Raw genomic sequence first — 57,671 nt, forward strand, 5'->3', positions numbered from 1 at the left:
CCGGGCTTTGAGGAGCCCCGTACGGCCTCCGAGGTGACTCTCAGAGGCTCATCGGCTGAAAATCGCGCCTTCCTCGCGCGCGCGAGGCGCGGCGGCCGTCGTTAGAGACTCAGAATGGAGTTTTGAAACGGCCTCTCCCTCAGAATGACACCGGGCCGCCCTGCCTGGACAGAACGCAGAGCCCCTCCCGCCGGACCGGCGGGAGGGGCTCTGCGTTCACCACGGGACGGCGCGGCGGCTCAGGGCGCGCGGCGCGGGGTGGTGGGACGGGGCTCGGCGCCCTCCTGGAACATGGGCTTGCGGCGCTCCACCATCACGTACGGCACCAGAAGCAGCAGCAGCGCGCCGGCAAACAGCGGCAGCAGCAGCGCCGGGCGCAGCCAGCCGAACACCGACACCACGCCCAGCCCCAGGTTGAGCACCACCACCCATCCGCTCACCCGCGCGTGGCTCATCCCGCTGCGCACGGCGCGCTGATAGGCGTGGTCGCGGTGCGCGGCGTACGGCACCTCGCCCGCCGCGGTGCGGCGCAGCAGGGTGACCGTGGCGTCCACCACGAACACGCCCAGCAGCAGCACCCACACCAGCAGCGGCACCCCGCCATCGTTTTCCGACGCCACGGCCAGCGTGCCGAACGAGAAGCCCAGAAAGCCGCTTCCCACGTCGCCCATGAAGATCTTGGCGGGCGCCCAGTTCCAGGCCAGGAACCCCGCGCTGGCCGCGGCCACCAGGAACGCCACCGACGCCAGCCCCCCGCTTCCCGACAGCAGCAGCAGCGCCCCGCCGATGACGCCGGCGCAGATCGCCTGCCCGCCGGCGATGCCGTCGATGCCGTCCATGAAGTTGTAGAGATTGGTCGCCCAGACGATCCCCAGCACCGCCATCAGCCCGCCGATGGGTCCCAGGTGTACCTGCCCTGTCCCGGTGGAGAACGAGGGAAGCCCGCCCACCAGGTAGACGGCCCACCCCGCGGCCACGCAGTGCACCACCGCGCGCACCGCCGCGTGCACGCCGCGCCGGTCGTCCAGCCAGCCGATCAGGGCCACCAGCCCGCCCCCGCCGATGAACGCGGCCGCCACGTCGTCGTCCAGCACGCCCACGGTGGAGGCCAGCAGCGCTCCGCCCAGCACCAGCAGCACGATGGCCACCCCCCCGCCGCGCGGCGTGGGGATGGCGTGCGAGCTGCGCGCGTTGGGCATGTCCAGGATGGCGTTCGCCAGCGCGAAGCGGCGGATCTGCCCGGTGATAAGCCAGCTCCCGGCCAGACTGACGACCAGTACGGTGAACAGAAAGAGACTCACGCGGCCGCTCCCGGGACACGGGATGCGCCGCCCCGCGCGGGGCTGGACGCGCGGCAGGCGGGACGCACCCGCCCCGGCCTGGTCAGTTCGTGAGGATCGCTCACCAGAAAAGTCTCTCCCGCGGGAGTTGATCGTTGAAGCACCGGATCGCGATGACCCGAGGGTTGCGACTGCGCTGATCCAGTGGCAGCTACCCGCGCGTCCGGCAGACTGCGACACCCGTACCGCGACCGAAACATGGAAATTTACACCATACTACATGATTCGCACCACCCCGCACCCCCCGTGCCGTGCGAACGGGTACCGCGCGGTACCCGGTGCGATACCGCCGCAGCAGAACGTATCACGCGTCACGATCCGCACAACTCGTGCATTTCCGAGGGTCCGTGCGGAGGGGAGTCTCATCCATCCACTGCCGATTGGCCCGTAATGTACGCTGATTGGCTTCCCGGCGCCATGGTCGCGTCCATCCGGGGGGTGGGCGTGGATCAGAATAACCCCAGGTGTGTGGTACTGCAACCCTCGGTCCACCGGGCCGGGTTGCCGCCCAACGCGGCTGCGGGTAGATTTGTAAGTTTATGCCGGACAACGACACCGCCGGTTTTCGCCACCGGCCGCACCCATACCGACGTCTCGTGATTCCAGGCAGATCTTCCTTCCGCGCCGCTGCGCTGCTGCTGGCGCTGGCGTTTTCGGCCGCCGCCGCGCCCGCCGCCGCGCAGGACCCGGCCGCCGCCGCGGACACCACCACCTCGCGCCTTCCGACCCGGCCGGCGGCCACCGGCACCGGCACCGGCGAGCGGGGGCCCCTGCTGGACGCGCCCGTAAGCCGCACCCAGTACCCGCTGGGTCCGGGCGACGTGGTGGACGTGGCCATTTTTGGCGACTACAACGAAGTGTTCAGCATTCCCGTGACTCCCGAGGGCTCGCTGGTGGTGCCCACCATCGGCATCGCGCGGGTGCTGGGGCTGAACCTGGACGCCGCCGAGGGCCGCGTGCAGGCGCTGGTGAACCGCTACTACCGCAACGCCGACGTGCGGCTGGCGCTGTCGCGGGTGCGCACCTTCAAGGTGTTCGTGGTGGGCGACGTTCCCGTCCCCGGAACGCGCGAGGCATCGGCCGCCACCCGGGTGAGCGAGGTGCTGCCGTCCGAGGAGCGCGGCGCCCCGGTGGTGCGCCGCAACGTGACGCTGCGGCGTGCCGGGGGCGAGGAGATGCGGCTGGACCTGCGCCGCTTTCTGCAGACGGGCGACGTGGCCAGCAACCCCACGCTGCGCGAGGGCGACGCCGTGATCGTTCCCACGGTGGACGAGCGGGTGGACGTGCTGGGCCGCCTGCGCTTTCCGGGGCAGTACGAGTACCGGCCCGGTGAAACGCTGGCGCAGCTGCTGGAGGTGGCCAACGGCGCCGCCGGGTTCCTGGCCAACGCGGCCGACACCGTGCGCCTGGTGCGCTTTCTGGATACGCAGAACCGCACCGAGCACGTGTTCACCCGCGCGCAGGCCGCCGGACCCGAGGGACAGCGCTTCGTGCTGCGCCCGTTCGACGCGGTGTACGTGCCCGAGGTGGGCAACTTCAAGCGCCAGCAGTCGGCCACCGTGCAGGGCGCGGTAATGCGCCCCGGCATCTACCCCATCCGCCAGGACACCACCACGGTGCGCGACCTGGTGGAAATGGCGGGCGGGTTTGCTCCCAACGCGTCGCTTACGGAAGCGACCCTGCGGCGCTCGCAGCCCGCCGCCAGCAACCGCAGCTCACTGCAGAACGTGCCCGCCGAGCTGCTGTCGGAAGACGAGCGGCGCCTGCTGCAGGTGCAGGCGCAGGGCGACGCGTCAACGGTGGTGGTCGACTTTGAGAACCTCTTCGCCGCGGGCGCGCAGGCGCTGGACGTGCCCGTGCGCAACGGCGACCTGCTGAGCGTCCCCGAGTCGCGCAACCAGGTGACGGTGCTGGGAGGGGTGCGCACCCCGGGGATCCTTCCCTACCAGCCCGGCCAGACGGTCTCGTACTACATCCGGCTGGCGGGCGGATACAGCCGCAACGCCGACGCCAGCGGGGTGCGGGTTGTCAAGGCGCGGCAGGGCACGCCCATGCACTGGCGCGACGTGCCGGAGCTGGAGGCGGGCGACACGGTGATCGTGCCGTTCAGCGAGCGGCGCAACTGGCTGGCCATGCTGCAGGGCCTTCAGGCCGTGATCGGCACGGTAAGCGGAATCCTGCTGGGGATCCTGGCGCTGCGCCAGATCTGATCGCACCTCCGCGAGGAACCAGGGGGCGCCGGAACCATCCGGCGCCCCTTTTCTCGTCCGTTCCGGCGTCTGGCTTCGGAAGAACGATCGGCTTCGGAGACCCGTAGACGGAGGAGAACCGCTGTCACGCGGAGGCGCGGAGATCGCGGAGGCGCGGAGAAAACATCCGCCTCCTCCGCGCCCCCCCAGGCTTCCGGCCGACGGAGAACAGCCAGAGGAACAGAGGTGAATCCGCATTCCTCCTCTGCTCCTCTGGCTGTTCCCTGTTCCTCTGTACCTTGACCTCTGTTTCCCGTAGTCACCACTTGAGGTGAGGTGTTTTGCCGGGTTTGGTATCGTCGTATCAACGGAATCTACGCATCTCCTCGTGAACCCGGCGGAACGAAAAAGGGCCGGCATGCAGGCCGGCCCTTCTCGTCCTTCGGATTCCCGCGCCGTCAGTACATGGCGTAGATGAACGGCGACACGTCCGGCGACTGCTCGTCGGCGGGGCGGGCCAGCGCGGCGGCCATCTCCAGCAGCGGGTCCACCAGCGCCACCAGCTCCGGATGCTCCGCCCACAGCTCGCGCAGGCGCACGGCGGTCGCGGCGGGATCCACCGAGTCAAGGTAGTCGCCGGCGTCGTCGCGGCGATGCCAGTAGGTGGGCGCCCCGGCATCGGGACCCAGCGGAAAGAACTCCACGCCCCGCGCGCGGAGCGACTGCGCGGCGGGCACCAGCTGCCCGGTAAAGAACGCTTCCAGCCGCGCCTGCGGATCGTCAGTCGAGCTCATATTCCTGCCTCCACGATTCGTCGTCGGGCACGGGGGGCTGCTCGCCCTTCAACAGGACGCAGTCCTCCAGCACCAGCATGTCCATCTCGGTGCGCATGAAGCAGCGGTAGGCGTCCTGCGGTGTGCAGACGATGGGCTCGCCGCGCACGTTGAACGAGGTGTTCACCACCACGCCGCACCCCGTCATCCGCTCGAACTCGGCGATCAGCGCGTGGTAGTCGGGCTTGTCGTCGGGGTGCACGGTCTGCACGCGGGCGCTGTAGTCCACGTGGGTGATGGCCGGAACGTCGCTGCGGGACTGCCGCACCACGGGCAGCAGGTCGTCGTCCCCCTCCGGAAGGGCAAAGGGAAGCCGGCGCTCCTCGCGCACCGGCGCCACCAGCAGCATGTACGGGCTTTCCTCGTCCAGATCGAAGTAGCGTGCGGCACGCTCCGCCAGAACCGAAGGGGCAAAGGGGCGAAACGATTCGCGGTACTTGATCTTGAGGTTCATCACCACCTGGGTTTCGGCGCTGCGCGGGTCGCCCAGGATGGAGCGGGCGCCCAGCGAGCGCGGGCCAAACTCCATCCGCCCCACCGCGTAGCCCACCACCTTGCCCTCCGCCAGCGCGCCGGCCACGGTCCGCGCCCGCTCGCCCTCGTCCACGGCGCGGTACGGATAGCCGTGCCGATCGAGAAACGCGCGCACCTCGCCCGGGCCGTAAGCGGGGCCCAGGTAGCTTCCCTGCTGCACGTCGCGCCCCGTGGGGTTCATCGGCCGCGCGTCGCCAAAGCGGGCGAAGGAGGCCTGCAGCGCGGCGCCCAGCGCGCCCCCCGCGTCACCCGCGGCGGGCTGGATCCAGATGCGGTCGAACACGCGCTCGCGCAGCAGGATGCCGTTGGCCACGCAGTTGAGCGCCACGCCGCCCGCCATCACCAGGTTGGGAAGCCCCGTCACCTCGCGGGCGTGGCGGGCGCAGCCCAGCACCGCCTCTTCGCACACCTTCTGGATGCTGGCGGCCAGGTCCATCTCGCGCCGGGTGATGCGCGACTCCGGCTGGCGCGCCGGCCCGCCAAAGAGCGCGTCGAAGCGCTCGTTGGTCATCCGCGCGGAATCCAGAAACCCGAAGTATTCGGTGTTCAGCCGGAAGCCGCCGTCGGGGCGCAGGTCGATCAGGTTGTCGCGGATGAGGTCGGCGTACACGGGCTGCCCGTACGGGGCCAGCCCCATCAGCTTGTACTCGCCGGAGTTGACCTTGAAGCCGCAGAAGTAGGTGATGGCGCTGTACAGCAGCCCCAGCGAGTGGGGGTAGTCGATCTGCTCCACGATGCGCAGCGACGACCCGCGCCCCTCGCCGATCGTCGTGGTGGCCCACTCGCCCACCCCGTCCAGCGTGAGGATGGCCGCTTCTTCGAAAGGGGACGGATAAAAGGCGGAGGCGGCGTGGGCGGCGTGGTGCTCGCTGAAGAGCACGGGCACGGGGTGGCCCAGCGCCTCCTGCAGCACCCGCGTCACCAGCAGCTTGGTGCCCAGCAGCCCGGCGCCGGCCTCAAGCCACTGCTCCCGCCCCCGCGGCGCCACGGCCAGCAGCGACTTGACCACGCGGTCCAGGGTAAGGAGCGGATGGTCGTAGAACACCACCGCGTCCAGCTCGGCGGGCTCGACGAACGCCTCTTCCAGGCAGTAGTTGATGGCCCCCCTGGGGAGCCGCGGGTCGTGCTTTCTGCGGGAAAAGCGCTCCTCCTGCGCGGCCGCCACGATGTGCCCGTCGCGCACCAGGGCGGCGGCGGAGTCGTGGTAGAACGCGGAGACGCCCAGAACGGTCGACATCAGCCGTTTGAAGTTCGCGTACGTGGATCCGGAGATACGCCGTGGCGCGGTACAGCCAGCGGCGGGAAAGCCGGTGAACATAGCCCGGATATGCAGGCGCCGCAAGGGAATGCGCGCGCTGGACAGCCGCTCCGCCCCGCTTTCAGAGGACGCGTCCGGGGGTGGCAGGCGGCGTCGGCGGCGGTTATCATCCCCCCGCCCGGCGCAGGCCGCGCCCCGGTTCACACTACCCGTTCCGTTCCATGAGCCGTCCGCTTTTCGAGTACCATCCGGTCCTGGGCTACCGCTTTGTCCCCGGGCTTAAGGCGCGGGTGCCGCACGAGGCGGGCGGGTACCTGGTGCGCGCCAACGCGGCCGGCTTTCGCTCGGAGCGCGAGTTCACCCCCGCGCGGCCGGAGGGCGCGTACCGGGTGCTGCTGTTCGGCGACTCGTTTACCGCGGGTGACGGGGTGAGCAACCGCGACCGCTACAGCGACCTGCTGGAGGGGCGGATCCCCGGACTGCAGGTGTTCAACTTCGGGCTGCCGGGGTCGGGGACGGACCAGCAGTACCTGGCGTGGCGGGAGATGGCGGGCGGGATCGAGCACGACCTGCTGGTGATCGCGGTGCAGGTGGAGAACATCCGCCGGGTGGCGGCGCGGCTGCGGACGTTCGAGGCGGAGGGCCGCGAGGTGGTGCTGGCCAAGCCGTACTTTACGCTGGAGGAGCACGGCGGCCTTTCGCTGCACCAGGTGCCGGTTCCCCGTGAGCCGCTGCGCCCGGAAGACGTGCCCCCGGACCAGCTGCGGCACCTGGACCGCGGCGGCGACCACGCGCTGGTGCGCAAGGTGGTAAACAAGCTGGGGGTGAAGGAGATGGTGCAGACCCTTACGCGCTACCAGCCGCTCCCCGCGTACGACCGCGCGGACCACCCGGACTGGCGGCTGATGCACGCCATCCTTTCCCGCTGGGCGGCGGAATCGGCCGCGCCGGTGCTGCTGATCCCCGTTCCGCTGTACCAGTACGTGGAAGAAACCAGCTCTTCCGAAGGCTACCAGCAGCGCTTTCGCGAGCTGGCCGGGCACACCGGCGCGATGCTGCACGACCCGCTCCCGGACTTTCACCGCCTGGGCAAGGCGGAGCGCCGGCAGCTGCGGTTCGCCCGCGACATCCATCCCACCCCCGCCTGGCACCGCGTCATGGCCGATTCGCTGGCGCCGCGCCTGGAGAGCCTGATGTCCGCCCCCCGCCCGGCAAGCTGATCGCCGGCGGCCCGTTGGCGCACTCGTGGCGAGTCCGAGCGAACACCCGCTGCACCTCCGGAACCGACATCTCACACGGGGTCAGCGGGGTCAACGGTTTTGATCTTTACCGTTGACCCGTTGACCCCGTGTGAGACGCGTGTGATGTGGCGCACGACGGACGCTATGGCGCGAGGCATCGGGGCGGACACGGGCGATGCGACTTGCCAGTGGAGCCCCGGCCCAGTAGCTTTTGTAAGTTTTTACCCATGACGAGCTTGGTGCGCGGCGGATAACCGGCGCGCGACGGTCCTGATCCCTGCAACTCCCCGCTCGCGGCGGTGCGCCCCACGCGTACGCCGCGGCCCTTGCGCCTGATGATCAAGCACAACGACGAAGCCGGAGGCCCGCCGCACGGCGACGAGATCCGGATCCTGGATTACGCCGCGGTGCTGCTGCACCGCTGGCGCATCATCGTGGCATGCACCACGCTGGCGGTGCTGGTGGGGCTGGCCATCGTAAAGCTCACGCCCCCGGTGTACGCCACGTCCACGGTGCTGGTCCCCTCGCCGGAACCGGGTGAGCGGTCGTCCATGATGTCGCAGCTGCCCTCGTTCGTCACCGCGCGGATGGGCGGCGGAGGTGGCGGCGTGGGGCAAAAGCTGGTGACCGGCATTCTGAACAGCCGCTCCCTGAGCGACTCGGTGATCGCCCGGGTGGCCGGCTCCGTCCCCGGCGCGGACAAGGGCGCGGTGACGAAGGTGCTGGCCAAGGGGACGCGCCGGAAGGTGAGCCCCACCGACGGGTCCATCACCATCGAGGTGGACGCGCCCAACCCGCGGGTGGCGGCGGCGGTGGCGGCGCAGTATCCCGGCCTCATCAACCAGTTCGCCACGCAGATGGTGGTGGACGCCGCCCGCAGCAAGCGTGCGGTGCTTGAGAACCAGCTGATCGAGGCGCGCGAGCGGCTGGCCAGCTCGGAGCAGCGGCTGCTGCAGGTGCAGCGCAGCACCGGCACCGCCGACGTGGAAGAGCAGGCGCGGCAGGGGATCCAGGCGGCCACGCAGCTGCAGCAGCAGATCCTGGCAAAGGAAGTGGAAGTGGCGCAGCTGCGCCGCACGCTGGCGCCGGGGCACCCGCGGCTGCAGGCGGGCGAGAGCGAGCTGGCCACCATGCGCCGGCAGCTGGACCGCGTCACCGGCGGCGGCGCCTCCGGAATCTACCCGGGCGCCCGCCAGCTTCCCAACCTGCGCGCGCAATCGGCCGGGGTGCTGCGCGAGTACGCCACCGACGAGCAGGTGTACATCGCGCTGAGCGCCGAGCTTGCGAGCGCCCAGGCCAGCCTGCGGCAGGACCTTGCCGTGGTGAGCGTGCTGGATCCGCCCGTGGTGCCCACGGCGCCCCGCAGCTCGCTCATGCGGGTGATGACGGCGGCGCTGGTGCTGGGGCTGGTGCTGGGGGTGATCCTGGCGTTCGTGCGGGAGTACATGGCGCGCGCGCGTCACGATCCGAACAACGAGCCGTTCCGCAACGCGCTGGACGGGTTCAAGAGCGACGTGGGCGGCCTGGTAGGCCGCCGCAGGCAGCCGACGCCGGCTCCATAGCGTCCGCAGACGCATCTCGTCGTCCGGACGGCGGCGGCCCCGCACCTTTCCAGGCGCGGGGCCGCTTTTCAATCCCAGACGAAACGGGCTTCAGACCCGATCCGGCAAACACCTCACCTCACGTCGGACTGCTGAAAACAGAGGTCAGGGTACAGAGGAACCGAGAACGGCCAGAGGAACAGAGGTGATCCGCGTTCGTCCTCTGTTCCTCAGGCCGTTCCCGGTTCCTCTGTACCTTCCGATGTTGTTGATCCGAATCGGCAGGAGAGGTGAGCTGCCGGATTACGGCACAGGCGCGGCGGGCGGGACCTGCGCGGCGCCGGGCGGGAGCAGGGGGAGGATCTCACGCTCCAGCGCGGGGGCAAGGCTCGCGCTGAAGGTGGCGGTGAGGTGGTGCGAGTCGTTGTACAGCACCATGCCGTCGCGCTCCGGGCGGCAGGGGGAAGCGCGGCAGATCGGGTCCGTCATCTCCACGTACCGCACCCCCGGCACCCCCGCCGCGGCACGCCGCTCCAGCCGCTCCGCCAGCTCCGACAGCGGATTGGTTTGCGCGAAGGTGCACGACCGCGCGCCGCGCCACCACGAGGTCCACGCCGAGCGTGCCAGGCAGTGGGGCACGTGCGCGTCAGGCCACGGCGTGTCGCGCAGCAGCACCACGGGAACCTGCGCCGCCTGGAACGCCGCCAGCGTACGCCGGGTGCCCGCCTCCCACTCCGCCGCGCGGATGCGCGTGTGCGTGGTGCCGCCGTCCGCCGCGTCGATGTAGTTGGTGGAGCTCGTCATCACCACAGCGTCCGGCCGGAGCGCGGCGAGCCGCGCAACGACCGCCTGCCGCCATTCGATGCACGCCCGCTCCACCCCGCCCAGCTGCCCCGCGGGGCGCACGGAAGCGGCCGCGCACCCCGCCTTGGTGAGCGACACCAGCTTCCACCCGTTCTCACGGGCCATCCGCTCCATCGCGGGGAACCAGCTGAGCGCGTGCGAGTCGCCAAAGAGGGCCACCGTCACCCGCCCCGCGGGGTCGCCGAACACGCACTCTCCCGCCTCCGTGCCAAAGAACGGCAGGTGGCACTCCGGGGGCACCTGCGGCTGATCCGTGCTGGCCCGGGTAAAGCGCGCCTGGGACGGATGCTCCTGCAGCCGCAGGGCCAGCTGCCGCCCCCCCACCGCCAGGGCAGCCGCCACCAGCGTGAGCCCCGCCGCCCCGGCCAGCGTAAGCACCGGGCGCGGGGCCAGGGCCCGGCTGTGGCGGATGGGGTTCTCCACCAGCCGGAGTGTCACGGCGGCCAGGCCCAGCGACAGCGCCACGCAGAGCAGGCGCAGCGGCGCACCGCCCCGCGGGAACGCCACCGCGGCCAGCACCAGCAGGGGCCAGTGCCACAGGTACCAGGAGTACGACACCCGCCCCACCCACTGCAGCCAGCCGACGCCCAGCACGCGTCCCACCCCCGCCGACGGATCGCGCGCGCCGGCCATCAGCACCAGTACCGTCCCCACCACCGGGATCAGGGAGATGAAGCCGGGGTGCCGGGTGGTGGGCCCAAAGGCCACGCCCGCACCCAGAACGGCCGCGAACCCGGCCCACGCCAGCGCGCGCGTCGCCCGCGCGGGGAGCCGGGACCAGGCACCCGCCAGCAGCAGCCCCAGCGCCCCCAGCGCGAACTCCCACGCCCGGGTGGGGGAGCCGAAGAACGCCCACGACTGGGCGAAGCGGCTCAACCAGAACACCGCCGCGAACGACGCCGCGCCCAGCACCACCGTCAGCGCCAGGAGCCGTGCCCGGCGCGGGGTTTCGCGGGCGCCGCGCAGGACCAGCGCCGCCAGCACGGGCCAGAACAGGTAGAACTGCTCCTCCACCGCCAGCGACCAGGTGTGCAGCAGCGGGCTGGGCGCCCCGTGCGAACCCAGGTAATCGGTGGACAGAAAGGCGAACCAGAGGTTGCTGGCGTACAGCGACGTCGCCGCGGCGGTGGTGGCCAGCGAGCGCTGCTCCATCGGCGAGTACACCAGCGCGCCCAGCAGCAGCGTGACCAGCACCACCAGCGCCGACGCGGGGAGCAGGCGCCGCGCGCGGCGGGCGTAGAACTGCACCAGGTTCACCCGGTCCGTCCGCTCCGCCTCCGCCAGCAGCAGGCCGGTGATCAGGTAGCCGGAAAGGACGAAGAACACGTCCACCCCCACGTATCCGCCCGCCGCCGCGGGGATCCCCGCGTGGTACGCGATCACCAGCAGAATCGCGACGCCGCGCAGCCCCTCGATGTCGGGCCGGAACCCGCCGGCGGCGGCGTGGGTGGGTCCCTTCCCCATCGCACGGGGAACGGCTTCCGTTCCCGCCACGGCGGGCGCGGGACCGGCGGGGAGCGGCGTCTGCGGGGCGGCGCCGGGGCGCACGGGGGGAACGCGCGGCATCATCCGCCCGTCCGGGAGAGGAGCGCGTCCAGCCGGGCGGCGGGCGCGTAGCCGGCCGCGCGGATGCGTGAATCGTCCAGCACCAGTCCCTCGAACAGCTTCCAGTAGTTGTCGCGGATGGACGCGCGGCGGGGCGCGGGGAGCGCGGCGGCCGCGTCCCACAGGGCCAGGCGCGCGAGCGGACGGGGAACCGACGCGCCGCGCGAGACGCCGTCCAGCGCGCCGACCACCCGCGCCAGCTCGTCCTGGGCGTAGGGCGCGCCGTCCGTCACGTTCCAGGCGCCCGGGGGCAGACCGCCCAGCGCCAGGCGCACCGCGTCCACCGCGTTGGCCACGGCGCACAGGCTGTGGCGCGGCGGGCGGCCGGGAACACGCAGCAGCACGCGGTCGCCCGTCCCCGGCACGTAGGCGCGCTTGCGCACGTTCAGCAGAAAATCCCCCGCGTACATCGCCGGAAAGCGCAGCATGGCGCAGGCGAAGCCCTCCGCGATCGCGGCGCGGCAGGCCTCCTCCGCGCGCGCCTTGCTGGTGCCGTACTCGCCGACGGGACGCAACTCCGCGTCCTCGGGCACCGCGCCGGTGCGCCCGGCGTCGCCGTACACCGACGCGGAGCTGAAGAAGACGAATCGTTCGGCGCCGGCCGCGCGCGCGGCGGCCAGCACGTGCCGCACCCCCTGGTGGTTCACCGCCTCGTACGCGCCGGCGGGAAGGGTGGACGCGCGCTTGTGCGCGATGGCGGCCAGGTGCACCACCGCGCGCGGCGGCGCGTCGAAGGAGGCGAACAGCGCGCGCACCGAACCCGCGTCCGCGATGTCGACCGGCCGCTCCCCTTCGCCGCGCGGCGAGCGGGTCGCGGCCGCCACCCGCAGCCCCGCGGCACGGAGCGCCGGGACCAGGGCGCGGCCCACGAAGCCGCCGGAGCCCACCACCAGCACGTCGGCGGGCGGGCTCATGCGAGGCCTCCCGGCACGGACCGCCGGACGCGCGTCATCGCGCGCACTCCAGCAGCCGCTCGTAGGCGCCCACGATGGCGCCGGGACGGTACGGGGCCAGGCAGCGCTCCACCGCCTCCGCGTCCGCACGGGCGCCGCGCTCCAGGAACGCCGCCACGGCCGCCACCGTCTCCGGCCCGTCGGGCTCGTGCGGGCCCAGCTGCAGCGCCGCCGGGTAGCCGGCGAAGAACTCCACCGACACGTCGTCGGCGGCGCCGGCCAGGTTCACCACCGGCCGCCCCGTCGCCACGTACTCCACCACCTTGCTGGGAAGCTGATAGCCGCTGCGGTTGCCCAGGTTCACCAGCGCCGCCGCCTCGCGCATGGCCGCGAACGCGCGGGCGCGGGCCACGGGGCCGTGCAGGAACACCCGCTCGCCCACGAGGTCGGCGTAGGGTTCGAACGCCGCTTCGCAGCCGTTGAGCGGTCCCACGAAGTGCAGTTCCAGCCGCGGCCCCACGGACGTGGCCAGCAGGGCGCGAAAGAGGGCCAGCAGCCGCTCCGGGGTGCGCAGCCGCGGGTGCAGCGTCCCCACGAACACCAGCGGCAGCCGCCCCGGCGCGGGGTCCAGCAAGCGCGCGCCCTCCGCCGGGGTCTCGGGAAGCGAGAGGAGCGGGGGGATGACGGTGACCTTGGCGCCGCTTTCGGGGAACACCTCCGCGTAGCGCGCCCGGGTCCCCTCGGTGGTGACGGAAACCGCGGCGGCGGCGCGCAGCAGGCGGCGCTCCGTGCGGTGGTTGAGGCCCGCGTACAGCCGGCCGTTGTTGGTGGGGGTGCCCACGATAAAGGCGAACGGGTCGCCCACGTCCATCACCCAGGGGAGCGAGGGGAAAAGCGCGTTGAGCCGCGCCCCCACCAGGTGGCCGGTGAACGGATGGGAGACGGTCACCAGCCGGTCGTATCCCCCGCCCCGCAGCAGCGCCGCGGCCCGGCGCGCGGCGGGCAGGTACCAGGCGCAGGCAAAGTCGGGCCAGTACACCTGCTTCCAGGTGCGGTCGTGCACCCAGCGCGCCGCGGCGCGCACCGCCGTCCAGGCCCCCGACGGCGTGCCGGCCCCGTTCCCGGCGCCCCCGCCGGCCGGCGACGGCACCGTCGGCGTTTCCACCCCCAGCCGGCGGCGCACCACCTCGCCCGCGCGGCCGCCGGCGCGGTGCACCGCCACCCCGTTGCGCACCTCGTCGCGGGGCGCGCCGGAAAGGGCGCCGCACACCACGTCCACCTGGTGCCCGCGCGCGGCGAGCGCCTCCGCCACCGCCGTCCAGCGAAAGGCGCGGGGGCTCTGGGCCGGCGCATAGTCGTGCGTCACCACCAGCAGCTTCATCCCGCCGCGACCTCCGCCCGGCGCCCCGCCCCCGGCCGCCCCGCGGCCTCCCACGCCATCAGCCCGTACAGCACCCCGAACACCAGCGGCATCTCCTCCGAATGCACCGTGAACATCACCAGCCACCCCAGGTAGGCGGCCATCAGCGGCACCAGCTCGGGGTCCTTGCGGTAGCGCCGCTGGCGCGCCAGCCCCGCCACGGGGAGCGCCAGCAGCGCCAGCAGCATCGCCAGCCCCACCACGCCGGTGGAGGACAGGACGTTGAAGTACAGGCTGAGGAACGAGACGCTGATGTCCGAGCCCAGCGAGTTGGCCAGGCGGATGTTGGCGTTCCCCACCCCCTCGCCCACGAAGGGAAGGGGGCGCTCGGCCATGTACTCGAAGGTGGAGGAGCGGTTGGACTGCCCCATCCCCCCTTCCAGGATGGGGACCACGCGGTCGGTGATCACCTCCACCAGGTCCGCCGCGTTCTCGCCCCGTCCCACGGCAAGAAAGCCGAACAGCACCATCGCCAGCGCCAGCGCGGCGCTCAGCCGCAGCGCCAGCTTGAGCGCTCCGGGGCGGAACGGGTTGGAGAGCACCAGCGCGCCCGCCAGCCCGGCGACGATCCCCAGGATCCCCGTCAGGCTGCCGGTAAGCAGCATGGCCACCGACATCACGCCGGTGTGCACGTAGCGCCCCCGGCCCCGCCAGCCAAAGCTGGCGAACAGCGGCAGCACCAGCCACTCGGCCAGGTGGCTGGGCTCACGGAACGTGCCCATGGCGCGGTGAAAGGCGTACGCGAACGCGGTCGCCTGCTCGCCGCCGCCGGTACCCATGCGCGTGCGCCCGGGCTCCCACCAGCCGTTCACCTGCGCGAAGTAGATGTAGATGGCGGCCGCGGCGCACACCGTCCCCGTCCACACGATGTACCGCATCAGCGCCGCGCGGTGCCCCTCGCGCAACAGCCAGTACACCAGGGTCACCGCCGCGGCAAAGGTGAGCAGCGCCAGAAAGCGCAGGGCCAGGTAGATGGGGTACGGTGCCGAGGCCAGCGGGGGCATCCACGCGCCGTAGGGAAACAGCATCAGCCGGCCAAAGGTGACGATCGCCGCCCATCCCACGAACGCGGCGAACACACCCAGGCCGGGCGCGGCCGGGACCCCGCGGTCCAGCATCAGCAGCCCCACGACGCCCAGCAGAAAGAACTGGGTAAGCCACTGCGCGGGGAACGGCCCCAGCGCGTAGGCGCCCAGCGCCGTCCCGGCGAACACCAGCCGGAACGCCATCACCCCGGCGCGGTCGTACGTCGCCACGCCGATGCGCTCCAGCGGCACGCCGGCGGTGGCGCGGGGAAGCACGGCCTCAGGCATGCCGCACCCCATAGGCGGGGGAGAACGGCGGCGGCTCCGGCGCGGACACAAGCGTCCGCCCGGCGTCGGTCACCCGGACCTCCCCGTCCACGACCTCGACCATGCGATAAACGGGCTCACCCCAGCCGCGGTACGTTCCCGCGAAGCCGCGTGGCCCAAAGTACAGGCACTCTCCCCGTACCATCTGCCCCAGTTGAAAAAGCCCGCGGTCCAGCGGGGCCGGTTCGCCCTCGCCTCCCAGGGGCACGTGGTGCGCCCGCGCCGAGCGGTACTCGTTGCGCCGCGCCGGCAGCGCCGTGTACAGGTAGGTCCCGGGATCCCGCACCGGCTGCACCCCCTGCACGTGCAGCTCGACCGCGAGCTGGTCGTTGTGCGCGTGCGCGCCGTTCTCGTCCTGTCCCCGGCCGCCGCAGCGGACGGCCAGCCAGGGACCGGCAAACCGTAGAATATACACCCCGAACCACGGGTATGCACAGCGCTCCGGCGCGCCCGCGTCGGGCGGCAGCGGAAGGGTCCACGTCCGCGTCCGCATCCCCGGCGCCTCCATCGCCGCGCGCGCGCGCGCCCACTCCCCCTCCGTTCCCACGGCCGCCTCCGCCGCCGCGGCGGAGCCCTCGCGCGCCGCGGCGGCGAAGCGCGCCCCTCCGGCCAGGGCGCGGACGACCTCCCGCTCCGGGTGGCCGGGCGCGAACGCGGCGAAGTCCGCACGTCCGAACAGCCCGTCGATGGCGGCCACCAGGTGCCGGTGGTCCAGCACGTCCTCTTCCCGGTACACGGAGCCGTCCGGCAGCCCGTCCCACCCCGCCAGGCTCGCAAGCCGGCGCCGCACCCCCTCGACGGGGACCGTCCGGACCGCCGGCCACAGCTTGAACAAGCGGCCGCTGTCGTTGTCCCCCACCGGGTGCACGCGGCCGTCGCGCTTCGTCAGGTCGCGGGTGAACTCCGCCATCCGCTGCAGCCGCTCCACGTGCGCCGGGCCGAACGGCGACGTCCCGCCGCCGCCGGGAAGCGGGTGCGGCGGAACCGGCGCGGGGCGCAGCCGGGGGCGGGCGCGGTGCCGCGCGGCGTCGTACTCCGCCAGCGCGGCGCGCTTCTCCGCCCCCAGCCCCAGCACCAGCGCGGTGGCGTACACCACCATCTCCGCGGACAGGCGGTGGTAGACGGTGGACGATTCAAAGCAGGCGCCGTCGGGCGTAAACTGGTGCTCCGTCTCCCCCACCAGCTCCTGCACGGCAAACGCGAGCCACGCGTCCGTTTCCGGTGTCCGCGGCAGGTACGCCGCGGCGAACAGAAGGCCGGCCACGTCCGCCAGGTAGTGGTTGCCGCGCGCGCCGCCGTTCCACTCCAGGTGGCGCACCAGGTACGCGCCGTGGGCGTGTACGGAGCGCGCCAGCTCCGCGCGAAAGCCGTCGTCGAACTCCGCGCCCGCCGCCCGGAACAGGTCGTACGCCACCACCCAGTTGGCCACGCGGATCCCCACGTCCATCGCGGTGGTCCAGTTGACTCCGAAGCGCGGCGGGTTGGTGGCGACAAAGTCCAGCACCTGGTTGCGGAACTCGCGCGCGTAGCTCTCCGGGGACGTGAACCACGGCTCCCCCGCCGCCGCCAGGGCGTGCGCCCAGGCCAGCTGCGGCAGGTGCTGCATCCGCGCCAGCTCCCACGGCACCTTGACGTCCACCCCCGGCCGGTCGCCGTAGCGGATGCGGCCGTGCCAGCTGGATTCCGCCCACCGGTGCCCGGACTTGAAGTCCAGCTGCCAGTCGATCGGCCGGTACCCCGCGTCCACCATCCGCCAGATCCGCCGCGACTCCTTCAGGTTGCCCGGGTCGATCCGCCCGCGCAGCCACTCCCCCTCCCCGTCCGCGTCCACCGGAGGTCCGGAGGGGTACACGTGCCCCTCCACCCCGGCGCAGCGCATCCCGTGCTCCACCCGCACCCAGCCCGAACCCAGCAGGTCAAAGCGGTGCTCCCGGTACAGCTCCGCCAGCGCCCCGACGTGCGCGCCGTCGCGAAGGACGTCCAGCGGAGGAAGCTGGAAATACCGGTACGGCAGCTCCGGCGGCATCGACGCGGGGAGTGGCGCAAAGGTGCCGCCGCGGTCCCGCCGCTCGTCCCACGCCGCGCGCGCCCGGCGGGCGGCGAACGCCCCCACCCGCCGCGCCGCGTGGACGGGTCCCGCCGCCAGCAGCCCGCGCGCGCGTCGGATCACGCCCACGAGGGGAGGCGGCGTTCGATGGACGGGTGGCTCATACGGATTTAACGAATGACCAGAGTCGGAGAAGCGTGCCGCTCACCTCGATCGCGGAGTTGGCGGATGGTTTCAGGGACGCGCATCAGGTGGTGCGAACGGCTGGCTTTCCAGCATTGGGGAAACCGTCGAGCGATCCGCATCCCTCCCCCAAAAAACGCGGATGGCCCCCTGCCGCATTCCATCTACCTCCCGTTCCCGACGCCTCTACAAAAGAGTGTGCCGCGTCGACATCCCCACGTGCACCCGACACCTGGGAATCCACCTTCACTCCGGAATCGGAGGAATCGGCACGAGAAAACTCTGTGGACTCTGCTAACTCTGTGTGAGGCCATTCTTTTGGCGGACTCGGCGCCCCATGGGTAACGGTACGAGAAAACTCCGTTGACTCCGTTGACTCCGTGTGAGACCCGTTCTTTGGTGGATTCCGCCTCACGACCCGGCCAGGTCGCGGTAAAGCGCCTCCAGGACCGGCTCGTACGCCTCGGAGTTCATGCTGCGCGCCACCTGCAGCGCCGCCTGGCTCATCCGATCCCAGGCCCCCGGCGACTCCCAGATGGCGCGCGCCGCGGCGGCGCATCCCTCCACCCCCGTAAACGCGGCGCCTGCTCCCGCCGACGTGGCGATGCCGGCCATGTTCTCGTACTGCGCCTCCAGCAGCATCGGCACGCCCAGCGCCATGTACGAAAAGAACTTGTTGGCGGAGGCGATGCGGTTGATCCCGGTGGGAAGCTTTTCCTCCATCGCCAGGGTGAGCCCCACCGCGCCCGGACCCACGAAGCGCAGCAGCTCGCGGTCGCCCTGGTAGCGGCCGTGGAAGGTGATGCGATCCTCCACCCCCCGCGCCCGCGCGTACGCCCGCAGCTCGTCCGCGTAGCCGGGGTCGGTCACGTCGCCCAGCACCGAGAACTCCGCGTCCGTCCCCTGCGCGCGCAGCCGGGCCAGCACGTCCACCACCAGCTCCAGGCGGCGGATGCGCATCACGTGCCCCGCCCACACCAGCTGCGGGCGGAACTCCCGGCGCCCGAACGGGGCCGCGGAGGGTGCGTCGCGCACGTTCTGCACGACCAGCGTGCGCTGGATCCCCAGCTCGCGGCGCGTCCACTCCGCCTGCCCGGGTGAGATGCAGACCGCCACGTCCACCGCCCGCGCCATCCGCCGCAGCCGCGGCATCCACGCCGCCATCGCCGGGCCGTAGAGCGCCCCCACGTTGCGCACCGACGCCGCCACCTCGTCCGGGATCCAGTCGTGGTAGTCGAATACGATGCGGGCCTCGGGAAGCGCGCGGCGCACCCGCGCGGCCAGCATCAGCCCCAGAATGCCGGACTCGTGCACGTGCACCACCGCCGGCGCCAGCGCGCGCGCCTGCTCCGCGATCCGGTTGGCGTACACGTAGCGGGTAAGCCGCGCCAGGCCGCGCACGCGGGGCCACGCGGGCAGCTCCACCACCTCCACCTCGCGCCCTAGCCGCGCCGCGATGCGCTCGCGCGCCGAGGGGAGCGAGTCGCGCACCACGTCGCGGTCCAGCGCCAGCTCGCAGCGGTAAAAGGCGTTCGCCGCCTGCACCGTGCGCAGCACCCGCTCGTCCCACACCGAATGGCCGGGGGCCAGCGTCAGCAGCAGCGGCCGCCGGTCCGGGTGCGGCGCGTCCCTGCGCACCGCCGCCGCCCCCCCGCTCACGCCGCCGCCTCCACCGGCGCCGCCGGCTGCACCTCCAGCTGTCCCACCCACCCCGGGTGCGGGCAAAAGCCCAGCAGCGGCTCGCGCCCGGCGAACATCTCCCGCACGGCGGGGTCGTGCGCGCGAACCCGGATCTCGTCCAGGCCGCGGACGCCAAAGTCCCACCCGCCCGGCTCGCGCAGGATGGAAAACTGCCGCAGCCGCAGCGGATCGAAGCCCATCAGCCGCGTCGCCACCAGGTCCACCGCCAGCGGGTTCACGCCGGCGACGATGCACCCGGCGGGGCGGGCGTCCGGCGACAGCGGCCCGTCCCCCTCACCCCCCACCACGCCGTCGATCAGGCAGAACGCCCGGCGCTGGGGGGTGCCATGCAGGGCGCCGTCCGCGCCGGCGAAGCGGAACACCTTCAGCAGGTCAACCGCCATCCGCCACGCCGTGTCGTTGCCGTGCCAGTTGCCGCCGTCGAACGCCACCGCCTGCTGGGAGACGCGCACGAACGGCTTGAGCACCCGCCGGTAGGTGTGGCGGATGCCGCCGTACACCGCGTCGGCCACGCGCGAGCGGCGGGCCAGCAGCGTGTCGTACAGAAAGCGCTGGCCGCGCACCAGCCAGCGGTCCCTGCCGCCCAGCGTGTCGGGAAGCTGGTCGCCGCCCTGCGAGGGGGTACCCAGCCGGTAGTGCACCAGGTAGTTCTTGTTGGTGTTGATCCCCACCAGCCCCTTCACGTTCAGCGTCACCCCCACCTTCTTGTGCACCTTGAGCTTGGGGATCGAGATCACCACGTCGGCGGAAAGGACCGTCCGCGACACGGAGTACTCGTGCACCTGGCCGTGGTGGTGGCGGATGGTCTCGTTGCGGTCGTAGTCCGCGCCGTAAAAGCGGTCGTGCCGCTCGATCCCCGCGAAGTGGCTCCCGGCGCCCAGGTCCACGATCACCGAACCCAGCGGGTCGCCCGGAAGGGTGCGGCGGTTGGTGGAAAGGGGCGCCTGGTCCGGGTCCGCCACGCAGAAGTCGCGCAGGTCCATCACCTCCAGCGGCACGGACGCCTGTTGCGCGTAGAACGCCTGCACCTCCGGCAGCCGCGTGGCCTCCATCAGCTGCGCCCAGTCGCAGTCCATCTGCGGCGCGTCGGCGATCAGGATGCGCCCGCGCCCCCGCAGGGCAATGCACACGTAGTCCGCCACCGCGCGCAGCACGGAGGGGTGGGTGATGGCGCTGAACAGCTCGCCCCCGCGCCCGTGCCGGCTGACGACGAAGTTCGGCTTGAGCAGCACCGTGTCGCCGGGGCGAACCAGGCCGCCCAGCGGATTCCACTCCGCGGTCCCCGCGCGCTCCGCGTCCAGCCCCAGCAGCACGAACGTCTCGCGCACGCCGCGGTAGGCGGGGTTGTCCTCCGCGCCCACGGCGCCGGGAAAGGGCGACTCGGGGTACGCCTCCGACGGGTGATAGGGCGCCCGGGCGCAGTACGCCCCGCGCCCCAGGCTGACGGCGACCTCGTTCTCTCTCATCTCCACGCTCACTGCGTCACCGGGCGGGCGGCCTCGGAGACGATCCACCGGAACTTGCAGGCGGCGGTCAGCGGGATCTCGTCCACCATCTCGAAGCTCACGGGGACCGACTCGCCCAGCATCCGCCCGAAGTCCCGGCGCAGACCGGCACACTCCGCCTGCACCCCCTCCGCCGGCCCGCCGGCCCGCACGCAGCGCAGGACGATGGACCGGTCCGCCCGCTGCACCACCTGCACCTGGCGGATGTGGCGCAGGTGCTTGAAGGGAAAGGTCACCACCGCGGGGGGGATGATCTCCCCCTTCGCGTCCACCAGGTAGTCCTCCATCCGCCCCCCGATCCGCTCCACCCCCGGCGTCAGCCCGCGCCCGCAGTGGGGGCAGGGGGCGTCGGAGCGGTCCAGCAGCACGTCCGGGATCCGGTAGCGGATCACGGGGGTGGCCCGGTTGATCAGCCCGGTGCCGATCACCTCGCCCGCGGGGCCCTGCTCCAGGTGCCCGTACAGGGGAAGAAAGTGGTACGCGCGCCGGGTCTCGCACCAGGCGCCCAGCACCACCTTTTCCGCCTGCCCGTAGTGCGCCATGAGCGTCTGGGGGGCGATCACCTCGTCGATGACCTCCGTCTGCCAGTCAAAGACGTTCTCCGACGCCAGCAGCACGCCGCGCGGCGGACGCGCCAGCCGCAGCCCCCGCTCGCGCATCAGCGACGCCAGCTTGGCCAGGGCGCTGGGGTAGCCGTGCAGAAAGCGTACGCGCATGCGGTCGATCAGCGCCACCATCTCGGGCAGGTGCGCCTCCATGTTCACCACGGAAAGCCGCACCACCCGGTGGTCGGGGGAGTGGCGCACCGGCTCCACCTGAAAGCCGCGCAGCTCCACCCGCACGTCGCCGGGACGGTAGCCGGCGCGCGCCCACTGGTGAAAGATGGCGGCCTGCTCCATGGCGTCGCCGGCACGGTCCACCGTGAACTGAAAGGCGGTGCCGCTGGTGCCGCTGGTGCTGGCCGGCACGGCCCCGCGCAGGGGCACCCGCAGGTCCGGCGCGGTGGCCAGCTGCTCGCGCTCCACCACGGGAATGCGCCGGGCAAAGTCGTCGGGGGTGCGGATGTCGCGCGGGTGCACGCCGTGCTCGTCGTACAGGCGGCGGTAGAAGCCGCTGTGCCCGTACGCCCAGTGCAGCATCTCCTGCACGCGGGCGAACTGCATCTCCGCCAGCCGCTCCGGCGGCAGGTGCTGCGTCTCGTCCAGCAGCCGGTAGAAGTCCCAGAACGCGCTTCCCTGCCGCCACCCGTACGGCACGGCCGACACGGCGCGGCGGTACAGCTGCTCCAGCGCGGGGCTGCTCTTGACCGCCCGCACCAGCGCCTGCCTCACGCCGCGCCCTCCACGGCCGCGGGAGCGATCTGCGCCTCCACGGCAAACGCGATCTCCATCGCCTGCAGCTGCTGCCAGAGCGGGATCGGCCAGGGCCCGCCGCCGCGGATCGCCTCGCCAAACGCCCGCAGCTCGTCCTTCTGCCCCTTGTCCGCCCCGCGCAGGGTGATCCCCGGCGCCTTCGAGCCGGCCACGGAGAGGGTCAGGTAGTCGTCCAGCGACGCCACCACGCCGTCCGCGAACAATTCCATCCGCTCCTTGGGGTGGGCGGACGAGCCCAGTGCCGTGTACGTCAGCGTCGCCACGGAGCCGTCCTCGAACCCGATCGTCGCCGCGAAGTTGTCGCGCGGGGAGTAGTAGCCCGTGCGCGGCACGATGGCGCGCGCGGAGACGGAGGCCACGGGCGCGTCGGCCAGAAAGGTGAACAGGTCGTAGATGTGGCACGCCTCGCCGACGTTGCGGCCGCCGCCCTCGGGACCGTGCACCCAGTGGTCCAGGGGGATGTGCCCCGCGTTCATCCGGTAGTCCACCATCATGGGGTTGGACCGGCCGCGCGTGAGCTCCGCCAGCCGCCTGGCGAACGGCGAGAAGCGGCGGTTGAACCCCGTCAGCAGCACCGGCTTCCCCTCTCCCCCGCCCGCGTAAAAGGCGCGGAAGCGGTCCAGCTCCTCCGGCGTGAGCGCCATCGGCTTTTCCAGCAGCACGTGCTTGCCGGCCGCCAGCGCCTGCAGCGCCATCTCCGCGTGCAGGTGGTGGCGCGTGGCGATGATCACCGCGTCCACCCCGTCGTCCGCCAGCACCTGCGCGTAGTCCGTGGCCGCGTACGCCGCGCCGAACTCCTTTGCCGTCGTCGACGCGTTGTGCCCCGTGCGGCTGACGATGGCCTGCAGGTGAAACAGGTCGCCCAGCGCCTGCAGGTTGGGCAGGTGCATGGCCCGCGCGAACGCGCCCGCGCCCACCACCGCCATGCCGATCTTTCCGGCCTTGCGCGGCGGCGCCGCGGGGTTCTGGACGACGCGCGCGGGGGAGCCAGCCTCGGCGGACTGCGGATACTCCAGCAGCACCATCAGCGGCTTGGCGCCGGGCTGCTCCAGCCGCGCGTACGCCTCCTCCGCCCGCGCCACGGGATACGTGGCCTCCACCAGCGTGCCCACGCGGACGCGCCCGTCGGCCATCAGCCGCAGGTACTCGGACAGGTTGCGGTTCTCCGTCCAGCGGACGTAGGCCACGGGGTACTCCAGCCCCTCCTCCTCGTACCGCGCGTCGTAGCGCCCGGGGCCGTAGGAGGTGGAGACCAGAAAGTCCAGCTCCTTGGCGTAGATGTCGCCGCGGTCGATGTCCAGCCCCACGTCGCCCACCAGCACCACGCGCCCCTTGCGGCGGCACATGCGAAAGGCGCTGGAAAGCACCTCGTTCCCCGGCGCGGCGGCGGTGATGATCACCCCGTCCGCGCCGATGCCGTCGGTGAGCCGCGCCACCTGGTCCACGGTGCGCCCGCCCTCCGGCTGCAGCCCCAGGTCCATCCCCAGCTCCAGCGCCTGCTTCACCCGCGCCGGGTCCGGGTCCGTGCCGATGACCCGGCAGCCGTTGGCGCGCAGCAGCTGCGCCGTCAGCTGGCCCAGGATGCCCAGGCCGACGACGACGAAGCTTTCGCCCAGCGTGGGGGTGGCGCGGCGGACGCCCTGCAGGGCGATGGCGCCCAGCGTGACCGTGCTGGCGTGCGCCATGTCCAGCCCCTGGGGGACGGGGACCACCAGGTTGCGGGGGACGCTGATGTACTCGGCGTGGTGCGCGCTCTGGGCGCCGGCGCACGCCACCCGGTCACCCGGGCGCAGGTCCGCGATCCCCTCGCCCACCTCCACCACGATCCCCGCGGCGGAGTAGCCGGTGGGAAGGGTGGCGCCCACCGTCCGCCGCACGGTGTCGCGCGTCTTTCCCAGGCCGTCGCGGGCCACCATCTCCGCCACCTGCTTGACCTTGGCGGGCTGCGCCAGGGCGCGCTTCCACAGCGGCGCTCCGGTGGCGCGAATGCCGCTCATCTCCGTGCCGATGGAGATGCACGAGTGCAGCACGCGCACCAGCACGCGCCCCGGCTCCACCTGCGGCGCGGGGACGTCGTCCACCATCGCCCGGCCCTTCTGCACCAGTACCTGCTTCATCTGCTCCACATAAGTCCAGGTTCCGTCCACGCGGAACCGATACGTATCCCGCTCATCGCCGCCGGAGCCGGTCCTCCGCGGCGTCGCAACCGTCCGCATGCCGCCGGCGCGCACGCCGTCGCCCGTCACACCACAGGAAATCGACGGCGCAGACCTTCAACGACACCCCCTGAACGGAGAGGACCGTCCGCGGGATTCACCCGCCGGACGGGCCACGAGCCGCCGCGAGCCGATTCCCGGGCCGGCGCCGGAGTCCGTGCCGGCGTACGGGACTGCGCGCGCCCCCTTCGTGGTGACGGAAGGGGGCTGCACGGCCACGCGCGCACCGCGGACCGGCGCCGAAGCGGCGGCCGGTTCCGTGGAACTCGATCAGTCGAACGTGACGCCGTGGACCTGGGACCAGCGGACCAGGTTGATCCACCGCCACAGGCGCGGGTCCAGCCCGCCGGTGCCGCCGCGTGCCTGCTCCCACGTGGCGCGTACGGCGCCGGCGTCGAGGACGGGGACGGCACGCAGGGCGTCGGGGCTGAGGACGCCGTCCACCCACCCCCGCAGCGACTCCAGCCAGCGCGCCTCGGGCGTGGCGAACCCCACCTTGTCGCGCCGGTCCAGGATGGCGTCGGGGACGATCCCCCGCATGGCACGGCGAAAGACGGACTTGGTGACCCCGCGCCCGTCGATCAGGTACTCTTCGGGGAGCGAGAAGATGAACTCCGCCAAGCGCGTGGTGAGGAACGGCACCCGGCTCTCGATGGAGTGCGCCATGGAGTTGCGGTCCTCGTAGCGCAGCAGCGCGGGAAGCCCGTAGCGCATGGAATGCAGCAGGTTTCCCCGCAGCATCCCGCGCCCGCGCGGCACGTCGGGAACGCCCCCCTCGCCGGTGCGCTCCGCCAGCCAGCGCCGGTCCAGCCCCACCGTCTGCTGCCGCGTGTGCGAGCGTGAGACGCGGCGCGCCAGCGGGCGCAGCCGCTCGGGGACGGCCATCCCCGCCGCGCTCAGCAGCAGCGCGCGCGCCGGCACGTGGGAAAGGCGGGCCGAGTGCCGCACCAGGCTGGCCGCGCCCAGCAGCCGCCCTCCGCTCACCAGCGATCCCACGCGGGCCAGCAGAAAGGGCCAGTAGCCGGCCAGCATCTCGTCCGCGCCCTGCCCGTCCAGCATCACCTTGATCCCCGCCTCGCGCGCCAGGCGAAACACCCGCTGCTGCGCGTAGATGCTGGTGCTGGCGAACGGCTCGTCCTGCGTGCGGATGAGCGCGTCCAGCTCCTGCGCCAGCTCGCCCGGCCGCGGCGTTACCTTGTGCGCCACCGTCCCGGCCGCGGCGTGCGCCACGTCGGCCCAGCGCTCCTCGCTGACCGCGGCGTCGTCGGCCACGAAGGTAAAGGTGTGCAGATCTACCCGCGGCTCCACGTGGCGCATGGCGGCCACGATGGCGGAGGAGTCGATGCCGCCGGAGAGCGCCGCGCCCACGGGGACGTCGCTGCGCAGGTGCAGCCGCACGCTGTCCAGAAACAGGTCGCGCAGCCGCTGCGCCGCCGCGTCGAAGGAAAGCTCCGCGCGGGCGCCGGGGTCCAGCCGCCAGTACGGGCGCGGGCGCGGCTCCACCGGCCCGTCCACCGGCAGCTCCACCCAGTGCGCGGCGGGAAGCTGGTTCACCCCGGCGAACATCGTCTCGCCGCCAAAGTCCGTGCCCCCGCCGCGCAGGTACTCGTGCACGCGCGCGGCGCGGGCGCCGCGGCCCACACCGGGAAGCTCCAGCAGCGCCTTGATCTCGGACGAAAAGGCGAAGCCGCCCGCCCACCGCGCGTGGTACAGCGGCTTGATGCCGAACGGGTCGCGCGCCAGAAACACGCGCCGCGCCCGCACGTCCAGCAGCGCAAAGGCGAACATCCCCGTAAGCCGCGGCAGCACGTCCGGCCCCCACCGGGCCCACCCCTGCAGCAGCACCTCGGTGTCGCTGTGGGAGCGGAAGACGTGCCCCGCCGCCTCCAGCTCCGCCCGCAGCTCCACGAAGTTGTAGATCTCCCCGTTGAAGACCAGCGACCAGCGGCCGTCCGGCGTGGTCATGGGCTGCCAGCCGGCCTCGCTCAGGTCCAGGATGGAGAGCCGCCGGTGCGCCAGCACCACCCGGCTGCCGCCCAGCGTCCCCGCGTCGCGGGTCAGCCGTACGGGGCCGTCGCCGTCCCACCCCAGCGCGCCGTGGTCGTCGGGGCCCCGGTGGCGCAGCGTGGTGAGGGCGCGCGCGGCCAGGCACGGGTCCACCGGCGCATCGCCCCACAGGCCGAAGATTCCGCACATCAGCCGGCCCCCCTGCCCGCCGTGATCCCCCTCCGTCCAGACGTTCCGCTCAACTCCCGCTCCGGGTAGGCTGCAAAGACAACGGCTGCGTGGTGCGCAGCCGTCCGGGTACACGGTCGATTCCGTTTGGTGCCGCGCGCGGGGAGGAATTTACCCCGCGGCTCACTCCGCGCAACCGGCGGCGCCGCAGAAACGCGCCAGAATGTGCGCTACCTTGACGGCCGCGGTGCCGTCGCCGTACAGCTGCCCCGTGCGCCCGCGGGTGCCCAGCGCGCCGCGCACCGCGTCCGCAACCGCGCCGGCGTCCGTGGGCGGGGCCAGGCGGTTCCACCCCGCCTCCAGCAGCTCCACCCATTCCGTCTCGTCGCGCAGCGTCACGCAGGGAACGCCGAAGAAGTACGCCTCCTTCTGCACGCCGCCGGAGTCGGTGGCCACCAGCGCCGCGTCGCGCTCCAGCCGCACCATGTCCAGGTATCCCAGCGGCTCCACCACCCGCAGCCCCGGCGCATCCACCGCCAGCCCCTGGTCGCGCAGGGCGCCGCGGGTGCGGGGATGCAGGGGAAGGATCACGGGGAGCTCCGCCGCCACGCGCGACAGTCCCTCCACGATGGCCCGCAGCCGGGCGGGGTGGTCCGTGTTCTCCGCGCGGTGCACGGTGGCGAGCACGTAGCGGCCGGGCTCCAGCCCCAGGTCACCCAGCACGGTGCTTTCCCGCTCCGCCCGCTCGGCAAAGTGCAGCGCGGCATCGTACATCACGTCGCCCACGCGGTGCACGCGCCCGGCGGGGATCCCCTCGCGCGCCAGGTGCCCCTCCGCCACCTCGGTGGGGGCAAAGAGCAGCTCGGAGGTGTGGTCCGTCAGCACGCGGTTCACCTCTTCCGGCATCCGCCGGTTGAAGGAGCGCAGTCCGGCCTCCACGTGCGCCACGGGAACGTGCAGCTTGGCCGCCGCCAGCGCGCCGGCGAGGGTGGAGTTGGTGTCGCCGTACACCAGCAGCCAGTCCGGCCGCACCTCCTGCAGCACCCGCTCCACGCCTTCCAGCATCCGGGCCGTCTGCACCCCGTGCGACCCGCCGCTCACGCCCAGGTGGTGGTCGGGGACGGGAAGCCCCAGCTCGTGGAAGAAAACGTCGGACATATTGGCGTCGAAGTGCTGGCCCGTGTGCACCAGCACCTCGCGCACCCCGGTTTCCACCAGCGCCCGCGACACCACGCCCGCCTTGACGAACTGCGGCCGCGCCCCCACCACCGTAACGATCGTGCCCGTCCCCATCGATATCCCTTCACCGGGAAAAGCCCCGGACGTTCGTATCCCCTGCATCGCGGAAAACGGCTCCCCGCGCGCGGCGGGAATCTACAGCCGGCGCGCGCGCGTGCAACCGGCCGGCTCCTCCGCGATCCGCCGAGGAATAAGCCTCACACGGAGTCAACGGAGTTTTCTCGTGCCGCTCCCAGCGCTTTCGTGCGCATTTCGCGTTGGGCGCCAGGCAACGTACGCCGTCAGGGTACGTCGAGGCGGCGGGGCGCTCCAGACTTGTGGCAGGGCGTCGGGAACGGGAGAGGGATGGAAGCGCGGCAGGGGGCCATGAGAATTTTTTTGGGGCTACCCTATCCCGCCACTACAGCTCACCCCGTCAGACGGTACGCAACAGAATGGGTACAGAGGAACGGAGAACAGCCAGAGGAACAGAGGAATCGTGCCTCTGAGCTGCATTCAGGATTCGGTATGGATGATGTGATCAATATGAGATGATATGAGATGCGGATCGGCGGATGATCTCCGGAGCGCACGGGAACCGGAAGTCCGGATCACCCGTTGCGCGATCAGGAGAACCGTCCCCTCCTCCACGGCCAGGGACAAACGAGAGGACGCGGATGATGCCATCGTCCGCGTCCTTTCGATATCTTCGCCCGATCGAGTCCCGGGTACCTGAGAGGGTGCCGCCAAGCCGTCCACAACCCCTGATTTCCGGAGGGAGGCGCCGCTCCGCGATATGCTTTCATCGCAAGGGGTTGGCGCCGACCCAAGCAGTTTGTCCGCCTGACGGAGGGACTTGAACGGCTCCCGAGGGCTGGGCCTCGCGCGACCCGACAAAGATCCTTCGGTCGCGCGCAAGCTTCTGTGGTTACGAAAGCTACGAGCGTGCGCTCCCTCAGGATGACAGCGGACCTCCTGGGAGCAGGTGAGGTTTGGCAACACCTCTCAGGGCGCATCCACGTCCACGGCGACGCCGCCGGGGGTGGCGGGGGGGCCGGCGCGGCGGGCGCGGAAGCGCGCCGTGAGCTCCGCTACCTCGCCGCGAGGAATGGCGCCGACCAGCCAGAGGAGGGCGAGCATCAGCGGAAGCACGACGAGGGCCTTGGTCGCCAGGCTCACCCACAGCGGCTGCCCGGCCAGCAGCGTTCCCGCGACCGCCGCCGCCGTGAACACGGCCGCCATGCGGCCGATCCGCCTCCACGCGTACGGCACGGGATAGAGCGGCCCGACGCGCAGGTGCAGCACCGCCAGCCCCAGCAGACGCGCCGCCAGCGTGGCCAGCGCCGCGCCCATGGCACCCAGCAGCGGCACCAGCCCCAGCAGCAGCCCCACGTGCGCGACTGAAGTGGCCAGGCTGATGCCGCTCAGCTCCTTCGTCCGCTCCCGCACGAAAGCCCCGATCGCCACGATGTTGAAGGCCCCGCGAAGCACCAGCGCCGCCACGATCGGCGCCACCAGCACGTGCGCCGGGTAGTACCGCGGCGTCGTAAGCACCACTAGCGCGTCGTACGCGAACACGGCCAGCAGCGTCCCCGCCAGCCCCGCCAGCAGCAGGTACCAGGTCAGCGCGCGGGCGTAGGTGACCGGCGCATCCGGTTCCCGATGGATGGAGAGCGCGAAGGGGATCCAGGCCATGTCGATGGCCATGCTCACCAGCGTCACGAACGTGGCCACGCGCGTCGCCACGCCGAACAGCCCCACGTCCGTCAGCGTGGCGAAGCTCAGCAGGGCAAAGCGCTCCAGGTACACCACCAGCCAGAACGACAGGTTGCCCAGCACCAGCGGCGCGCCGTAGCGCACCATCCGCCGCGCCAGGTCCGCGTCGCCCCGCGGCGTAAAGTCCCCGCGCGTCACCACCAGCCCCACCACCGCCAGCAGCCCCCGCGCCCACAGCTGCGCCAGCAGGATCCCCTCCACCCCCAGCCCCCGGTACAGCACGAACCAGGCGTTCAGCGCCACCGTCGTCAGCAGCAGCCCCAGCGAAAGGACGGCGTAGCGGCGAAAGGAAAAGCGCAGGCGCATTACCAGCATCTGCACCTGCGTCACCGCCTGCAGCGGCAGCGAGACGGCCGCCAGCAGCAGCAGGTACGACGCGCGGGGCACGTCCGGCAGCGCCACGGCCGCCATGGGCCCCCGCGCCAGCACCAGAAGCAGCGTCCCGGCCGCCACGGCGGCCGTCCAGGTGTAGAGCGCCGTGGCGGCCGCGCGGCGCCGGCCGCCGTCGTCCTCCGCCGCGTTGTAGTGAAAGGAAAGGGCCGAGTCCAGCCCCAGGTAGAACAGGCTGTAGGCCACCGCCACCAGCGTGTTCACCAGGTCAAAGCCGCCGTAGTCCGCCGGCGACAGCACGCGGGTGTACAGCGGGACCAGAAAGATGCCGATGAAGCGGTTGGCGGCGTCCAGAACCCCGTACACCAGCGAGTCGCGCCCCAGGCGCCCCAGCCGGCTCACGACAGCCACCGCGGGTGAAAGCGCAGCGTCACCGGCCCGTCCGCCTGCGCCCGTACCCGCATGAACGTCACCGCGCCGCCGGCGTGCGGCTCCGCCGCCACCTCCAGTGGCCGGCCGCCCTGCTCCGCCCGCATCCGCGGGTGCCAGGCGTAGCGCACCAGGTACGACGTATCGGCCCGGGCCTCCCACCGCAGCGCGTTCCCCTCCCGCTCCACCGCCGCGGGCGGCGACAGCACCCCCTCCCCCGCCGGCGCGCGCAGCAGCACCAGCGGCGCGGGGGGGAGCCGGAGCAGCTCCCGCGTCCGCGCGGGGAGGCCCGCGGGGTCCAGCACCCCCGCCCGCGCGAACCCCGCCGCCTCCAGCGCGCGGACGAACGCGGGCGTGTAGGCCAGTACGTGCGCCGCGCCCATCACCCGCGCCGTTTCCCGCAGCGCCTCCGCCGGGGTGTCCGCGCCAAAGCGCGCCATCACCTGGCCGTACAGGCGCGGCCAGTAGGCGCGGACGTATTCGTCGGGCGCGATCTCCACCCCCGCCGCCGGCAGCTCCTCGTCGCACAGCTGCATGAAGGTGCGGTATCCAGCCATGTCACGGTCGCCCGTGGCGGGCTCCAGCAGCACGCGCGTACCGGGGGAAAGCGCCGCCGCCAGTTCCCGCAGCGGCGCCCGCAGCTCGTCGCGGCCCACCGGGTCCAGCGCGGGAAAGGCGGCCAGCTGCCGGGTGGCGCGTACCGCGTCGTCCCACAGCCCGCCCCGCGAACCGGCCGGCTCGGGGAGGGGGTATCCCAGCACGCGGGGGTGGATGTACGCCAGCAGCAGCACCCCCGCCACGCTGCCCCAGGAGGGGTTCAGCGCGCTCATCCCCGCCAGCAGGGCCAGGTGCCACATCCAGAACGACTGGGGATCGTTGAGATAAAAGGCGCTCTGCCCGGCAAGGAAGATCCCCAGCACGGCGGCGCCGAACGCGGCGAACGGCCAGCCCAGCCCGCCCGCCCACACGACCAGCCCCAGCGCCCCCAGGTAGAACCCGGCGTAGACCAGAAAGCCCGGCGACCGCGCGCCCGCCAGCAGGCGGGCCACGGGACCGGCGCGCGAGCCGGACGCGTCGGACTGCTCGTGGGCCAGCGCGCCCATCAGCCCGCTGCGCAGAAAAGGGAGCAGCCGCACCGCCGTCTTCAGCAGCCCCGGCGCCATCCCCAGCGCCAGCAGGCCCACGCCCCCCGTGCCCGGCCAGAAGAGCAGAGCCAGCAGCACGCAGGTCACGCCGGCCAGAAAGGCGACGGCAAAGTTGCCCAGCGCCACAACCGTAAAGATCGCCCCCGCCAGCAGCCAGTCCCCACGCCACGCCGCCAGCACCAGCGGCACGATGAGCGCCCACCACAGGATCTCGGGCTTGCCGTAGTGCAGCTGCGCGCCCAGAAAAAGGGGGCTCGCCAGCAGCAGCACGGCCGCGGCCACGCCCGCCACCGGCGCCCCGGCCATGGCGTAGCCGCCGGCCACCAGGGCCATGAAGAGGAGGATGCTCACGGCCGCGTACGCGCGCGGGCCCAGCACGCCGTACGGTACGTACGTCCCCGCGTTGTTGTAGAAGCGCGGGTTCATCGGCAGGCCCAGGCCGTCGTCCCAGGCATAGCCGGCGCGGCCGCACGCCCGCTGGTCCGCGGCGATCTTGCGGTACCAGCCGCGAAAGCCGGCGTCGCGGTCGCCAAAGGCGTGAAACCCGCCGCCCGCGGAAACGCCGGGGGCCCGCAGCGCCCGCGCCACGCGCAGCAGCGTAAGCGGCGCCAGCGGCAGCAGCCAGGGACCCGCGTGCGTCCCGAACAGCAGCGCGGAAACGCCCCGCCGCCACCCGCGCGGGGCGGCCGCGGGGCGCGGCGGCGGCGCGGACGGCGCCGCGGAGGCGCGGGAGGGCGCATCGCCCACCGTTCCGCTCATCCGGAAAGCTCCGGGCTCACCAGCGTTACGTACTCCCTTCCGATCAGGCGAAAGCGGTCGCGCACCCGCCAGCCCAGCGAGGCGTACATCCCGATCACCCCCTCGTTGGCCGCCAGCGTCTTGGTGCGCAAGGCGCGCAGCCCGCGGGCGCGCACGTGCTCCGCGGCCGCGGCCACCAGCCGCTTTCCCACGCCCCCGCCGCGCGACCGCGCGTCTACCGCAATGAAGACGATCTCCCCCGGCAGCGGGTCCGGGCGGCCAAAGAGCGCCGTCCACGCCACCGCCGCGCTCTTGCGCAGGTGCAGCGGATTGCGCAGCGCCGCCCGCAGCGCGTACGCCGCCAGCGTCGCCGCGCGCCCCGACACCACGTCGCGGCTGAACGCCGCGCTGTCGTGCGCGGCGGTCACAAAGCCCAGGGGGCGCCCCGCCTCGTCCACCGCCACCCGCGTGGCCGCGTGCGCGGAGGCGAGCGCCGCCGGGTAGTAGACGCGCTCCAGAAAGCCGCGGCCCAGGGAGGGAAGAAAGTCGTCCGGCAGCGACTGGGCGTGGATGCGCGCCAGCTCCGGCACCCATTCCGGCCGGGCGGGGTGAATCGAAAGGGTCACGCGGCCATCACTTCGCGGACGACGGCGGCGGTCCGCTCCGCCTCGCGCGGGGTGATCGCCAGCGGCAGGTTGATGGTGGTTTCCGACAGCCGGGCCGCCACGGGAAAGTCCGCGGCGGCCGCCGCCCCGTCGCGGTCACGGTACGCCGGCATGTGGGGGATGCAGTACTCGATCAGCTGCCCCAGTTGCACGCCGCGGCGGCGGGCGCCCTCCAGCACCCGCGCGCGGTCGTCCACCCGCGGCACGTAGTGCGAGTACGTGGCGCCCGGCACCCGCGGGGGAAGGCGCAGCCCCGGCGTCCCCGCCAGCGCCGCGTCGTACAGCGCGGCGATGCGCCGGCGCCGCTCCACCAGCTCCCGGTAGCGCGCCACCTGCACCGCGCCCACGCGCCCCTCCAGCGCCGTCATCCCGTCCAGGTAGTCCGCGGGCATGGCGATCACCCCCTCGTCGTAGTACTTGACGAAGCGGTCCAGCACCCCCGAGCGCTCCAGCCGGTTCACCATCCCGTACACCGCCGGCTGAAACGCCGGATACACCGCGGCCAGGTACGCAAACCGCCGCAGCGACTTGCTCCACGCCGCGGGACGCACCCGCTCCGCCCGCAACGCCCGCAGCCGCTGGGCCAGCGCGGGCGAGTCGGTGGTCACCATCCCGCCAAAGACCGAGGTCATCAGCTTGCTGATGTTCAGCCCGAAGATGGCCGCGTCGCCCTCGCGCTGCACGGGGCGGCCCTTCCACTCCGCCGCGAACGAGTGCGCGCAGTCCTGGACGACGCGCATCCGCGGGTACCGTTCGCGCAGGTCGTCCAGCCGGTCCAGGTCTACCGGGTAGCCGAAGATGGAGGTGGCCACCAGCGCCCCGGCACCGCCGCGCTCCAGCGCCCGCGCGGCCAGCTCCAGGTCCATGTTGAAGTCGTCGTCGCGGCTGTCCACGAACGCCGGCTCGTTGCCGCTCTTCACCACCGCGTGCGGCACCACCACGCAGGTGTAGGCCGGGCACAGCACCCGCGCGCCGCGCAGCTCCAGCGCCTCCAGCAGCAGCGCCAGCCCCGTGCGCCCGTACGGGAACGCCACGGCGTGGCGCTGCCCCATCTCGGCCGCGAACGCCGCCTCGAACTCCGCGATCCCCCCGCGCCAGGGCGAAAGCGCCGCCACCAGCTCGCGGGCGCCCAGCAGGGGCTTGAGCCGGGGGATCACGGCACCCTTTCCGCCCAGTCGCGCAGCGTCACGAACCGGTGGTCGGCGGCGATCAGGTCCATGGCCCGGCGAAACAGCTCCGTCTTTTCCGCCAGCGGCATCCCCAGCGCCTTCGGCACGTAGACGCCGTCGGACGGGTGCGGCACCTGGTCCGCCAGCTCGGGGTGGGCGTAGTCCACGAAGTCGGAAAGGTGGAACATGAACTGGATCGGCCGCCCCAGCGCGCGCAGCAGCCGGTAGCTCTGGCGAAACACGTCCATGCCCGTCGCCACCAGCCAGGTGGCGAAAAAGGGGAGCCGTGCGCCGGGAACCACGGTGATGGGAAACTCCACGATCCCCCCCCCGCCCCGCCGCCCCAGCGTGCGCGTCCCCGTGCGGTACGGCGCCGTGGGCGCCAGCATGTAGCGGGCGTGGCCCAGCGTGGTGCGGTCCGCCGCCGAGCGGCTGCTCATCGTCTTCCAGTGCAGGAACTTGAGCAGCGGCGTGAGCGTCGTGGGAAAGACGGAGGAGTCGTACAGGTACCCGCGGCGCTGAAGGATGGGGAGCGCGTCGTCGCCCACGTTCCACCCGGGCGAGCGAAAGCCCACCGGCCGCGCCCCCGTGACCGCCTGGCACACCTCCTCCATCCCCGCCAGCTCGCGCTCCTTCTCTTCCGCGGAAAGGAGCCGGAAGCCCTGCGCGTGCGTCATGGTGTGGCTGGCGATCTCGTGCCCCTGGGCCGCCACCGCGCGGATGGCGTCGTGGCTGGGCTCGTGCAGAAAGTCGTGCCCCACCATGAACAGGGTGGCGCGGGCGCCGTACGGCTCCAGGAAGCGGGAAAAGTTCTCCAGCCCCATCCGAAGCTCGGCCTTGGTGTAGCCGCCCGGGCGCCGGCACCCGATCCCCTTGTAGTTGGAGAGCAGGGTGTCGATGTCGCTGCTGACGGCCGCCAGCGGCGCGCTCATGCGGCCGCCTCCAGCCGCGCCTCGCCCGTGCGGGCCAGCGCCTCCACGTCCAGCGCGCGTGGGGCAAAAGCGGCCGCTGACAGCTCCGCGTGCTCAAAGTAGCGGGCCGAAGCCATGTGGATGCCCACGAACGGCACCCCGCACGCCAGCTCGCCCATCCGCGTTCCCCGCGGCGCGCGCACCACGTCGCTCACGCGCACGGCGTCTCCGTCGATCCGCACCGTCCGCCGCAGGGTGAGCGGTAGCGGCTTTCCCCCGCTGATCAGCAGGCGCACCAGGGCGCGCTTGACGGCGTTCCCCATCCCCACGCTGCGCATCACCGTAAGGTTCATGGGGCGCAGCACCAGGAACTGCGCCGGCGAGGGAAGCGCGCGCGGCATCTGCACGAACGGGGCGTCCACCACGATCTCCTCCGCCGTCGCGGACGCGTTGCCCGTCCCCGTCCCCTGCGTGGTCACAAAGCCGCCGGACGCGTCGCGTCCCGCGTAGCCGCCGTCGTTCACCAGCACCCGCCCGTCCGTCCGGTCGAACACCTTGACCACCCCCCCGTTGGACGCGCCCACCACCACGTAGCGCCGCGGCGTAGAGCGCACGTGGATCCCCGCGCGCACGAAGTCCGCCGCCCCCTCGCGGTCGCGGGGAAGCGGCGGCACCGCGTCCGGCAGCGCGGCCGCGTGCTCCAGCAGGAGCAGGTAGTTGGCGGAGAGCGGCGCCAGGTTGGCGATGTCCACGCCGTCCAGCGTCACCGTGCGCCCGCGTTCGATGGAGTCCGCCATGGCCCGCACCATCGCGGCCGCCGTCGCGTTGCCCCGGGCGGCCAGGAGCGCCAGGCCGCCGGGGTAAAAGACCCCCGTCCGCCGGCTGCCGTACTCGCCCCCAAAGCTGCCGTCCGGGTGCACGAACCAGGCAAGGAACGCCACGGCCCGGTCCAGCGCCTCCGCCAGCGCGGCGGAGGGGCGCACCTCCTGGAGCTGCGCCAGGTAGTACACGCACAGCGTCTGGTAGCCGGGGTCGGCCCCCAGGTATTCCAGGAACCACCCCTCGGGCGACTGGTGCTCCAGGATGGACGCCAGCAGCGCGTCCGCCCGCGCCCCGTACCGCGCGTCGCCCAACGCCGCGCCCGCGCGGGCCAGCGAGAGCGCCGCGCCCGCCAGGTGGTTGGCGATGTGCCCGTGCTCCTCGCCGTGCGCGCAAAGAAAGTCCGCCGCGCGCCGCAGCATCCGCTCCGCCGTTGCCGACGCCGTCGGGTCCAGCCCGTCGCGCACGGCCAGCCACCCCTCCAGCAGCGGATGGAGGAGAAAGGCCGCCGCGCCGAACGAGTGCTCGTGGGGAAAGGCCTGGTCCCACGAGCCGTCCGCGTGCTGCGCCCCGGCCGCGAAGGCCAGCCCCGCGCGCACGGACGCCGCGCACACCGCGCGCTCCGCCTGCGGCACCTCCGGCTGCCGCAGCTTCCAGGCGGAAAGCAGGACGTTGCGCTGAAAGGTGGCCTCGGCGTAGTCCACCAGCTTCCACGCCCAGAAGCGGCGGTCGAAGCACCCGTGGGCGGGGGCGTAGGGATCGCGGTTCTGTTCGCTCAGCGCGCGACGGCAGGCGCGCTCCACCTGCGCCCGGATCTCAGGCAGCCGCATCGCCGTCGAAAAAGGCGCGCATCCACAGCTCCAGCGACAGCAGCCCCCACATGGCGCGGCCGTACGAGCGCTCGCCGCTCAGCAGCGCCTCCACGCCGGCGGCGTCGATCAGCCCGCGCTGGCGCGCCCGCCCGTCCAGCAGCGCGTCGCGCACGAACTCGCGCACGGGGCCGCCCGCGTACCACTCCGTCAGCGGCACCGGAAAGCCCATCTTGTCCTTGCGGGCGAACACCGCCGGGGGGACGATGTGGCGCACCACCTGGCGAAACAGGTGCTTCGACCGCCCGCCCGCGTACTTGACCCGCGGCGGCACCGAGGCCACCAGCTCCGCGATGCGGTGGTCCAGCAGCGGCACCCGCGACTCCAGCGACACCGCCATGCTGGTGCGGTCCTCCACCTGCAGCAGCGCCGGCAGCAGCGTCTTGAGGTCGAAGCGCGTCATCCGGTTGATGAGCGAGCGGCACTGCCCCTCGGCAAACACCTCGCGGTACGCGTCCACCGGCCGGTATCCGCCGCTCCCCTGAAAGGCGTCCGGCGCCACCAGCCCCTGCAGCCCCGCGCTGCGGTCGATCAGCCGGTAGTAGCGCAGGTCGGCCGGCCCGAACAGCCCGTCCTGCCACAGGTACTTCAGCAGCGGCTGGTATCCCTGCAGCTCCGTCAGGTTGGGGAGGATGGACTCGAAGTCCACGACGTACTTCGCGTCCTCCTGCGTCCCCTCGATCCCCCCCTTGATGCACTCTTCCAGGTACGCGATCAGGTAGCGCGTGTACCCGCCAAACACCTCGTCCCCGCCCTGCCCGCCCAGCACCACCTTCACGTGCTCGCGCGCCAGCTTGGACACGAAGTACTGGGGAAACAGCCCGGGCCCGGCCACCGGCTCGTCCATGAAGTGCATCAGCGACGGCATGGCCTGCACAAAGTCGTGCGCGCCGGGAAACACCTCGTGGTACACGGCGCCCGCCTGCTCCGCCACCGTGCGGGCGTAGCGCGTTTCGTCGAACTGCGGGCCGTCGCGAAAGCCGCCGGTAAAGGTGTGCAGCGGACCCGGCAGCAGCCCCGCCGCCACGCAGCTCACCGTGGACGAGTCCAGTCCGCCGGACAGGTGCGCGCCCACGGGGACGTCGGCGCGCAGCTGGATGCGCACCGCGTCCTCCAGCAGCCGCAGCAGCTGGTGCTGCACCCCCTCTTCGGTCGCGTCCTCGTCGATGGTGTAGTCCAGGTCCCAGTACTTGCGCACCGAAACCTGTCCCCCGGCCGACACGGTGAGCGAGTGCCCGGGAAGCAGCTTGCGCACCCCGGAAAAGAGCGTCTTGTCGCCCAGGCAGAACTGAAAGGTCAGGTAGTCGGCCATCCCGTCGCGGTCCATCACCGGCCGCACCAGCCTGGAGGCGAACAGGGCCTTGATCTCCGACGCAAAGACGAACGCCCCGTCGGGCACCGCGTAGTAGAAGGGCTTTACGCCAAAGCGGTCGCGCGCGGCGAACAGGGTGCGCTGGCGCGAGTCCCAAATGGCGAAGGCGAACATCCCGTTCAGCCGGTGCACGCACTCCGGCCCCTCGTCCTCGAACAGGTGGAGGATGACCTCCGTGTCCGTGTGCGAGCGAAAGACGTGGCCGCGCCCCACCAGCATCTGGCGCAGCTCCGGGTAGTTGTAGATCTCGCCGTTGAAGGTGATCCAGTACCGCCCGTTCTCGTCCGTCATGGGCTGCCGGCCGCTCTCCGACAGGTCGATGATGGACAGCCGCCGGTGCCCCAGCGCCATCCCGCCGTCGAAGTGAAAGCCGTCGCCGTCAGGCCCGCGGTGGCGAAGGGCGTGCGCCATGGCGCGCACCGGGTGGTCCGCCGCCGGCCGTGCCCCGTCCACCTGATAGATGCCGCAGATTCCGCACATGCGCTGGGTATCGCCTTCCCCGTTACAGGCTGATGCGGCTGGCCGTGCGCATGCGCAGCGACCGCAGCCCGTAGCGTCCCAGCGCGCCGTCGCGGTCCTTGCGGTACAGCGCGCGCAGGCCGCGGTACTGGCTGCGCCAGCCGCCAAAGGGCCAGTGGTACAGCAGCCCCATCGTCAGGTAGCCCAGGGTGGTCACGCTGCTCACCATCTTGCTGGGGCTGGCCTTTTGGTCGTAGCGCAGCATGAACGGCACTTCGGCAAAGCGGCACCCCAGCAGGTGCAGCTTGACCACCGTTTCCAGGGTGCTGGTAAAGCCCAGCCCGCGCAGCTGCAGAAAGTTGCCGCCAAACACCCGCACCGCGTCCTGCAGCACCTGGCCGCGGTAGGCGCGGTAGCCGCAGGAGTAGTCCTTCAGGCCGGGGATGTTGAACACGGCCTTCATGAACAGGTTGGCCGCGCGGCTGATGAAGGCGCGGTAGCCGCTCACCCCCATCTGGCCGCCGCCGGGCTGAAAGCGCGACGTGCTCACCACGTCGTACCCTTCGGCCATCCGGTCCAGCAGCCGGGGAAGGAACTCCGGCTCGTGCGTGTCGTCGCAGTCCAGGCGCACCACCAGGTCGTCCGGCGCGCAGCGGGCGGCCACGTGCTCAAAGGCGTCGCGCTCCGTCTCACCCAGGCCGCGGTTGATGGCGTGTGTCACCACCGAGAGGGGATAGATGAGCGCGTACTCGCTCAGCAGCTCGCCCGTGGCGTCGGTGCTGCCGTCGTCCACCACCACCACGTGGTACCCGCCGGGGTGCCCGCCCAGCGCCGCCGCCAGCTTGGGAAGCAGCCGGGGAAGCGAGTCGGCCTCGTTGTACGCCGGAAGGATCACCCAGATCATCGTGCTCTCGACTCCGTTGATATTGAACTCCTTTGCCCCGCGCCCGCCGCTCACGCGGGGGACGCGTCCAGCCGGAGCGTCTCGCCGTGCAGAACGTACGTCCGGCCGCACTCCGCGCACGCCGCCCGCTCGCCTTCCGGCCGCAGGGTCACGCCGCACTGGCACACCCAGCCAATGCGCCGGGCGGGAACGCCCGCCATCAGCGCGTAGTCGGGCACGTCCTTCGTCACCACCGCGCCGGCGGCCACGAACGCCCACTCCCCCACGCTGCTCCCGCAGACGATGGTGGCGTTGGCGCCAATGCTGGCCCCGTAGCGCACCCGCGTTTCCGCGTAGTCCGCCGAGGTGTTGCGCGGAAAGGCGGAGCGGGGGGTGCGCACGTTGGTGAACACCATGCTGGGGCCGCAGAACACAAAGTCCTCCAGCACCACGCCCTCGTAGAGCGATACGTTGTTCTGGATCTTGACCCCGTTGCCCACGGTCACCCGGGGAGCGACAAAGACGTTCTGCCCCAGCGAGCAGCGCTCGCCCAGCTTCGATCCGGCGGAAACGTGGCTGAAGTGCCAGATCTTGGTCCCCGCGCCGATCTCCGCCTCTTCGTCCACCACCGCCGTCTCATGGGCGAACCACGCCCGCTCCGTCTCGCTCATCCTTCCGTTTTCTCCTGGCGCGTCTTTCGTCCCACGCCGATGCCGAGTTCCATCGGCATCCGCGCGTCGTATCTGTGTCCGGCGCGACCGGAGAGCTCACGGGATCGCGCAACGGGTAATCGGGGCCGCCGGATGTGTCACGCTCCGGCCGGCATCCGCGCTACCTCATACTCCGAAGGATTCACGTGCCCGGGCGCTTCATCCTCGGCGGCTGTCCAGCCTCCCCGGTTCATGGGGATAGGCGACAGGCGATGGGTACGAGCCCGGAGGGCCGCCGCGGACGCGGTCCGCCGCCGGTGGAGCCGTCCGTCCGCATGCCACCCCTGTCGAAAAAAACGCGGATGGCCCCCTGCCGCACCGAACCCCTCTGCCGACCCCACGCATCAGCCGGCCGATCCCTCCACCTGATGCGCGTCTTTGCCGCCGCCCGCGTCCCGCGCGGACGCCAGCCCGAATCACATCGGCCCGATCCGTACCTTCGTACCTTCGTACCTTCGTACCTTCGTACCTTCGTACCTTCGTACCTTCGTACCTTCGTACCTTCGTACCTTCGTACCTTCGTACCTTCGTACCTTCGTACCTTCGTACCGCTTCTGCCGTCAGTAATCCAGCGGCAGCGAAACCGTGCGCCCGTCACGGGCGGAAAGGTAGATGCCCACCAGCAGCTCCAGCGAGCGCAGCCCCTCGCGCCCGTCCGTCTCGGGCTGCGCCTGGCCGCGCAGCGTGCCGATCACGTTCTCGTAGTAGCGCGGGTGCCCAAAGCCGTACACCGAGGTGGTCTGGTAGCTGGCTTCCTGCACCAGCTGGTCGTCCTCGTGCGGCTCGGCAAACTCCCAGTGCTCCACCTCGTTGATCGCCACCCCGCCCAGCCGCACCGTCCCCTTTTCGCCGATCACGGTGATGGAGCCCTCCAGGTTGCGCGGGTAGGTGAGCATGGTCACGTTCAGCGACCCCAGCGCGCCCGAGCGCCAGCGCACGTTCACCACTCCGGTGTCCTCTACCTGGATGTTGCGCGCCAGCGTGGCCGTAAATGCGCTGATGCTCTCCACCGGGCCGATCAGCCAGTCCAGCAGGTCCACGTAGTGGCTGGCCTGGTTCATCAGCGCGCCGCCGTCGAACTCCCACGTCCCCCGCCACCGCGCGCTGTCGTAGTACGACTGCGGACGGTTCCAGAAGACGTTCACGTTCGCCATGTAGATGCGCCCGAAGCGGCCGCTGTCGATGGCGCGCTTCAGCAGCTGCACCGTGGCATTCTGCCGGTTCTGCTTGACGACGAACAGCCGCACCCCGGCCGCGTCGCACGCCTGCACCAGCCGCTGCCCGTCCTGCCAGCGGGTAGCCATCGGTTTTTCGCTGATGACGTGGCGGCCGGCCTGCGCCACCTGGATCCCCTGCTCGGCATGCATGCCGCTGGGGGTGCACAGCACCACCGCGTCCGCGTCCGACGCCTTCAGCAATTCCTCGATGCGGCGGTACGGGCGCGCGCCGGTGCGCTCCGCCGCCGCCTGCACCGCGGCGTCGTCGATGTCGCACACGGCCACCACCTCCACGTGTTCGCCGTGCGACGTGAGCGCCTCGAAGTGCTTTTCGGAGATGCGCCCGCACCCCACCACCGCGAACCGGATGCGGCGCCCCGTGATCGCGCCGTCCCCCATCATCATCGCCGACACGTCAGGCCCCCGCCGCGTAAAAGGCCTCGATCGCCTCCGCCACCCGCTCGCGCTCTTCCGGCGCCAGCTCCGGGTAGACGGGGATGGAAAGCACCTCCGCCGCCGCCCGCTCCGACTCGGGAAAGTCGCCCGCGCCGTAGCCCAGGTAGGCAAAGCAGGGCTGCAGGTGCAGCGGCACGGGGTAGTAGACCGCGCAGCCGATTCCCTGGCCCTGCAGGTGCGCGCGCAGCCCGTCGCGGTCGCGGACGCGCAACGTGTACTGGTTGTAGACGGACTCGTTCCCCTGCGGCACCAGCGGGCGGCGCAGCACGCCGGCCTCTTCCAGCGGGGCGAAGCGGGCGTCGTACCAGGCCGCGTTCTCGCGGCGCGCGGCGCTCCACCGGTCCAGGTAGGGGAGCTTGGCCAGCAGGATGGCCGCCTGCAGGGTGTCCAGGCGCGAGTTGAAGCCCACCTCGTCGTGGTGGTACATCTTGACCCCGCCGTGCGTGCGCAGCCGGCGGATGCGCTCCGCGTAGGCGTCGTCGTCCGTCACCAGCATCCCGCCGTCGCCGTAGCCGCCCAGGTTCTTGGAGGGGAAGAAGGAAAAGGTGGTGGCGTCGCCCAGCTGTCCCGTGGCCTTCCACTCCCCGTCCACCACCTGCCGCGCGCCGATGGACTGCGCCGAATCCTCCAGCAGAAAAACGCCGTGCCGCCGCGCCGTCTCGCGCAGCGGCTGCATCTGCGCCATCAGGCCGAACAGGTGCACGGGGACGATGGCGCGGGTGCGCGGCGTGATCGCGCGCTCCACCGCCGCCGGGTCCAGGTTCATCGTCACCGGGTCGATGTCGACGAACACCGCGCGCCCCCCCGCGTTGTGGATGGTCCCCGCCGTGGCGAAGAAGGTGAACGGGGTGGTGATCACCTCGTCCCCCGGCTGCAGGTCCAGCGCGCGCAGCGCCAGCAGCAGCGCGTCCGTCCCCGAGGCCAGGCCCACGGCGTGCTTCACGCCGGCGTACTTCGCCACCGCCGCCTCGAACTCCTGCACGATGGGGCCAAGGATGAAGCTCTGCTCCTTGAGCACGCGGTCAATCTGCACGCGCACGTCGGTTTCCACCTGCTCGAACTGCCGCTTCAGGTCCAGCAATGCAACGGACACCCGCTCACCTCGCGTTCTGTGTTTCGCCATCAAGGCCGCCATTCAGCGCGGCGGCAAGCGCCGCCGCCACCCGCTCCCCCGCCCGGCCGTCCCACCCGTCCGGCCGCGGCTGGGCCGCCTCCTGGCCGCGGGCCAGGGCGTCGCGGAACGCCGCGACCACGCCCTCCGCCGTCAGCGGCCAGGGCGCCAGCCGGTTGGTCCCCTCCGTCACCGTCACGGGGCGCTCCGTCTGCTCGCGCAGCGTCACGCACGGCACCCCCAGCGCCGTCGTTTCCTCCTGCACCCCGCCGGAATCGGTAAGCACCACCGCCGCCCCTTCGGTCAGCGACAGCATCTCCAGGTACCCCACCGGCTCCAGCACCCGCAGCGGCGCCAGCAGCGCATCCAGCCCGAACGCCTCCGCCTGCCGCCGGGCGCGCGGGTGCAGGGGAAGAACGACGGGCATCTCGCGCGCGACGGTCCCCAGCGCCTCCAGGACGCCGCGAAACGCCGCCGGATCGTCCACGTTGCTGGGACGGTGCAGCGTGCTGACCGCGTAGCGGCCGCGCTCCAGCCCCAGCTCGGCCGCAAAGGCCCGTTCGCGCGCGCGCGGAAGCCGGGCGAGCAGGGTGTCGATCATGGTGTTGCCCACGAAGGCGACGCGCCCGTCCGGCACCCCCTCCGCACGCAGGTTGGGGTGCGCGTCGCGGCTGGGGGTAAGCAGCAGGTCCGACACCCGGTCGGTGACCACGCGGTTCACCTCCTCGGGCATGCGCCAGTCGCCGCTGCGCAGCCCAGCCTCCACGTGCGCCACCCGGCACCCCGTCTCGGGCTGCAGCTTGGCGGCCACCAGCGCGCACGCCAGCGTGGAGTTCACGTCGCCAAAGACCACCACCCAGTCGGGGCGCTCAGCCAGCACCACGGGCTCGAAGGCCTCCATGATGCGCGCCGTCTGCACCGCGTGGCTCCCCGAGCCCACCCCCAGGTGGTGGTCCGGCTCGGGAAGCTCCAGGTCGGCGAAGAACGCGTCGGACATGCGCGCGTCGTAGTGCTGCCCCGTGTGCACCAGCACGGGGGCGTGCCCCGCGCGCCGCAGGGCGAAAAGAACGGGCGCGACCTTCATGAAGTTGGGTCGCGCCCCCGCCACCAGGATGACCTTCATTCCGCCGGACGTGGGGTGCGCGGGCGCCTCAATCCGCTGCGGCATCCGTCACCAGCCGCGGAGCCGCCACGGGGGTGTGGCGCCGGGACAGCCCCACCACGTGCTGCTGGGGCTCGCGCATCACCCCGCGCGTGTCCACCACCAGCCGCGCCGTCCGCGCCACGCGGGCGTAGTCGACCTCGCTGTGGTCCGTCACCACCACCACCACGTCCGCTTCCGCCAGCGCCGCGTCCGTCAGCGGCACGCTGCGCATGGGCAGGTTGTGCACCGGCGTGTGCCCGTCGTCCTTGATCACGGGGCAGAACGGGTCGTGGTAGTCCACCACCGCGCCCTTTTCCTGCAGCAGCCGGATCACGTCCATGGCCGGGCTTTCGCGCAGGTCGTCGATGTCCTTCTTGTACGCCACGCCCAGCACCAGCACCCGGCTTCCCTTGACCGACTTGGCCACCTCGTTCAGGCAGTCGGCCACCTTGCGGACGACGAACGCCGGCATCTCGCCGTTGATCTCGCTGGCCAGCTCGATCATCCGCGTCTTGAAGGCCAGCGTGCGCATCTTCCACTGCAGGTAGTGCGGGTCCAGCGGGATGCAGTGGCCGCCCAGCCCGGGGCCGGGGGTAAACTTCATGAAGCCGAACGGCTTGGTGGCCGCCGCCTCGATCACCTCCCACACGTCCACCCCCAGCTTGTCGCACGCCTGGGCCAGCTCGTTGGCCAGGGCGATGTTGATCATCCGGAAGGTGTTCTCGTACACCTTGGTCAGCTCGGCCGCCTCGGCGCTCCCTACGGGGACCATGGTGTCGAACACGCGCGAGTACAGCTCCAGCCCCATCTCCTTGCACGCCGGCGTCACGCCGCCCAGCACCTTGGGCGTGTTGCGCGTCTGCCACACCGGGTTTCCCGGGTCTACCCGCTCGGGGCTGAAGCAGAGGAAGAAGTCCTCGCCCACCACCAGCCCCGACTCTTCCAGCACGGGAAGCATCACCTCGCGGGTGGTCCCCGGGTAGGTGGTGCTCTCCAGGATCACCATCTGCCCCGGCCGCAGCCCGTGCAGCACCGCCTGCGAGGCGGACACCACGTACGACAGGTCGGGGTCCTTGGTCTTGTTGAGCGGGGTGGGCACGCAGATGGTGATGGCGTCGCACTCCGCCAGCCGCTTGAGGTCGGTCGTGGCCTCGATGAGCCCGCTGGAGGTGAAGGCGCCCAGCACGTCGGCGCTCACGTCCTGCACGTGGCTGAAGCCGCGGTTGATCCCCTGCACCACCCCCTCGGAGATGTCGAATCCCACCACGCTGTAGCCGCTGCGGGCCAGCTCCACCGCCAGCGGAAGCCCCACGTAGCCCAGGCCGATGACGCCCACCACGGCCTCGCGGTTCTCGATGCGGGCCTGCAGCCGCGTGTGTACGCTCACCTGCGCGCGATCGTTGTCTTGGTCGCTCATGAAGCTCTCGAAGGGTTTCACCGTCCGCCACCGCCGCGCGGGGCGGCGGGAAGGGCACGGAAATTACGTACTCGTCGCGCTTTGGGCAACCGGGCGGCCGGCCCGGGGCCGCCCGCGCCCGCTAATTCATCTGTTTCCGCCGCGGGTCTGACGACCGGGCGGCCGGCGGGTCACGCCTGGCGCGGCCCGGCCGTCCCGTTCCTGCGCCGGGCGTCCACCCCGCGCAGGATTTCCAGGTAGCGCGCGGCCAGCGTTTCGCGGGCAAAGTGCTCGCCCACGTACGCCCGTCCCGCGGCGCCCATGGCCGCGCGCTCCGCCGCCGGCGTGTCGCGCAGGCGCAGCACGGCGCCGGCGATCCCCCGCGCGTCGCCCGGGGGCACCACCACCCCGCCCCCGCTGCGCTCGACGATGCGCGCCGCCTCGCCGGCCACGCTGGCCACCACGGGGCGCTCGCACGCCATCACCTCGAAGATCTTGGAGGGGATGGTCTCCTGCAGGATGGGAAAGTCCGCCAGCGGCACCAGGCACACGTCGCACGCGTTGTAGAACGCGCGGGTCTGCGTCTTGGCGATGGGGGGATGGATGGTGGTGCGCAGCAGCCCCAGCTCGCGGGCGCGCGCCTGCACCTGCTCGGTCGCCGTCCCCTCCCCCGCCAGCACCACGCGGATGCGCGGGTCGGCGGCCTCCAGCAGCGCCGCGGCGTCCAGCACCCGGATCAGGTCCTGCCCCGCGCCAAAGTTGCCCAGGTACCCCACGATCAGCTCCCCGTCGCCGCGGCGCAGCGCCTCGATCGGCGGCGGCTCGTCGGCGGCGTAGTACAGCGCGGTGTCGACCCCGTTGGGAACCACGTCCACCCGGTCCGGAGCCGTCCCCTTCTCGATCACCCGCGCGCGGAACGACTCGGTGACCACCACCACGTGGTCCGCGCGGCGCAGCATGGCCCGCTCGGTGGCAAAGATGCCGCGCATGGCGGCGTCGCTCTTCACCGTCCCCATCCCCGCCAGGTAGTCGGGCCACAGGTCGCGCACCTCCAGCACCAGCGGCACCCGGCGCAGCGCGTGCACCAGCGTCCCCGTAAGGTGCGGAAACCAGGGGGGCGAGCTGGCCACCAGCACGTCCAATCCCCCGCCCCGCGCCAGCGCGTGCACGGCGCTGGACACCATGAAGGTGGTGTTGTTCAGCAGCGTACGGGCAAAGCCGTGTTTGGGGCTGGCGTACAGCCAGGAGCGCAGGACGCGGATCCCCTGGTGGTCCTCGGCCATGAACAGCTTGCCCCGGTACGCCGGGTGAATGCGCCCCTCGGGCCGGTTGGGCATGCCGGTGATCACCGTCACCCGCGCGCCCTGCTCCCGCCAGCGCAGCGCCATCTCCGTCACGCGCGCCGGGCCCGCCCCCACCTCGGGCGGAAACTGCTGCACGAGGTACCCGATGTGGAGGGGTCTCTGAACCGTCACTCTGTCGCTCAGCCCTGTCTGATGCGGTAGCCGAACTCGCGGCCGTCGTTGGCGCGCACGCGCAGGCGCAGCGCGGCGGCGGGGAGCGCCTCCCCGAACCGGGGCAGGTGCCACCCCTGCACCGGGGCGCGCTCGCCCACGTGGAGCGTCGCCTCGTCGGTCCCCCACGTCTCCACCACCACGGTCTGCCCCGGCCGCGACGCGGTCCACGCCTCGCCCTCGCGGCGGACGGCGAAGTCCGGGTGCAGGTGAAGATAGCTTTCCAGCGGCGCGCCCGCACTCCCTTGGACACAATCCGTGACGGCAAGCGCGCCGGCCTCCACCTGCAGCGTGCGGCGGTGGAGGGTGCGCGGATCGTGCCACGGACGGCATCCGCCAGCGAAAACCGCGCCCCGGGTGTCCGCGCGAAGCGAGGGGTCCACCGGCACGGCGCGCCCGCCCACCCGAAAGGTGCCCCACACCTCGCTCTGCTCGCGCCCGGCGACGCTCACCGTGTTGTGGGCGCGCGTGCTGCGGGCGTACTCGCGAAACGGGTCGCCGTCGTAGCCGCTGACGCCGGCGTCGACGACCACGGGGCGGCCGTCCAGGTCCAGCTCGTAGCTCAGCACGTCGCAGTGGGCGTGGCCGGGCTGGTACGCGGGGCCGGGGATGCCGCAGTCCACCAGCAGCCGCGTGCCCCCTCCGGGCTGCGCCCAGCCGTAGTACCCCGTTTCCCGCAGCTCCAGCGCCCCTTCCGGCGCGGGGACGCCCTCGCCCAGCACCCGCCGCGCCAGCGCGTCCAGCTCCGCCCGCCCCGGCGCGTCGCCCTGCGCGGCGTCGTTGAACAGGTGCAGCGCCCCGTCGGGCCGGCACAGGACGCCAAAGGCGCGCGCCATCCGCCGCAGCCGTGCCTCGGCCTCGCCCGGCACCGCTTCGCCGCCCGCGCGCAGCAGGGCGGCGGCGCGCAGGTAGTCGTCCAGCGCGACGGCGTGGTACATCGGAGAGCGCTCAAAGTGCCCGCCGTCCGGCAGCACCTGCTCGTTCAGCTCGCGCCACAGGCCGCGCGCGCCCCGCGTGCGCCAGCGCGCCGCGTCCGCGCCGCCAAAGAGCAGCCCGCCCACCGCCAGCGCCTGCAGGTCGCGCTGCAGGTGGTTGGCCAGCAGGTGCCGCTCCAGCCGCCGCTCCAGCACCGCCAGCTGCCGCCACAGCCCGCGGCCGACCGCCTCCCGCGTCGCGCCGTCCACCCCGTCGCCCAGGAGCAGGAGCGCTTCCGTCCAGTGGATGGCGCGGGTGGCCAGCGCGTACGGCTCCCATCCATCCCCCCGCCCGCCCTCCGTCGCCTCCATCCACCCCCGCGCCAGCGCGGCGAAGCGGTGCGCGTACGCCGCGTCGCCCGTCAGCCGCCACGCCCACGCCAGGTCCACGCCGTAGGCAAAGTAGTGCAGGTGGTAGCTCCACAGGTGCCCCACCCGCCGCGCGGTCCACGCCGGCCGTTCCCCCAGCTCCTCGGCGTGGTTCAGAAAGGTGAAGACGCCGCGCACGACCTCGTCCGCCCGCGCCACCCGCGCCACCCGCGCCTCCGCGTCGCCCGGCCCCCACGCGGCGATCTCCGCCGCCAGCGGCGCGGCGCGCGCGGGGTCCACCGGGGCCCCGGGACCGGTGCGGGGAAGGGGCAGCCGCGCCTGGATGCGGCGCACGGGAAGGAACGCCAGCTGCTCCGCCTTCAGGTGCCGCAGGGTGCGCGCGTACCGCAGCGCCGTCCCCAGCACTACGCCCGCCCGGCCGGCACGCCGGCCTCGCGCGCGGAGGGCGCCGGACCAAAGGCGGCGCCCGCCACCTGGGCCAGCCGCTCCTCCAGCGCCAGCACCAGGCGCGAGGCCACCAGCACGGACTCCAGCGAATCTCCCGGCCGCCCCTCGGCCACCGCCCGGGCGATGGTGCGGTACATCACGCCGTACACGTCCAGGCGGTTGGCGCGCGCGCGCCGAAGCACCCCGCGGGTGGATTCGGCGTAGTACTCCGACCCGTTCTCGATCCGCACCGTACGGTCGTTGGCGCGCAGCTCCACGTGCTCCTGCATCCCGATCCGCTCGCTGCCGCGGTCGGTGAGCACCATGGAGAAAAAGGCGCCGTTCTCCAGCACCACCGTCACGTTCAGCGTGCCGTCCGGCCCCGCCGCAAGGTCCCAGGCGCGCGGCTCGGAAAAGCCGTTCAGGAACAGAAAGTGGTCGATCCAGTGGCAGCCGTTGGAAACCAGGCGCGTGCGCGAGCTGGGCCAGCGGTACCAGTGCAGCTCGGGAAGCGGAATCTCGTACACCACGCAGTGGTAGTTCACCGGCTCCCCGGGCCCCACCCCCAGGTCCTCCAGCGCCATCGCGTTGAAGCGCAGGTACCGCTTCTGAAAGCACGCGAACATCCGCGGCGACCGCCGCAGCGCCGCCTCCAGCGCGTCCAGCTGCGCGCGGGTGGTGACCAGCGGCTTTTCCACCACCGCATAGGCGCCGCGGGCCAGCGTCTCCACCGCCAGCGGCGCGTGGGTGTGGTGGTAGCCGGCGATCAGCACGGCGTCGGGCCGCTCGTCGCCGCGCAGCACGCCGGACGTGTCCCACGCCACGTCGGCGCGGCGCTCGCGCGGCAGCTGCGTGGGGTCGATCTCGTGCACGGCCGACAGGCGGAGAAAGCGCTCCACGTGCGGCAGCAGCGTCACCTTGGCGTAGTTGCCGTAGCCAAAGAGCACCGCCGTCTTGCGCCCGTCGGCCCCCGCCGCGGCCGGCGCGCGCTCCGCCACGGGCGACGGCGCGTCCACGGCCAGCGCCTCGGCGCGCGTCCACTCCGCGGCGCGAAGCGTTTCGGAGGCGCGGCCCAGCATCGCCGCGCACGCCGCGGCGTCCAGCGGGACGCCGGAATCCGGGGTCCACCCGCGCACGCCGCTCCACCACCGTTCGCCGCGCGCGGACGCGGCCAGCCGCAGCACGGCGCCCGTCCGCGCGGCGGCCTCGCCTCCCTCCGCCGCCGCGACCAGCGCCGCGGGCAGCACCAGCCGCTCCGCGCACGCCGGGTGCGAGGGGGCGATGAAGACCACCGGGGTGCCGACGGCGGGTCCGCCGGCCGGCGCCTCCACCACGACGCCCAGGCCGCAGGACACGTACTTCTCGTTGCGCCCCGACTCGGCCATGCGCGAGCGCACGCGCAGCCACACGGCCCTGGGCCCCACCTCGCGCAGGTAGTTCCACACCATGCGGACGCTGCGCGCGCGGACGAAAAAGACGTCGTTCAGCGCCTCCAGGTTCACGATGGCGCTCACCTGCACCCGCACGCCGTCCTCGCCGCGCGCGTAGTCCAGGTAGCCGTCGTTCCACGCCCCCCCGGCCAGCACCCTCATGCGCGTCCGTCCTGGCCGGCTGCGCGCCGCCGGATCACGCCGGCACCTCCACGGGCCGCCCCGTGCGCAGCGACTCCTCCATGGCGAACGTGGCGCGCGTGGTCGCCACCAGCGAGGCCAGGGGGATTGGGGGAGTGCCGGACCTGACCGCGGCCAGAAAGGCGGCGATCTCCTCGTCGAACCCCTTGTCCTGCGAGAGCTTCTTGACCGCCTTGCGCTTGCCGCCGCGGCTCACCGTCAGCTCGCGGAAGTCGTCCAGCACGGCGATGGCGCCCCCGCCGAACACCTCCAGGCGCTCCTTGGGATACGACCGGTCGCCGTTGGCGAAGTAGTTGATGGACGCCACCGATCCGCCGCGCAGGCGCAGGGAGATCGTGACCACGTCGTGCAGCCCGGAGCCGTGCCCGCCCGCGTTGAAGGCGAACACCTCCGCCACCTCGTCGTCCGCCACGTGCTGGATCAGGTCCACGAAGTGGCACACCTCGCCGATGATGCGGCCGCCCCCCTGCTCGGGGTCGTGGATCCAGGTGTTCGCCGGGATCGGCCCCGCGTTGACGCGGTAGGTCATCGCCAGCGGCGCGCCGGGGGCAAACGCCTGCTTCAGCTGCTCCACCAGCGGCGAAAAGCGGCGGTTGAAGCCCACCGCCAGCACGCCGCCGGTCTCGGCCTGCGCCTCCAGCACCTGCCGCAACCCGTCCTCGTCCAGCGCCAGCGGCTTTTCCACAAAGACGGCCTTGCCCGCGCGCAGCGCCTGCGCCGTCATCCACGCGTGCGAGCCGTGGCGCGTGGCGATCACCACCGCGTGCACCGCGGGGTCCGCCAGCAGCTTGTCCGTGTCCGTGGTGCAGTACCCGAAGCCGAACTTGTCACCCGTCGTCCTGGCGCTGGCCCCCGTCGCCGTCGCCACGCCCACCAGGTCCACGCCCGCCTTCGCGATGCGCGGCAGGAGCACGGCCTTGGCGAAGTTCCCCGCGCCGATCACCCCCAGGCCGATCTTTCCCGCCGGCGCCGGGGCCCGCAGCTGCACCGTGCGGCTGCCGGCGGAGGATTCCTCCGGGTAGGTGAGGATCACGCCCAGGAACGGCTGCTTGTCCTCGCCCGTGACGATGGCGTAGGCGCGCTCGGCCTCGCTCAGGTCAAAGCGGTGCGAGGTGAGCCGCGACGGCGTCACCTGCCCCGCGGCCACCAGGCGCAGGAACTCCTGCATGTTGCGCCGCTCCGTCCAGCGCACGTAGCTGATCGGGTAGTCGCGGCCCCCCTCTTCGTACTCCGGGTCGTAGCGCCCGGGGCCGTACGAGCGCGACAGGCGCAGCGCCAGCTCCTTGTCGTAGTACACCTTGCGGGGGATGTCCATCTTCACCGCGCCCACCATCGACACGATCCCCCTGTCGCGGCACAGCTCGCCCGCCAGCTCGATCGGGTCGTTGCTGTCGGCCGCCGCCGTGACGATCACGCTGTCGGCGCCCACGCCGCCGGTAAACGCCTCGACGGCGCCGTGCACGTCGTCCGTCCGCAGCACGGCCAGCTCGGCGCCCATCTCGCGCGCCAGCTGCACCTTGGAGGGGTCCAGGTCGATGCCGACGACGCGGCACCCCGCCGCGCGCAGGATCTGCACGGTCAGCTGCCCCAGCAGGCCCAGGCCGATGACGGCCACCGTCTCGCCCAGCCGCGGCTCGGCCACGCGCACGCCCTGCAGCGCGATGGCGCCCAGCGTGACGTAGCTGGCGTCCTCGAAGCTCACGCCGTCGGGGATGGCGACGGTCAGGTTGCGGGGGACAAAGACGGCGCCGGCGTGCGACGCGTATCCCATCCCCGCGCACGCCACGCGGTCGCCCGCCTGGAACTCCGGCGCGCCGCGGCCGGCGGACTCCACCACCCCGGCGCACGAATAGCCAAGCGCCATGGGCTGGTCCAGGCGGCTCATCACCGTCTGCATGGTGGGGCCCAGGCCGTCCTTGCGCACCTTGTCCACCACCTGCCGCACCAGGTCGGGCCGCTCGCGGGCCTTGCCCAGCAGCGACTTGCCGGCGAAGTCGATGATCATCTTTTCGGTGCCGGCGCTGATGAGCGACGCGGCGTTGCGCACCACCACGCCGCCCGCGCGGGGCGCCGGCTCGGGCACCTCGGCCAGCTCCAGCTTTCCGGAGCGCACGTGCTGCAGGACCTGCTTCATCGGCAACTCACAATGGGGAAACGCCGCCACGCCCTGCGGCGGGCGGCGGTCCGGTTGGTGTCATGGGCCCGCGGCGCGCGCGGCGCGGGCCGTCCTCTACGGTGCTTCCTGGCCCGCCGCGCGGCGAAAGAGCGCCCGGTTGGCCTCGAGCACGGCCTCGTCGCGCGCCACCGCCTCGCCGTACGCGCGCGCCGCGGCCGAACGGCGCGCATGCTCGTCCATCCCGGCGCCGGCGTACGCCTGCAGCAGCTCGCGGAACCGCGCCGGATCCTCCAGCGGCACCGTCCACCCCGCGCCCGCGTCCTGCAGCCCGTGCCACGGCGTGCGGTCGCTGGTCAGCACGGGCAACCCGGCCACCAGTGCCTCCAGGATCACGTGGCCAAAGTTCTCGCCCAGCGTGGGAAACAGCAGCAGGTGGTGCGCCGCCAGCGCGTCCGCCACCCCGTCGGGGCGCAGCGGCCCCGCGTACTCCACCCGCACGTTCGGCGGCAGCGCGGCCATCCGCGCGCGGCACTCGTCCCAGTACGCCTCGTCCTCGACGGGGCCGTAGACGGTAAAGCGCACCTCCCCCCGCACCCCGGCCAGCATCTCCAGCGCGCCCGCCAGGTTCTTCTTTCCCGTGATGCGGGAGAGAAAGGCCGCGCGCAGCTCGCCCGGGCGCTTGGGCGCGGGGGGCCGCGGCGCGGGCGGGCGCTCGCGCAGGTCGCCCGCGACCGCCACCCGCGCCCCCGCGCCAAACCAGCGGCGCACCTCCGCCGCCTCCAGCTCCGACGACGCCTGCCACAGCACGTCCCGGTACAGCCCCGCCGCCCGCGCGGCGCGCAGAAACGCCACCTTCTTGGTCCGCTTGAGCGAGAGCGCCCCCTCCGACAGCTCGCCCCGCGGCGCGACCACCACCGGCACCCGCGGAATCCGCCGCAGCCGGCGCAGCAGGAGCGGAACCAGGGTAAACGCGGGCGAAAAGCAGCTGTTCAGGTACAGTACCTGCGGCCGCGCCTCGCGCACGGCGTGCGCGACCCCCGCCAGCGTAAGCTCCTCCGGCGCCAGGTACCGCACCGGCGTGCCCTGCACCCAGGCCCACGCGCCGGGCACAAGGCCGGGGTACGGCTCCGCCACCCCCAGGTCCCGGTCGCGGGTGATCACCCGCAGCTCCAGCCCGTCCGCCAGCTGGTCCGCCATGTTGGCCAGGGTGCGCAGCGCGCCTCCGCCCAGGTATCCCGGCAGGTAGTAGTCCGCCAGCGTGGCCACGCACACCCGGGCCGGAGCGGGCGCGGAGCGTGCCGCGTCCACGTCTTCCGGAGCACCGGCATCACGGGTCCCGGCGAAAGCGGAAGACGGACTGGACGGCATCGGCACGGTTCGAGGGTGGACTGCATGGCGCCGCGGCGTTCCGCACGCATCCCCGGCGGTGCGGCGGGTTCCCGGAGGGCACCCGCTCCGCGGCGGCCCGGCGGCGCCTCTTCTACCAAACTTCCCCGGTCGGCGGCGCATTCCGAACAGTGGTGACGCGAAAGGCGCAGCACGCGGAGGGGGAGAGCACGCCCATCAAGGCGCGCATCCGTCATCCGCGTACGCTTCTCTTCTCTTCTCTCCGCCGCACCGGTCCGCCCGTTCCGCCGCACGGCAAGCTGAAAACCGATGTCAGAAGAAGAGCGACACCGCCACGTCCATCCCCCGCTCGCTCCACCCGTCCCCCGCCTCGCCAAAGGCGGACGCGCGCAGCTCCGTGTGCGGCGTCAGGCGCCAGGCGCCGCGGGCCGTGAACCCCGCCGCGCGTCCTTCCCGGCCCGGCGTGTACAGGTTGCCGCCGGTTACGGGGATCAGGCTTTCGTCGCTGCGGTGCCGGGCAAAGCCGCGCAGCTGCAGCCGCAGCCGGGCATCCAGCACGTCGGCGCGGGCGTACGCCGCCGCCTCCCACCCCTCACCGCCCAGCGGGTGCCCCAGCGGCCGGCTGCCGCGCGCCCAGTTGCCCGGGTGGCTGGAGTTCAGGTACCAGGGCCCGTGGCCGCAGCACGCCACCTTGAAGTGCGCGTACTCCACCCCCGCCCCCACCTCCGGCGCCCCGGGAAGCGCGGGGAAGAAGATGCCGGCCACGCGCGCGGGAAGCTCGTCCAGCGCGCCCGCCCCGTCGTCCGCGCCCCATTCCAGGTACAGCGTGGCGGGGATCACCGCCTCCGTCGGCAGCCGCCAGCGCCCTTCGAACGAGAGCACCTGGTTTTCGAACGTGGTGCCGCGGATGACCCCCACCGCCATCCCCAGCAGCTTGTCGATCGTCACCGCTTCGTCGCCGCCAAAGATGGAGGCGCGGTTCACGGCGAACGACACGCGGCCGTGCGGCTGAAACGACACGCGGGCGCCCCACAGCCACGGCTGGTCCGGGTGGCGCGGCCCGCCCAGCCGGCTGGCGAAGGTGTGGGCGGAGATCCCGCCCGCCCAGCGCAGCACGCCGCCCGGACGCAGCGGCCGGACGGTGCGCGCCTCCACCCGCGGCAGCAGCGTGGACGACAGCACCACGCCGCCCCCTTCGCCCCAGCCGTACGAAACGGGCTGCTTGCCGGCGGAAAGGGCCAGCGGCCCCGCCTGGGCCACCGCCTCCCAGCGCGCCACGTCGGCCCCGCCTTCGTCCCAGCGGCCCTGGACCCACCCGGCCGCGTGCCGGCCCGCGCGCACCGCCGCGGCCAGCTCCAGCCGCGGCGTGGAGATGCCGGGCACCGGCTGCGGCTGGCCGCGCGTCACCTGGTAGCCCGCGGCGGGGGACCATCGCCCGCGCTCGTCCACGAACCCCGCCGCCAGGTGGCCGTTGGCGGGAACGAGAAGCGCGTCGCCGGCGGCGTCTTCGCCGTACGCGGGAAACTCCTCGCGAAAGCGCGCCAGCCATCCGCGGGCCAGCGCCGCCAGCCGGGGCGAGCGCGCCGGCGCCGCGGCCGCCGCGTGCTCCAGCGCGTCCAGCACCACGCCACGCTCCACCGCGTCCTGCGGGGGCAGGTAGTCGCCGGCGATCCCCAGCGCCTGCGCCCGCTCCGCCGCGCGCACCGCCCAGTGCGCCGGCGGCAGCAGCGGCGACGCCTGGTCCCCGTGCGGGGCATGGCCGCCGCGCGCCTCCGTTGCCCCGGCGCCCGGGTCCGCGCCCGGTGCATCCGCCGTCTGCGCGGCCAGGCCGCCGCCGCGCGCGGCCAGCGCCAGCAGCAGAAGCCCCGCCAGCCGCGCCGCCGGACCGTTCCGGTGCGCCCGCCGCGCGGGGGTGCCCACCACCGCCTCTACGTCCACCGGCGTCCCCCTCCAATCCGCTCCGCCATCGCGCGGCCAGGCACCTTCGTACTCCGTGGGTCCCGCGGTTTCGTGCGTTCGTCTGCGCGCACGCGCGGCGCCGAAGGTAAAGCGCGCTCCGCGGGCGGGCAACCCGTCAGTCGCCGTCCGCGGCCAGCACGCCGCGCTGCCGCAGCGGCGGAACGCACTCCGGCACCAGCCCGCGGATGGCGTCCAGGATGTCCTCGGCGCTCCCCACCGCCGCCGCCGCCGCCAGCCGGTCCAGCCCCGAGGTCAGCGCGTCGGGCTCCGGCTCCACCGTCTGCACCACCCGCACCTTGCTGATGGCCGTGGGCACCGTGGCCTCGCGCGCCTCCATCAGCTCCTCGTGCAGCTTTTCGCCCGGCCGCAGCCCGGTAAAGACGATGGGCACGTCGGTGTACGGCTCCAGCCCCGACAGGCGGATCAGGTTCTCGGCCAGCTCCACGATGCGCACCGGCTCGCCCATCTCCAGCATGCAGATGCGGCCCTGCGCGTCGGGAAGCGCCGCCGCCTGCAGCACCAGCTGCACCGCCTCGGGGATGGTCATGAAGTAGCGGGTCACCTCGGGGTGCGTCACCGTGATCGGCTTGCCCGCCGCCAGCTGCCGCTTGAAGACGGGGATCACGCTGCCGTCCGAGCCCAGCACGTTGCCAAAGCGCACCGCGCGAAAGTCGGTGTCCGCGGTCCGCAGCGCCGGCCACCCCAGGACGATCTGCTCCGCCAGCCGCTTGGTGGCGCCCATCACGCTGCTGGGGTACACCGCCTTGTCGGTGGAGATCAGGACGAACTTTTCCGCCCCGTAGCGCGCCGCCGCCTGCGACACCGTAAGCGTGCCGATCACGTTGTTGCGCACCGCCTCGACCGGGTTGTCCTCCATCAGCGGCACGTGCTTGTACGCCGCCGCGTGAAACACGAAGTCCGGCCGGTGCCGCGCGAACACGCTTTCCATCCGCGCCGCGTCCGTCACGTCGGCGATGATGGGGATGATCTCCAGCTCCGGGTGCGCCGCGCGCAGCTCGATGTTGGTGAAGTAGAGCGGGCTTTCGGCCTGGTCCAGCACCAGCAGCCGCCGCGGCCCGAACCCCGCCACCTGCCGCGCCAGCTCCGAGCCGATGCTGCCAGCGCCGCCCGTCACCATCACCGTGCGCCCCTCCAGGTCGCCGCGCGGGCCTTCCACCCCCAGGTCGATGGCGTCGCGCCCCAGCAGGTCCTCGATCTGCACCTTGCGCAGTTCGCCCAGCCGGGCGCGGCCGTCCAGCAGCTCGCGCACCGAGGGGACGATCTTGAAGTCCACCCCCGTTTCCAGGCACGCCTCCACGATGTCGCGCATCTCCTGCCGCGTCGCGCTGGGGATGGCGATCACCAGCAGCTTGATGCCGTTGCTGGCCACCAGCGACTTCAGGTCGCGCGAGGTGCCCACCACCGGCACGCCGTGCAGCCGCATCCCGCGCTTGGTGACGTCGTCGTCTACCATCGCCACCGGGCAGATCTCCGACTCGCCCTCGCGCTGCGTTTCGCGCAGCAGCCGCTCCGCCGCCGTCCCCGCGCCGATGATGAGCGCCCGCTTGCCGCGGCGCGCGCGCCAGGGAAGCAGCCGCTCCTCGCGGAAGGCGCGCACCCCGAAGCGCAGCCCGCCAAACAGCACCAGCGCCGTGATCCAGTCAAGCACCAGCACCGAGCGGGGAAGCATCTCCACCCCCCGCTGCGCCGACGCCGCGCTGGTCAGGTCGCCGGTCATGAACAGGGCCACCACCAGCAGCACCGAGCTGAGCGTGGTGGCGCGCACCAGGTCGATCAGGTCGCGCATCCCCACGTGCCGCCACCAGCCGTGGAACAGGCCAAAGATGGCGAACGACGCCATGCGCAGCACCATCAGGTACGGCACCGTGCGCCAGAACAGGTCGATGTGCCGTTCGGGGGGGCGAAAGTCGAAGCGCAGGGCAAAGGCCATGTAGTACCCCAGCGGCACCAGCAGCAGGTGCAGCAGAAGGACCACGGGCCGCCGAAGGCGCAGGAGAAGTCGAAGCATCCGAATGACGTGAAGATGAACTGCACGGAATGGAGGCACCGCGGCCCCCTCCCGGTACGTCGTGGCCGGGGCGGGGCGGAGGGAAAAGCGGACGGCGGATTCGGCGACGCAGCTACCGTGCCCGACGGTCCACACACTTCCCTTCCCCCGCGCGCGGTCCGCGTCTCCGCCGGCCGCGCGTTCCCTCCGGTTCAGCCTTCCAGACCCCGCGCGAACTGCCGGGCCCAGTAGCTGATGATCATGTCCGCGCCCGCGCGC

At 72.5% G+C, this 57,671-nt stretch carries 38 protein-coding genes (1 of these 38 running past the window's edge); 3 read left to right on the forward strand and 35 right to left on the reverse strand.

Translation table 11 applies throughout. The features are described 5' to 3' along the window. Positions 1-239: 239 nt before the first annotated feature. Positions 240-1,301: an MraY family glycosyltransferase gene (locus ACOJUJ_RS24420; protein WP_420129538.1), complete on the reverse strand. Its 1,062-nt coding sequence runs from the start codon at positions 1,299-1,301 to the stop codon at positions 240-242. A 635-nt stretch (positions 1,302-1,936) separates the two neighbouring features. On the opposite strand from ACOJUJ_RS24420, the gene ACOJUJ_RS24425 reads away from it, so the two are divergent. Beyond that, positions 1,937-3,550: an SLBB domain-containing protein gene (locus ACOJUJ_RS24425; protein ID WP_420129539.1), complete on the forward strand. Its 1,614-nt coding sequence runs from the start codon at positions 1,937-1,939 to the stop codon at positions 3,548-3,550. 437 nt (positions 3,551-3,987) lie between these two features. Here the strand turns inward: ACOJUJ_RS24425 and ACOJUJ_RS24430 are convergent, their stop codons facing one another. Further along, the gene (locus tag ACOJUJ_RS24430; protein WP_420129540.1) at positions 3,988-4,323 is read right to left on the reverse strand and encodes a hypothetical protein; all 336 of its coding nucleotides are present in this window, start codon (positions 4,321-4,323) and stop codon (positions 3,988-3,990) included. Continuing rightward, positions 4,310-6,133 carry a carbamoyltransferase gene (locus ACOJUJ_RS24435; protein ID WP_420129541.1) on the reverse strand — a complete coding sequence of 608 codons (1,824 nt, stop codon included), beginning with the start codon at positions 6,131-6,133 and terminating at the stop codon, positions 4,310-4,312. Before ACOJUJ_RS24435 ends, ACOJUJ_RS24430 begins: the two co-directional genes overlap by 14 nt. Positions 6,134-6,375: 242 nt before the next feature. On the opposite strand from ACOJUJ_RS24435, the gene ACOJUJ_RS24440 reads away from it, so the two are divergent. Beyond that, positions 6,376-7,374: an SGNH/GDSL hydrolase family protein gene (locus ACOJUJ_RS24440; protein WP_420129542.1), complete on the forward strand. Its 999-nt coding sequence runs from the start codon at positions 6,376-6,378 to the stop codon at positions 7,372-7,374. A gap of 356 nt (positions 7,375-7,730) precedes the next feature. Further along, a complete protein-coding gene (locus ACOJUJ_RS24445; RefSeq protein WP_420129543.1) occupies positions 7,731-8,957 on the forward strand; it encodes a GumC family protein in 1,227 nt (408 codons plus the stop codon). Positions 8,958-9,239: 282 nt separating this feature from the next. On the opposite strand, the gene ACOJUJ_RS24450 is transcribed toward ACOJUJ_RS24445, so the two are convergent. From ACOJUJ_RS24450 to hemB, 32 genes are all read right to left on the reverse strand, one after another. After that, entirely contained in the window at positions 9,240-11,366 is a 2,127-nt protein-coding gene (locus ACOJUJ_RS24450; protein WP_420129544.1) for an acyltransferase family protein, read from the reverse strand. Further along, complete coding sequence (locus tag ACOJUJ_RS24455) at positions 11,366-12,319, reverse strand: NAD-dependent epimerase/dehydratase family protein (RefSeq protein ID WP_420129545.1); 954 nt, start codon at positions 12,317-12,319, stop codon at positions 11,366-11,368. The genes ACOJUJ_RS24450 and ACOJUJ_RS24455 overlap by 1 nt, the downstream gene beginning before the upstream one ends. A gap of 34 nt (positions 12,320-12,353) precedes the next feature. Then, positions 12,354-13,679 (reverse strand): glycosyltransferase, encoded by a 1,326-nt coding sequence (locus ACOJUJ_RS24460; RefSeq protein WP_420129546.1) that lies wholly within the window; start codon positions 13,677-13,679, stop codon positions 12,354-12,356. After that, complete coding sequence (locus tag ACOJUJ_RS24465; protein WP_420129547.1) at positions 13,676-15,031, reverse strand: hypothetical protein; 1,356 nt, start codon at positions 15,029-15,031, stop codon at positions 13,676-13,678. The genes ACOJUJ_RS24460 and ACOJUJ_RS24465 overlap by 4 nt, the downstream gene beginning before the upstream one ends. After that, a complete protein-coding gene (locus tag ACOJUJ_RS24470; RefSeq protein ID WP_420129548.1) occupies positions 15,024-17,240 on the reverse strand; it encodes a heparinase II/III family protein in 2,217 nt (738 codons plus the stop codon). The genes ACOJUJ_RS24465 and ACOJUJ_RS24470 overlap by 8 nt, the downstream gene beginning before the upstream one ends. Before the next feature lie 471 nt (positions 17,241-17,711). Then, positions 17,712-18,959, reverse strand: coding sequence for a glycosyltransferase (locus ACOJUJ_RS24475; protein WP_420129549.1), 1,248 nt, complete (start codon positions 18,957-18,959; stop codon positions 17,712-17,714). Then, the gene (locus ACOJUJ_RS24480) at positions 18,956-20,467 is read right to left on the reverse strand and encodes a DUF362 domain-containing protein (protein ID WP_420129550.1); all 1,512 of its coding nucleotides are present in this window, start codon (positions 20,465-20,467) and stop codon (positions 18,956-18,958) included. Before ACOJUJ_RS24480 ends, ACOJUJ_RS24475 begins: the two co-directional genes overlap by 4 nt. Positions 20,468-20,475: 8 nt before the next feature. After that, positions 20,476-21,837, reverse strand: coding sequence for a phenylacetate--CoA ligase family protein (locus tag ACOJUJ_RS24485; RefSeq protein WP_420129551.1), 1,362 nt, complete (start codon positions 21,835-21,837; stop codon positions 20,476-20,478). Next, complete coding sequence (locus ACOJUJ_RS24490; protein ID WP_420129552.1) at positions 21,834-23,996, reverse strand: bi-domain-containing oxidoreductase; 2,163 nt, start codon at positions 23,994-23,996, stop codon at positions 21,834-21,836. The genes ACOJUJ_RS24485 and ACOJUJ_RS24490 overlap by 4 nt, the downstream gene beginning before the upstream one ends. 369 nt (positions 23,997-24,365) lie before the next feature. Next, positions 24,366-26,291, reverse strand: a complete 1,926-nt coding sequence (asnB, locus tag ACOJUJ_RS24495; RefSeq protein ID WP_420129553.1) for an asparagine synthase (glutamine-hydrolyzing) — start codon at positions 26,289-26,291, stop codon at positions 24,366-24,368. A 162-nt stretch (positions 26,292-26,453) separates the two neighbouring features. After that, entirely contained in the window at positions 26,454-27,563 is a 1,110-nt protein-coding gene (gene wecB / locus ACOJUJ_RS24500; protein WP_420129554.1) for a non-hydrolyzing UDP-N-acetylglucosamine 2-epimerase, read from the reverse strand. A 930-nt stretch (positions 27,564-28,493) separates the two neighbouring features. After that, positions 28,494-29,996: a lipopolysaccharide biosynthesis protein gene (locus ACOJUJ_RS24505; protein WP_420129555.1), complete on the reverse strand. Its 1,503-nt coding sequence runs from the start codon at positions 29,994-29,996 to the stop codon at positions 28,494-28,496. Further along, positions 29,993-31,927 carry a hypothetical protein gene (locus ACOJUJ_RS24510; RefSeq protein WP_420129556.1) on the reverse strand — a complete coding sequence of 645 codons (1,935 nt, stop codon included), beginning with the start codon at positions 31,925-31,927 and terminating at the stop codon, positions 29,993-29,995. Before ACOJUJ_RS24510 ends, ACOJUJ_RS24505 begins: the two co-directional genes overlap by 4 nt. Beyond that, a complete protein-coding gene (locus tag ACOJUJ_RS24515; RefSeq protein WP_420129557.1) occupies positions 31,924-32,532 on the reverse strand; it encodes a GNAT family N-acetyltransferase in 609 nt (202 codons plus the stop codon). Before ACOJUJ_RS24515 ends, ACOJUJ_RS24510 begins: the two co-directional genes overlap by 4 nt. After that, positions 32,529-33,728, reverse strand: coding sequence for a DegT/DnrJ/EryC1/StrS family aminotransferase (locus ACOJUJ_RS24520; protein WP_420129558.1), 1,200 nt, complete (start codon positions 33,726-33,728; stop codon positions 32,529-32,531). The genes ACOJUJ_RS24515 and ACOJUJ_RS24520 overlap by 4 nt, the downstream gene beginning before the upstream one ends. Continuing rightward, entirely contained in the window at positions 33,725-34,672 is a 948-nt protein-coding gene (locus ACOJUJ_RS24525) for a polysaccharide deacetylase family protein (protein ID WP_420129559.1), read from the reverse strand. The genes ACOJUJ_RS24520 and ACOJUJ_RS24525 overlap by 4 nt, the downstream gene beginning before the upstream one ends. Then, entirely contained in the window at positions 34,669-36,300 is a 1,632-nt protein-coding gene (locus ACOJUJ_RS24530) for a hypothetical protein (protein ID WP_420129560.1), read from the reverse strand. The genes ACOJUJ_RS24525 and ACOJUJ_RS24530 overlap by 4 nt, the downstream gene beginning before the upstream one ends. Further along, complete coding sequence (asnB, locus tag ACOJUJ_RS24535) at positions 36,287-38,191, reverse strand: asparagine synthase (glutamine-hydrolyzing) (protein WP_420129561.1); 1,905 nt, start codon at positions 38,189-38,191, stop codon at positions 36,287-36,289. Before asnB (ACOJUJ_RS24535) ends, ACOJUJ_RS24530 begins: the two co-directional genes overlap by 14 nt. A gap of 22 nt (positions 38,192-38,213) precedes the next feature. Continuing rightward, entirely contained in the window at positions 38,214-39,074 is an 861-nt protein-coding gene (locus ACOJUJ_RS24540; protein ID WP_420129562.1) for a glycosyltransferase, read from the reverse strand. A gap of 50 nt (positions 39,075-39,124) precedes the next feature. Next, the gene (locus ACOJUJ_RS24545; RefSeq protein ID WP_420129563.1) at positions 39,125-39,724 is read right to left on the reverse strand and encodes an acyltransferase; all 600 of its coding nucleotides are present in this window, start codon (positions 39,722-39,724) and stop codon (positions 39,125-39,127) included. A 599-nt stretch (positions 39,725-40,323) separates the two neighbouring features. Continuing rightward, on the reverse strand, positions 40,324-41,379 hold the full coding sequence (locus tag ACOJUJ_RS24550; RefSeq protein ID WP_420129564.1) for a Gfo/Idh/MocA family protein: 1,056 nt from the start codon (positions 41,377-41,379) through the stop codon (positions 40,324-40,326). Between the two features lie 16 nt (positions 41,380-41,395). Continuing rightward, positions 41,396-42,529, reverse strand: coding sequence for a DegT/DnrJ/EryC1/StrS family aminotransferase (locus ACOJUJ_RS24555; RefSeq protein ID WP_420129565.1), 1,134 nt, complete (start codon positions 42,527-42,529; stop codon positions 41,396-41,398). Positions 42,530-42,533: 4 nt separating this feature from the next. Continuing rightward, positions 42,534-43,715, reverse strand: coding sequence for a non-hydrolyzing UDP-N-acetylglucosamine 2-epimerase (gene wecB / locus ACOJUJ_RS24560; protein WP_420129566.1), 1,182 nt, complete (start codon positions 43,713-43,715; stop codon positions 42,534-42,536). Then, complete coding sequence (locus ACOJUJ_RS24565; protein ID WP_420129567.1) at positions 43,699-45,108, reverse strand: nucleotide sugar dehydrogenase; 1,410 nt, start codon at positions 45,106-45,108, stop codon at positions 43,699-43,701. Before ACOJUJ_RS24565 ends, wecB (ACOJUJ_RS24560) begins: the two co-directional genes overlap by 17 nt. Positions 45,109-45,278: 170 nt before the next feature. Then, complete coding sequence (locus tag ACOJUJ_RS24570; RefSeq protein WP_420129568.1) at positions 45,279-46,526, reverse strand: glycosyltransferase family 4 protein; 1,248 nt, start codon at positions 46,524-46,526, stop codon at positions 45,279-45,281. Positions 46,527-46,570: 44 nt separating this feature from the next. Continuing rightward, complete coding sequence (locus tag ACOJUJ_RS24575; RefSeq protein ID WP_420129569.1) at positions 46,571-48,310, reverse strand: heparinase II/III domain-containing protein; 1,740 nt, start codon at positions 48,308-48,310, stop codon at positions 46,571-46,573. Continuing rightward, the gene (locus ACOJUJ_RS24580; RefSeq protein ID WP_420129570.1) at positions 48,310-49,923 is read right to left on the reverse strand and encodes a Gfo/Idh/MocA family protein; all 1,614 of its coding nucleotides are present in this window, start codon (positions 49,921-49,923) and stop codon (positions 48,310-48,312) included. The genes ACOJUJ_RS24575 and ACOJUJ_RS24580 overlap by 1 nt, the downstream gene beginning before the upstream one ends. A 34-nt stretch (positions 49,924-49,957) precedes the next feature. Then, a complete protein-coding gene (locus ACOJUJ_RS24585; protein WP_420129571.1) occupies positions 49,958-52,096 on the reverse strand; it encodes a bi-domain-containing oxidoreductase in 2,139 nt (712 codons plus the stop codon). 96 nt (positions 52,097-52,192) lie between these two features. Further along, positions 52,193-53,386, reverse strand: coding sequence for a glycosyltransferase (locus tag ACOJUJ_RS24590; RefSeq protein WP_420129572.1), 1,194 nt, complete (start codon positions 53,384-53,386; stop codon positions 52,193-52,195). 351 nt (positions 53,387-53,737) lie between these two features. Beyond that, positions 53,738-55,363, reverse strand: a complete 1,626-nt coding sequence (locus ACOJUJ_RS24595) for a capsule assembly Wzi family protein (RefSeq protein WP_420129573.1) — start codon at positions 55,361-55,363, stop codon at positions 53,738-53,740. Between the two features lie 136 nt (positions 55,364-55,499). Further along, positions 55,500-57,413, reverse strand: a complete 1,914-nt coding sequence (locus tag ACOJUJ_RS24600; RefSeq protein ID WP_420129574.1) for a polysaccharide biosynthesis protein — start codon at positions 57,411-57,413, stop codon at positions 55,500-55,502. Positions 57,414-57,604: 191 nt separating this feature from the next. Next, positions 57,605-57,671 carry the 3' portion of a porphobilinogen synthase gene (gene hemB / locus ACOJUJ_RS24605; RefSeq protein ID WP_420129575.1) on the reverse strand. The gene runs 911 nt beyond the window's last position, so only the last 67 of its 978 coding nucleotides appear in the window; the start codon falls outside the window, past its right edge; the stop codon is at positions 57,605-57,607.

The organism is Longimicrobium sp. (genome assembly GCF_048594345.1).
In the GTDB taxonomy this organism is placed as follows: Bacteria; Gemmatimonadota; Gemmatimonadetes; order Longimicrobiales; family Longimicrobiaceae; genus Longimicrobium.

Coding starts and splice junctions, on each gene's coding strand:
- ACOJUJ_RS24445 (WP_420129543.1), top strand. CDS start 7,731: ATGATCAAGCACAACGACGAAGCCGGAGGCCCGCCGCACGGCGACGAG.
- ACOJUJ_RS24545 (WP_420129563.1), bottom strand. CDS start 39,724: ATGAGCGAGACGGAGCGGGCGTGGTTCGCCCATGAGACGGCGGTGGTG.
- asnB (WP_420129561.1), bottom strand. CDS start 38,191: ATGTGCGGAATCTGCGGCATCTATCAGGTGGACGGGGCACGGCCGGCG.
- ACOJUJ_RS24435 (WP_420129541.1), bottom strand. CDS start 6,133: ATGTCGACCGTTCTGGGCGTCTCCGCGTTCTACCACGACTCCGCCGCC.
- ACOJUJ_RS24565 (WP_420129567.1), bottom strand. CDS start 45,108: ATGAGCGACCAAGACAACGATCGCGCGCAGGTGAGCGTACACACGCGG.
- wecB (WP_420129566.1), bottom strand. CDS start 43,715: ATGCCGCAGCGGATTGAGGCGCCCGCGCACCCCACGTCCGGCGGAATG.
- ACOJUJ_RS24510 (WP_420129556.1), bottom strand. CDS start 31,927: ATGAGCGGAACGGTGGGCGATGCGCCCTCCCGCGCCTCCGCGGCGCCG.
- ACOJUJ_RS24580 (WP_420129570.1), bottom strand. CDS start 49,923: ATGAGGGTGCTGGCCGGGGGGGCGTGGAACGACGGCTACCTGGACTAC.
- ACOJUJ_RS24600 (WP_420129574.1), bottom strand. CDS start 57,413: ATGCTTCGACTTCTCCTGCGCCTTCGGCGGCCCGTGGTCCTTCTGCTG.
- ACOJUJ_RS24465 (WP_420129547.1), bottom strand. CDS start 15,031: ATGCCTGAGGCCGTGCTTCCCCGCGCCACCGCCGGCGTGCCGCTGGAG.
- ACOJUJ_RS24460 (WP_420129546.1), bottom strand. CDS start 13,679: ATGAAGCTGCTGGTGGTGACGCACGACTATGCGCCGGCCCAGAGCCCC.
- ACOJUJ_RS24525 (WP_420129559.1), bottom strand. CDS start 34,672: ATGAGCGCGCCGCTGGCGGCCGTCAGCAGCGACATCGACACCCTGCTC.
- ACOJUJ_RS24440 (WP_420129542.1), top strand. CDS start 6,376: ATGAGCCGTCCGCTTTTCGAGTACCATCCGGTCCTGGGCTACCGCTTT.
- ACOJUJ_RS24490 (WP_420129552.1), bottom strand. CDS start 23,996: ATGAAGCAGGTACTGGTGCAGAAGGGCCGGGCGATGGTGGACGACGTC.
- ACOJUJ_RS24480 (WP_420129550.1), bottom strand. CDS start 20,467: ATGAGAGAGAACGAGGTCGCCGTCAGCCTGGGGCGCGGGGCGTACTGC.
- ACOJUJ_RS24540 (WP_420129562.1), bottom strand. CDS start 39,074: ATGATCTGGGTGATCCTTCCGGCGTACAACGAGGCCGACTCGCTTCCC.
- wecB (WP_420129554.1), bottom strand. CDS start 27,563: ATGGGGACGGGCACGATCGTTACGGTGGTGGGGGCGCGGCCGCAGTTC.
- ACOJUJ_RS24430 (WP_420129540.1), bottom strand. CDS start 4,323: ATGAGCTCGACTGACGATCCGCAGGCGCGGCTGGAAGCGTTCTTTACC.
- asnB (WP_420129553.1), bottom strand. CDS start 26,291: ATGTGCGGAATCTTCGGCCTGTGGGGCGATGCGCCGGTGGACCCGTGC.
- ACOJUJ_RS24455 (WP_420129545.1), bottom strand. CDS start 12,319: ATGAGCCCGCCCGCCGACGTGCTGGTGGTGGGCTCCGGCGGCTTCGTG.
- ACOJUJ_RS24585 (WP_420129571.1), bottom strand. CDS start 52,096: ATGAAGCAGGTCCTGCAGCACGTGCGCTCCGGAAAGCTGGAGCTGGCC.
- ACOJUJ_RS24450 (WP_420129544.1), bottom strand. CDS start 11,366: ATGCCGCGCGTTCCCCCCGTGCGCCCCGGCGCCGCCCCGCAGACGCCG.
- ACOJUJ_RS24530 (WP_420129560.1), bottom strand. CDS start 36,300: ATGCGGCTGCCTGAGATCCGGGCGCAGGTGGAGCGCGCCTGCCGTCGC.
- ACOJUJ_RS24550 (WP_420129564.1), bottom strand. CDS start 41,379: ATGGGGGACGGCGCGATCACGGGGCGCCGCATCCGGTTCGCGGTGGTG.